At 60.7% G+C, this 57,671-nt stretch carries 46 protein-coding genes, 1 other RNA gene and 2 pseudogenes; 20 read left to right on the top strand and 29 right to left on the bottom strand.

Features of this window, described 5'->3' with window-relative positions; all coding sequences use genetic code 11:
- Positions 1-45: 45 nt before the first annotated feature.
- The 4 genes from guaD to xdhA form a co-directional block, all read right to left on the bottom strand.
- Positions 46-1,350: a guanine deaminase gene (gene guaD / locus FRT59_RS25155; protein ID WP_153872671.1), complete on the bottom strand. Its 1,305-nt coding sequence runs from the start codon at positions 1,348-1,350 to the stop codon at positions 46-48.
- Positions 1,351-1,362: 12 nt separating this feature from the next.
- Positions 1,363-2,202, bottom strand: coding sequence for a xanthine dehydrogenase accessory protein XdhC (xdhC, locus tag FRT59_RS25150; RefSeq protein WP_153872670.1), 840 nt, complete (start codon positions 2,200-2,202; stop codon positions 1,363-1,365).
- A gap of 131 nt (positions 2,203-2,333) precedes the next feature.
- A complete protein-coding gene (gene xdhB / locus FRT59_RS25145; protein ID WP_153872669.1) occupies positions 2,334-4,733 on the bottom strand; it encodes a xanthine dehydrogenase molybdopterin binding subunit in 2,400 nt (799 codons plus the stop codon).
- Positions 4,726-6,174: a xanthine dehydrogenase small subunit gene (xdhA, locus tag FRT59_RS25140; protein WP_198809655.1), complete on the bottom strand. Its 1,449-nt coding sequence runs from the start codon at positions 6,172-6,174 to the stop codon at positions 4,726-4,728. Before xdhA ends, xdhB begins: the two co-directional genes overlap by 8 nt.
- A gap of 280 nt (positions 6,175-6,454) precedes the next feature.
- On the opposite strand from xdhA, the gene FRT59_RS25135 reads away from it, so the two are divergent.
- The 7 genes from FRT59_RS25135 to FRT59_RS25105 all read left to right on the top strand — a co-directional run bounded on the left by FRT59_RS25135 (position 6,455) and on the right by FRT59_RS25105 (position 17,745).
- A complete protein-coding gene (locus tag FRT59_RS25135) occupies positions 6,455-7,114 on the top strand; it encodes a GntR family transcriptional regulator (RefSeq protein ID WP_153872668.1) in 660 nt (219 codons plus the stop codon).
- A 2-nt stretch (positions 7,115-7,116) separates the two neighbouring features.
- Complete coding sequence (gene smc, locus FRT59_RS25130; RefSeq protein WP_198809654.1) at positions 7,117-10,605, top strand: chromosome segregation protein SMC; 3,489 nt, start codon at positions 7,117-7,119, stop codon at positions 10,603-10,605.
- 259 nt (positions 10,606-10,864) lie between these two features.
- Positions 10,865-11,728, top strand: coding sequence for a cell division protein ZipA (gene zipA, locus FRT59_RS25125; RefSeq protein ID WP_034119293.1), 864 nt, complete (start codon positions 10,865-10,867; stop codon positions 11,726-11,728).
- 87 nt (positions 11,729-11,815) lie between these two features.
- On the top strand, positions 11,816-14,182 hold the full coding sequence (gene ligA, locus FRT59_RS25120; protein WP_153872666.1) for an NAD-dependent DNA ligase LigA: 2,367 nt from the start codon (positions 11,816-11,818) through the stop codon (positions 14,180-14,182).
- Positions 14,183-14,258: 76 nt separating this feature from the next.
- The gene (locus FRT59_RS25115) at positions 14,259-15,425 is read left to right on the top strand and encodes a zinc-binding metallopeptidase family protein (protein ID WP_153872665.1); all 1,167 of its coding nucleotides are present in this window, start codon (positions 14,259-14,261) and stop codon (positions 15,423-15,425) included.
- A gap of 99 nt (positions 15,426-15,524) precedes the next feature.
- An RNA gene (gene ffs, locus FRT59_RS25110) (signal recognition particle sRNA small type) lies at positions 15,525-15,621 on the top strand.
- A 159-nt stretch (positions 15,622-15,780) separates the two neighbouring features.
- The gene (locus FRT59_RS25105; RefSeq protein WP_153872664.1) at positions 15,781-17,745 is read left to right on the top strand and encodes an AAA family ATPase; all 1,965 of its coding nucleotides are present in this window, start codon (positions 15,781-15,783) and stop codon (positions 17,743-17,745) included.
- A gap of 19 nt (positions 17,746-17,764) precedes the next feature.
- On the opposite strand, the gene FRT59_RS25100 is transcribed toward FRT59_RS25105, so the two are convergent.
- A complete protein-coding gene (locus FRT59_RS25100) occupies positions 17,765-18,628 on the bottom strand; it encodes a LysR family transcriptional regulator (RefSeq protein WP_153872663.1) in 864 nt (287 codons plus the stop codon).
- Between the two features lie 102 nt (positions 18,629-18,730).
- Here FRT59_RS25100 and FRT59_RS25095 point away from each other — a divergent pair, with 102 nt between their 5' ends.
- The 6 genes from FRT59_RS25095 (at position 18,731) to FRT59_RS25070 (ending at position 25,276) form a co-directional block, all read left to right on the top strand.
- The gene (locus FRT59_RS25095) at positions 18,731-19,672 is read left to right on the top strand and encodes a DMT family transporter (protein WP_153872662.1); all 942 of its coding nucleotides are present in this window, start codon (positions 18,731-18,733) and stop codon (positions 19,670-19,672) included.
- A 77-nt stretch (positions 19,673-19,749) separates the two neighbouring features.
- A complete protein-coding gene (dnaX, locus tag FRT59_RS25090; RefSeq protein WP_153872661.1) occupies positions 19,750-21,819 on the top strand; it encodes a DNA polymerase III subunit gamma/tau in 2,070 nt (689 codons plus the stop codon).
- 43 nt (positions 21,820-21,862) lie between these two features.
- The gene (locus FRT59_RS25085) at positions 21,863-22,201 is read left to right on the top strand and encodes a YbaB/EbfC family nucleoid-associated protein (RefSeq protein ID WP_017527493.1); all 339 of its coding nucleotides are present in this window, start codon (positions 21,863-21,865) and stop codon (positions 22,199-22,201) included.
- Between the two features lie 141 nt (positions 22,202-22,342).
- Positions 22,343-23,377 carry an NADP-dependent oxidoreductase gene (locus tag FRT59_RS25080; RefSeq protein ID WP_034119284.1) on the top strand — a complete coding sequence of 345 codons (1,035 nt, stop codon included), beginning with the start codon at positions 22,343-22,345 and terminating at the stop codon, positions 23,375-23,377.
- A gap of 66 nt (positions 23,378-23,443) precedes the next feature.
- Complete coding sequence (recR, locus tag FRT59_RS25075) at positions 23,444-24,046, top strand: recombination mediator RecR (RefSeq protein WP_034119283.1); 603 nt, start codon at positions 23,444-23,446, stop codon at positions 24,044-24,046.
- 81 nt (positions 24,047-24,127) lie between these two features.
- Positions 24,128-25,276: an acyl-CoA dehydrogenase family protein gene (locus tag FRT59_RS25070; protein WP_153872660.1), complete on the top strand. Its 1,149-nt coding sequence runs from the start codon at positions 24,128-24,130 to the stop codon at positions 25,274-25,276.
- 117 nt (positions 25,277-25,393) lie between these two features.
- Here FRT59_RS25070 and FRT59_RS25065 read toward each other — a convergent pair whose 3' ends face one another.
- Positions 25,394-25,942: an adenine phosphoribosyltransferase gene (locus FRT59_RS25065; RefSeq protein WP_034119280.1), complete on the bottom strand. Its 549-nt coding sequence runs from the start codon at positions 25,940-25,942 to the stop codon at positions 25,394-25,396.
- A gap of 77 nt (positions 25,943-26,019) precedes the next feature.
- Positions 26,020-26,754, bottom strand: a complete 735-nt coding sequence (gene fnr / locus FRT59_RS25060; RefSeq protein WP_034119279.1) for a fumarate/nitrate reduction transcriptional regulator Fnr — start codon at positions 26,752-26,754, stop codon at positions 26,020-26,022.
- Between the two features lie 152 nt (positions 26,755-26,906).
- Between fnr and FRT59_RS25055 the strand changes: the two genes are divergently transcribed.
- Entirely contained in the window at positions 26,907-27,368 is a 462-nt protein-coding gene (locus tag FRT59_RS25055; protein WP_153872659.1) for a hypothetical protein, read from the top strand.
- Positions 27,369-27,373: 5 nt separating this feature from the next.
- On the opposite strand, the gene hemN is transcribed toward FRT59_RS25055, so the two are convergent.
- The 6 genes from hemN to ccoG form a co-directional block, all read right to left on the bottom strand.
- Positions 27,374-28,756, bottom strand: coding sequence for an oxygen-independent coproporphyrinogen III oxidase (gene hemN, locus FRT59_RS25050; protein WP_034119275.1), 1,383 nt, complete (start codon positions 28,754-28,756; stop codon positions 27,374-27,376).
- Positions 28,757-28,859: 103 nt separating this feature from the next.
- The gene (locus FRT59_RS25045; protein WP_153872658.1) at positions 28,860-29,543 is read right to left on the bottom strand and encodes a sulfite exporter TauE/SafE family protein; all 684 of its coding nucleotides are present in this window, start codon (positions 29,541-29,543) and stop codon (positions 28,860-28,862) included.
- Positions 29,536-29,748: a cbb3-type cytochrome oxidase assembly protein CcoS gene (gene ccoS, locus FRT59_RS25040; RefSeq protein WP_034119272.1), complete on the bottom strand. Its 213-nt coding sequence runs from the start codon at positions 29,746-29,748 to the stop codon at positions 29,536-29,538. The genes FRT59_RS25045 and ccoS overlap by 8 nt, the downstream gene beginning before the upstream one ends.
- A 22-nt stretch (positions 29,749-29,770) precedes the next feature.
- Positions 29,771-32,215 carry a heavy metal translocating P-type ATPase gene (locus FRT59_RS25035; RefSeq protein WP_153872657.1) on the bottom strand — a complete coding sequence of 815 codons (2,445 nt, stop codon included), beginning with the start codon at positions 32,213-32,215 and terminating at the stop codon, positions 29,771-29,773.
- Positions 32,216-32,329: 114 nt separating this feature from the next.
- Entirely contained in the window at positions 32,330-32,869 is a 540-nt protein-coding gene (locus FRT59_RS25030) for a FixH family protein (RefSeq protein ID WP_034119270.1), read from the bottom strand.
- Between the two features lie 16 nt (positions 32,870-32,885).
- Positions 32,886-34,301 (bottom strand): cytochrome c oxidase accessory protein CcoG, encoded by a 1,416-nt coding sequence (gene ccoG, locus FRT59_RS25025; protein ID WP_034119269.1) that lies wholly within the window; start codon positions 34,299-34,301, stop codon positions 32,886-32,888.
- Positions 34,302-34,732: 431 nt separating this feature from the next.
- Here ccoG and FRT59_RS25020 point away from each other — a divergent pair, with 431 nt between their 5' ends.
- On the top strand, positions 34,733-35,119 hold the full coding sequence (locus tag FRT59_RS25020) for a hypothetical protein (protein WP_153872656.1): 387 nt from the start codon (positions 34,733-34,735) through the stop codon (positions 35,117-35,119).
- 73 nt (positions 35,120-35,192) lie between these two features.
- On the opposite strand, the gene FRT59_RS25015 is transcribed toward FRT59_RS25020, so the two are convergent.
- The 10 genes from FRT59_RS25015 to ccoN (FRT59_RS24970) form a co-directional block, all read right to left on the bottom strand.
- A complete protein-coding gene (locus tag FRT59_RS25015) occupies positions 35,193-35,603 on the bottom strand; it encodes a type II toxin-antitoxin system VapC family toxin (RefSeq protein ID WP_153872655.1) in 411 nt (136 codons plus the stop codon).
- A complete protein-coding gene (locus FRT59_RS25010; protein ID WP_010208555.1) occupies positions 35,603-35,857 on the bottom strand; it encodes a type II toxin-antitoxin system Phd/YefM family antitoxin in 255 nt (84 codons plus the stop codon). Before FRT59_RS25010 ends, FRT59_RS25015 begins: the two co-directional genes overlap by 1 nt.
- Positions 35,858-36,032: 175 nt before the next feature.
- Positions 36,033-37,010, bottom strand: a complete 978-nt coding sequence (gene ccoP, locus FRT59_RS25005) for a cytochrome-c oxidase, cbb3-type subunit III (RefSeq protein WP_034119264.1) — start codon at positions 37,008-37,010, stop codon at positions 36,033-36,035.
- Positions 37,007-37,192, bottom strand: a complete 186-nt coding sequence (locus FRT59_RS25000) for a CcoQ/FixQ family Cbb3-type cytochrome c oxidase assembly chaperone (protein WP_005790274.1) — start codon at positions 37,190-37,192, stop codon at positions 37,007-37,009. The genes ccoP (FRT59_RS25005) and FRT59_RS25000 overlap by 4 nt, the downstream gene beginning before the upstream one ends.
- 5 nt (positions 37,193-37,197) lie before the next feature.
- Positions 37,198-37,806, bottom strand: a complete 609-nt coding sequence (gene ccoO, locus FRT59_RS24995) for a cytochrome-c oxidase, cbb3-type subunit II (RefSeq protein ID WP_003193167.1) — start codon at positions 37,804-37,806, stop codon at positions 37,198-37,200.
- Positions 37,806-39,248: a cytochrome-c oxidase, cbb3-type subunit I gene (gene ccoN / locus FRT59_RS24990; protein WP_034119262.1), complete on the bottom strand. Its 1,443-nt coding sequence runs from the start codon at positions 39,246-39,248 to the stop codon at positions 37,806-37,808. The genes ccoO (FRT59_RS24995) and ccoN (FRT59_RS24990) overlap by 1 nt, the downstream gene beginning before the upstream one ends.
- A gap of 353 nt (positions 39,249-39,601) precedes the next feature.
- Positions 39,602-40,549, bottom strand: a complete 948-nt coding sequence (ccoP, locus tag FRT59_RS24985; protein ID WP_034119261.1) for a cytochrome-c oxidase, cbb3-type subunit III — start codon at positions 40,547-40,549, stop codon at positions 39,602-39,604.
- Positions 40,546-40,746: a cbb3-type cytochrome oxidase subunit 3 gene (locus FRT59_RS24980; protein ID WP_003193161.1), complete on the bottom strand. Its 201-nt coding sequence runs from the start codon at positions 40,744-40,746 to the stop codon at positions 40,546-40,548. Before FRT59_RS24980 ends, ccoP (FRT59_RS24985) begins: the two co-directional genes overlap by 4 nt.
- A 3-nt stretch (positions 40,747-40,749) precedes the next feature.
- Positions 40,750-41,358, bottom strand: a complete 609-nt coding sequence (ccoO, locus tag FRT59_RS24975) for a cytochrome-c oxidase, cbb3-type subunit II (protein ID WP_003193159.1) — start codon at positions 41,356-41,358, stop codon at positions 40,750-40,752.
- Between the two features lie 10 nt (positions 41,359-41,368).
- The gene (gene ccoN / locus FRT59_RS24970) at positions 41,369-42,793 is read right to left on the bottom strand and encodes a cytochrome-c oxidase, cbb3-type subunit I (RefSeq protein WP_034119260.1); all 1,425 of its coding nucleotides are present in this window, start codon (positions 42,791-42,793) and stop codon (positions 41,369-41,371) included.
- Between the two features lie 79 nt (positions 42,794-42,872).
- Here ccoN (FRT59_RS24970) and FRT59_RS24965 point away from each other — a divergent pair, with 79 nt between their 5' ends.
- Complete coding sequence (locus tag FRT59_RS24965; protein ID WP_034119259.1) at positions 42,873-43,565, top strand: alpha/beta family hydrolase; 693 nt, start codon at positions 42,873-42,875, stop codon at positions 43,563-43,565.
- A gap of 93 nt (positions 43,566-43,658) precedes the next feature.
- On the opposite strand, the gene FRT59_RS24960 is transcribed toward FRT59_RS24965, so the two are convergent.
- Entirely contained in the window at positions 43,659-45,224 is a 1,566-nt protein-coding gene (locus FRT59_RS24960) for a methyl-accepting chemotaxis protein (RefSeq protein ID WP_153872654.1), read from the bottom strand.
- 95 nt (positions 45,225-45,319) lie between these two features.
- Positions 45,320-46,111 carry a CPBP family intramembrane glutamic endopeptidase gene (locus FRT59_RS24955; protein WP_153872653.1) on the bottom strand — a complete coding sequence of 264 codons (792 nt, stop codon included), beginning with the start codon at positions 46,109-46,111 and terminating at the stop codon, positions 45,320-45,322.
- 422 nt (positions 46,112-46,533) lie between these two features.
- Between FRT59_RS24955 and FRT59_RS24950 the strand changes: the two genes are divergently transcribed.
- Positions 46,534-47,394, top strand: a complete 861-nt coding sequence (locus tag FRT59_RS24950) for a DMT family transporter (protein ID WP_153872652.1) — start codon at positions 46,534-46,536, stop codon at positions 47,392-47,394.
- A gap of 33 nt (positions 47,395-47,427) precedes the next feature.
- On the opposite strand, the gene FRT59_RS24945 is transcribed toward FRT59_RS24950, so the two are convergent.
- On the bottom strand, positions 47,428-48,312 hold the full coding sequence (locus tag FRT59_RS24945; protein ID WP_162524858.1) for a DMT family transporter: 885 nt from the start codon (positions 48,310-48,312) through the stop codon (positions 47,428-47,430).
- A 141-nt stretch (positions 48,313-48,453) separates the two neighbouring features.
- Between FRT59_RS24945 and aceK the strand changes: the two genes are divergently transcribed.
- The 3 genes and pseudogenes from aceK to FRT59_RS27325 form a co-directional block, all read left to right on the top strand.
- On the top strand, positions 48,454-50,169 hold the full coding sequence (gene aceK / locus FRT59_RS24940; protein WP_153872651.1) for a bifunctional isocitrate dehydrogenase kinase/phosphatase: 1,716 nt from the start codon (positions 48,454-48,456) through the stop codon (positions 50,167-50,169).
- A gap of 70 nt (positions 50,170-50,239) precedes the next feature.
- Positions 50,240-54,151, top strand: coding sequence for an ATP-dependent RNA helicase HrpA (gene hrpA, locus FRT59_RS24935; RefSeq protein WP_034119253.1), 3,912 nt, complete (start codon positions 50,240-50,242; stop codon positions 54,149-54,151).
- A 97-nt stretch (positions 54,152-54,248) separates the two neighbouring features.
- Positions 54,249-54,437: pseudogene (locus FRT59_RS27325) on the top strand (group II intron reverse transcriptase/maturase); the annotation flags it as partial.
- A gap of 122 nt (positions 54,438-54,559) precedes the next feature.
- On the opposite strand, the gene FRT59_RS24930 reads toward FRT59_RS27325, so the two are convergent.
- From FRT59_RS24930 to FRT59_RS27090, 3 genes and pseudogenes are all read right to left on the bottom strand, one after another.
- Positions 54,560-55,192, bottom strand: coding sequence for a hypothetical protein (locus FRT59_RS24930; protein ID WP_153872650.1), 633 nt, complete (start codon positions 55,190-55,192; stop codon positions 54,560-54,562).
- Positions 55,189-55,323, bottom strand: coding sequence for a hypothetical protein (locus tag FRT59_RS27620; RefSeq protein WP_411829411.1), 135 nt, complete (start codon positions 55,321-55,323; stop codon positions 55,189-55,191). Before FRT59_RS27620 ends, FRT59_RS24930 begins: the two co-directional genes overlap by 4 nt.
- Positions 55,324-55,497: 174 nt before the next feature.
- Positions 55,498-57,671 (bottom strand): annotated as a pseudogene (locus FRT59_RS27090) (RHS repeat-associated core domain-containing protein); the annotation flags it as partial.

Here is a 57,671-nt window from a genome sequence, read left to right as displayed (position 1 = left end):
CGGGAGCAAGCCCCCTCCCACATTTGTTTTGTGTTGTGGCTGGAATCAGCGTTGGTGCACGAGTTGGCCGGCAGCGTAGGTCTGCAACACCGCCCGATCATCCCCCAGCGTCATCAGCACAAACAACGTCTCGGCAATGTTATTGGCCTGCTTCAAGCGATAGCTCAGCAGCGGCGTGGCGTTGTAGTCCAACACCAGGAAGTCCGCATCCGTACCCGGCTGCAAGGTGCCGATCTTGTCTTCCAGACGCAGCGCCCGTGCGCCGCCCAGGGTCGCCAGGTACAGCGACTTGAACGGGCTCAACCGCGCACCTTGCAGTTGCATGACCTTGTAGGCTTCATTGAGTGTTTGCAGCAGCGAAAAGCTGGTGCCGCCGCCCACGTCGGTGCCCAGGCCCACGTTCAGCTTGTGCTTCTCCGCCATCGGCAGGTTGAACAAGCCGCTGCCGAGAAAGAAGTTCGAAGTCGGGCAGAACGCTACCGCAGAGCCGGCCTCTGCCAAGCGTGCACACTCGTCATCGCACAGGTGCACGCCGTGGGCAAACACCGAGCGCTCGCCGAGCAATTTGTAGTGGTCGTATACATCCAGGTAACCATTGCGCTCCGGGAACAGTTCCTTCACCCATTCCACTTCCTGCTTGTTCTCGCTGATGTGGGTCTGCATGTACAGGTCGGGGTATTCGCCCAGCAGTTTCCCGGCCAGCGTCAATTGCTCCGGCGTGCTGGTGGGGGCGAAGCGTGGCGTCACCGCATAATGCAGGCGGCCTTTGCCGTGCCAGCGCTCAATCAGCGTCTTGCTTTCCTGGTAGCCGGATTCGGCGGTGTCGGTCAGATAATCCGGCGCGTTGCGGTCCATCATGACTTTGCCGGCGATCATGCGCAGGTCGAGCTTTTCGGCCGCTTCAAAGAACGAGTTCACCGATTGCGGGTGCACGCTGCCGAACACCAATGCGGTGGTGGTGCCGTTGCGCAGCAGTTCCTTGATGAAGATATCCGCGACTTCCTCGGCGTGGGCCTTGTCGGCGAACTGGCTTTCACACGGGAAGGTGTAGGTGTTGAGCCAGTCCAGCAGTTGCTCGCCATAGGCGCCGACCATACCGGTCTGCGGCAGGTGGATATGGGTGTCGATCAGGCCGGGGGTGATCAGCGCGTCCTGGTAATGGGTGATGTCGATATCGGCGGGCAGGCTCGGTAGCAAGTCGCTGGCGTGACCGAGTGCGCTGATTTGACCGTTATCGATCACCAATAGCCCGTCTTCGAAGTACTCGTAGGACGCTTCGATACCAACGATGGCAGGGTCGTCGATGCTGTGCAGGATGGCGGCACGGTAGGCTTTGCGAGTCAAAGGCATGGTTATCTCAACTTAGATAGCTTGGCTGCGGCGCGAAGCCGGCAGCAGTTTGGCAATGGGTTCGGCGCCGGCAGTGTGCTGGCCGAAATTGGCGTTATAGGTGGCGATGATTTCGCCGGCGATGGAGATGGCGATCTCCATCGGCAACTTGCCCTTGACCTCGGTGAGGCCCATGGGGCAGCGCATGCGTTGCAACTGCGCGGTGTCGAAGCCGCGGTCACGCAGGCGGTGTTCGAACTTCACCCGCTTGGTCTTCGAGCCGATCAAGCCGAAGTAGGCGAAGTCATTACGCTTGAGCAGGGCGGCGGTCAGCTCCAGGTCCAGCGCGTGATTGTGGGTCATGACGATGCAGTAACTGCCCACTGGCAGGTCGGCGATTTCATCGACCGGCTCTTCGCTGACGATTTTACGCACGCCTTGGGGGATATTCTCCGGGAATTCCTGATCGCGCGAATCGATCCAGCGCACCCGACATGGCAGGCTCGCCAGCAACGGCACCAGCGCACGCCCCACGTGGCCGGCGCCAAACACTGCGATCTGCGCCTGCACCTGGCCCATGGGTTCGAACAGCAGCACGGTCACGCCACCGCAGCACTGGCCGAGGCTGGCGCCCAGGCTGAAGCGCTCCAGATGGGTGTTTTGCTGACCACGCACAAGCATGTCGCGGGCGATCTGCATCGCCTTGTATTCCAGGTGCCCGCCACCGATGGTGTCGAAGGTGTGCGCAGCGCTGATCACCATCTTCGAACCGGCATTGCGCGGCGTAGAGCCGAGCTCTTCGATGATGGTCACCAGTACGCAGGGTTCGCCCTGGTTCTGCAGGGTGGCGAGGGTGCTGATCCAGTTGTTCATGTTCACCTCAACATCTCTGTTGTCAGTTCGGCCGTCATCGGGAGCAAGTCGAATCGTCGCACCGCCCCTCCCACATTTGAAATGCATTCCAAGTGTGAGAGGGGGCTTGCCCCCGATGGCAGCGCCTCGGTCTAGAGCGAAGCCATTTCAGTTTCAGCCTCAACAGCCTTAGCCACTTGCAACTGGCGCATCTGCTCACATCCCCACAACACCCGCTCCGGTGTCGCCGGCGCATCAATCTTCGGCTGCTGGCGATAGTCAGCCAAACTCGCCACCGCATCCTTGATCGCACACCAGGAAGCAATCCCCAGCATGAACGGCGGCTCGCCCACCGCCTTGGAATGGAACACCGTGTCTTCCGGGTTCTTGCGGTTTTCCACCAATTTCACCCGCAGGTCCAGCGGCATGTCCGCCACGGCTGGTATCTTGTAGCTGGCCGGGCCGTTAGTCATGAGCTTGCCCTTGTTGTTCCACACCAACTCCTCCATGGTCAGCCAGCCCATGCCCTGGATAAAGCCGCCTTCGACCTGGCCGATGTCGATGGCCGGGTTCAGCGAGGCGCCCACATCGTGGAGGATGTCGGTGCGCAGCATCTTGTATTCGCCGGTCAGGGTGTCGACGATCACTTCGCAACAGGCGGCGCCGAAAGCGAAGTAGTAGAACGGTCGACCACGGGCCTGGCTGCGGTCGTAGAAGATTTTCGGGGTCTTGTAGAAGCCAGTGCTCGACAGTGAGACCTGGGCGAAATACGCCTGCTGGATCAACGCCTCGAAGGTCAGGATCTGCTCGCGTACCCGCACATGCCCGTTGCGAAATTCCACGTCTGCTTCGCTGACGTCGTACTTGCGTGCGGCGAATTCCACCAGGCGCTGCTTGATGGTTTCGGCGGCGTTCTGTGCGGCCTTGCCGTTCAGGTCGGCACCGCTGGAAGCGGCCGTGGGAGAGGTATTGGGCACCTTGTCAGTGTTGGTGGCGGTGATCTGTACCCGGTCGATTTCCACCTGGAACACTTCGGCCACCACTTGCGCGACCTTGGTGTTCAATCCCTGGCCCATCTCGGTGCCGCCGTGGTTCAGGTGGATGCTGCCGTCGGTATAGATATGGATCAGCGCGCCAGCCTGGTTAAGGAAGCTGGCAGTAAAGGAAATACCGAATTTCACCGGCGTCAGCGCCAGGCCCTTTTTCAGGATCGGGCTGTGGGCGTTGTACAAGCGGATCGCTTCGCGGCGCTCAGCGTATTGGCTGCTGGCTTCCAGCTCGGCGGTCATCTCCTCGAGCATGTTGTGCTCGACGGTCTGGTAGTAGTGGGTGACGTTGCGCTCGGTCTTGCCATAGTAGTTGGCCTTGCGCACTGCCAGCGGGTCTTGGCCTAGGTGGCGGGCAATGGCGTCCATCACTTCCTCGATGGCGACCATGCCTTGGGGGCCGCCGAAGCCGCGGTAGGCGGTGTTGGACGCAGTGTTGGTCTTGCAGCGATGGCCGTTGACGGTGGCGTCGCCCAGGTAATACGAGTTGTCGGCGTGGAACATGGCGCGGTCGACAATCGAGTTGGACAGGTCTGGCGAGCAGCCGCAGTTACCCGCCAGCTCCAGGTTGATCCCGTGCAGGCGCCCGCTGTCGTCGAAGCCCACGTCGTATTCGATATAGAAGGGGTGGCGCTTGCCGGTCATCAGCATGTCTTCGACCCGTGGCAGGCGCATCTTGGTCGGCTGGCCGGTCAGGCGCGCCACCACCGCACACAGGCACGCCGGGCTGGCGGCCTGGGTTTCCTTGCCGCCAAAACCACCGCCCATGCGGCGCATGTCGACCACGATCTTGTTCATCGACACGTCGAGTACTTCGGCCACCAGCTTCTGCACTTCGGTAGGGTTTTGCGTGGAGCAGTAGACGATCATGCCGCCGTCTTCGGTGGGCATGACCGAGGAAATCTGGGTTTCCAGGTAGAAGTGTTCCTGGCCGCCGATATGCAGGGTGCCCTGGATTCGGTGCTTGGCGCTCGCCAGTGCAGCGGCAGAATCGCCGCGTTGGTGAGTGTGGCTGTCGAGCACGAAGTGCTTGTTGCGAAAGGCCTCGACCACATCCAGCACCGGCTCGAGGTCTTCATATTCGATTACCGCCGCCATCGCCGCGTTGCGCGCAGTCTCAAGATCGCGGGCCGCCACGGCCAGCACCACCTGGCCGACAAACTGCACGGTGTCGATAGCCAGCAAGGGGTCGCCGGGCATCAACGGGCCGATGTCTTTCAGGCCCGGTACGTCTTCGTGGGTGATGACGATGCGCACGCCGTCGAAGGCATAGCAGGGCGTGGTGTCGATGCTGATGATGCGGGCGTGGGCGCGGTCGGACATGCGCGCATACAGGTGCAACTGGTTGGGGAATTCCAGGCGGTCATCGATGTACTGCGCTTCGCCGCTGACGTGTTTGGCGGCGCTGTCATGCTTGACGCTGCGACCGACGCCGGAGGTGAGGTCCTGGGCAAACAGATCGGCCAGTTCGGCCTGGGTTTTTGCCACGGCGTGATGGTTAGACATAAGCGGTCACCCGAGTCTCGATGTGCGGCGTTTGCAGTTCGATGAAGTATTTGCGCAGCAGGTTTTGTGCGCTGAGCAAACGGTATTCCTTGCTGGCGCGGAAGTCCGACAGCGGGGTGAAATCCTCGGCCAGGGCGGCGCAGGCTTTTTCGACGGTGGCGCTATTCCAGGTCGCACCGACCAACGTGGCTTCGCAGCTTTTTGCGCGTTTTGGCGTGGCGGCCATGCCACCGAACGCAACGCGGGCCTCGCTGATCACACCGTTTTCAATCTTCAGGTTGAAGGCTGCGCATACAGCGGAAATATCATCGTCCAGGCGCTTGGACACCTTGTAGGCACGGAACAGCGTGTGGCCCTTGGGCACAATGATCGTCTCGATGAATTCGCTGTCCTGGCGGGCAGTGACGCGGTAGTCGATGAAGTAGTCTTCCAGCGCCAGGGTGCGGCGGGTGTCGCCTTTGCACAGGACGATCTGCGCACCGAGGGCGATCAGCAGCGGCGGCGAATCACCAATCGGCGAGGCGTTGCCGATATTGCCGCCCAGGGTGCCCTGGTTGCGGATTTGCAGGGAGGCAAAGCGATGCAGCAGTTCGCCGAAGTCCGGGTATTCGTGGTGCAGCGCGGTGTAGCAATCGGAGAGGGCGGTGGCCGCACCGATTTCCAGGCGGTCATCGAAATGCTCGATGCGCTTCATCTCTTCTATGTTGCCGACGTAGATCATCACCGGCAGGGTGCGGTGGAACTGGGTGACTTCCAGTGCCAGGTCGGTCCCACCGGCCAGCAGGCGGGCTTGCGGATAGGCGTCGTAGAGGTCGGCCAGGTCGGCGACGGTCAGTGGCACCAGGCAGCGTTTGTCGCCGCTGTTGAGTTCGCCGGTCTGGGTGGGTGCGATGGCTTTGAGACGGGCGATGGTGTCGGCCTGGCGGCTGTCGAATTGATCCAGGGGCTTGTTGCAGCAGGCTTGTTCGGCGGCGGCGAGGATCGGGCGATAACCGGTGCAGCGGCACAGGTTGCCGGCCAGCGCTTCATGGGCTTTCTGACTGTCGGGGGCGTCGCTGTTCTTTTGCAGGGCAAACAGCGACATCACGAAACCCGGGGTGCAAAAGCCGCACTGCGAACCATAGCACTCGACCATGGCCTGTTGCACGCTGTGCAGTTGGCCTTGATGCTTGAGGTCTTCGACGCTGATCAGTTGTTTGCCGTGCAGCGAGGACACAAAGGTCAGGCAGGAATTGAGGCTGCGATAGCGAATCTGCTCGGCGCCCTGATTATTGGTGTGCAACTCGCCGACCACCACGGTGCACGCACCACAGTCGCCGCTGGCGCAGCCTTCCTTGGTTCCGGGTTTGCCCACATGCTCACGCAGATAGTTGAGCACGGTCAGGTTGGGGTCCAGGGCGTGCTCGCTACGGAGTTCCTGGTTAAGTAAAAACTGGATCACGGAAGGCCTCGCAGACTCATTATTGTTGTTAACCGCTTTGCGCCGAATCTAGTCATGTCTGACTTTTGGGTCAATGGTTTTCTGACCTAAGGGTCAAGAAATTGCGGTCACAACACTTTCAATTATGGTCCAGTCTTCTCGAACCGGCGTTTCTAGCGGCGTGTGGCCTCACTACACTGCTTATTTCATGCCAAATTCGCCGCGGTGGGCGTAGCGCCATCAGCGGGCCAATGCGCTACACTGCCGCGCTTGTACCGATAGAAGATTTTGAAGGGTAAACATGACGTTCAAGGCGCCGGACAGTCTCGCCGAGCAAATTGCTCACCACCTCGCCGAACGTATCATTCGCGGCGATCTCAAGCCTGGAGAACGGATCCAGGAACAGAAGGTCACGTTGGCGCTCAACGTCAGCCGTGGTTCCGTGCGTGAAGCCTTGCTGATCCTCGAGCGCCGCCACCTGATCGCGATCCTGCCGCGCCGTGGTGCCCATGTCACCGAGCTCACTGCTCACAAGGTGCAGAGCCTGTGTACGCTGATGGGCGAGATGTACATTCTGCTGGGCAATGCGGTGGCCGAAGGCTGGCAGACCCACGCCGACATGGCGCCATTCCTGCAGATCCAGCAACGCCTGATGGCCAGTTTCGAGCGCGAGGACGTGCGCGCCTTCGTCGAAGAAAGCTTCAATGTGATGCGTGCCGCGTATCCCTTTGCCAACAACCCGTATTTGCAGGAAACCGTCGAGAACCTGCAACCGGCGATGAACCGTGCCTATTACCTGGCCCTGGACCAGCGCAAGGCGGAAATGGGCGAGTACCTGGCGCTGTTCGAGCAACTGCTCGCGGCGGTGCTTGCCCGTGACCTGCCGCAGATCCGCCAGGTGCTGTCGGCCTACTGCCAGCGCAGCAGCTCGTTGGTCATCGCTGCGTTGGCGGACGCCTAAGCGTGCGGCTCAAGTGCATCAAGTTGGCGGGGTTCAAATCCTTCGTCGACCCGACCACCGTGAACTTCCCCAGCAACATGGCGGCGGTGGTGGGGCCCAATGGCTGCGGCAAGTCGAACATCATCGACGCCGTACGCTGGGTGATGGGCGAGAGCTCGGCGAAAAACCTGCGCGGCGAGTCGATGACCGACGTCATCTTCAACGGCTCCACCAGCCGCAAGCCGGTGAGCCAGGCCAGTATCGAGTTGGTGTTCGACAACTCCGACGGCACCCTGATCGGTGAATACGCGGCGTACGCGGAAATCTCCATTCGCCGCAAAGTCACCCGCGACAGCCAGAACAGCTACTTCCTCAACGGCACCAAGTGCCGCCGTCGCGACATCACCGATATCTTCCTTGGCACAGGCTTAGGCCCGCGCAGTTATTCGATCATCGAACAGGGCATGATCTCCAAGCTGATCGAAGCCAAGCCCGAAGACCTGCGTAACTTTATCGAAGAAGCGGCCGGCATCTCCAAGTACAAGGAGCGCCGTCGCGAGACCGAAAACCGTATCCGCCGCACCCATGAAAACCTCGCCCGCCTGACCGACCTGCGCGAAGAGCTGGAGCGCCAGTTGGAGCGCCTGCACCGCCAGGCCCAGGCCGCCGAGAAGTATCAGGAATACAAGGGCGAAGAGCGCCAGCTCAAGGCGCAACTCTCGGCCCTGCGCTGGCAGGCATTGAATGACCAGGTGGGCCAGCGCGAAGCGATCATTGGCACCCAGGAAATCAGCTTCGAAGCGCTGGTGGCCGAGCAGCGCAACGCCGATGCCAGCATCGAACGCCTACGTGACGGCCACCATGAATTGTCCGAACGCTTCAATCTGGTGCAGGGGCGTTTCTATTCAGTGGGCGGCGATATCGCCCGGGTCGAGCAGAGCATCCAGCACGGCCAACAGCGCTTGCGCCAGTTGCAGGATGACTTGAAAGAAGCCGAGCGCGCGCGCCTGGAAACCGAATCGCACCTGGGCCATGACCGCACCCTGTTGCTGACCCTCGGCGAAGAGCTGGACATGCTCACCCCGGAGCAGGAAATCACCAGCGCCGCCGCCGAAGAAGCCGCCGCGGCCCTGGAAGAATCCGAAACCACCATGCACAGCTGGCAGGAACAGTGGGACGCCTTCAACCTGCAATCCGCCGAGCCGCGCCGCCAGGCCGAGGTGCAGCAGTCACGCATCCAGCAGCTGGAAACCAGCATGGAACGCCTGGCCGAGCGCCAGCGCCGTCTGCAGGAAGAACGCGTATTGCTTGCCGCCGACCCGGAAGACGCGGCGATCCTCGACCTGAGCGAGCAACTGGTCGAAAGCGAAATGACGCTGGAAGAGCTGGAAGCCAGCGAAGAACAACAAGTGGAGCGCCTGGAGCAATTGCGTCAGCAATTGCAACAGGCGACCCAGGCACAGCAAACCGCTCAAGGTGATCTGCAGCGGCTCAACGGCCGGCTGGCTTCCCTGGAAGCCTTGCAGCAAGCGGCGCTCGACCCGGGCACCGGCACGGCGCAATGGCTGCGCGACCAACACCTGGCCGAGCGCCCGAGACTGGCCGAAGGCTTGAAGGTTGAAGCCGGTTGGGAGCTGGCGGTGGAAACCGTGCTCGGCGCCGACCTGCAAGCGGTGTTGGTGGATGATTTTGGCGGCTTTGACCTCGCGGGTTTTACCCAGGGCGACCTGCGTTTGCTCAGCCCTGCGGCAGACGGTACGCGCGTGCCGGGCAGCCTGCTGGACAAGGTTGAGGCGGCGATTGATTTGTCGCCTTGGCTCGGCCAAGTCAAACCCGTGGACAGCCTTGAGCAGGCCCTGGCCCTGCGCGGTCAACTGGCTGCCGGGCAAAGCCTGATCAGTCGCGACGGCTTTTGGGTTGGCCGGCACTTCCTGCGGGTGCGCCGCGCCAGTGAAGCAGAAAGCGGCGTACTTGCTCGTGGCCAGGAAATCGTCAACCTGACCGCCGAGCGTGAAGAGCGCGAAGCCACCCTCGAAAGCCTGGAAACCGAACTGCAAACCCTGCGCGCCACTCAGCGCCAGCAGGAAACCGGCCGCGAACACCTGCGCCGGCTGTTGCAGGACGAAGCGCGCCAGCAGGGCGAATTGAAAGCCCAGCTGTCGGCGAGCAAGGCCAAGGTCGAGCAACTGACCTTGCGCCGCACGCGCCTCGATGAAGAAGTGGCCGAGATGGGCGAACAGCGTGCCCTGGAACACGAAAAAATCGGCGAAGCCCGCCTGCAATTGCAGGAAGCCCTCGACAGCATGGCCCTGGACACCGAGCAGCGCGAGTTGCTGCTGGCCCAGCGCGACAGCCTGCGCGAACGCCTCGACCGCGTGCGCCAGGAAGCCCGCCAACACAAGGACCACGCCCACCAATTGGCGGTGCGCCTCGGCTCGCTGCGCGCCCAGCACGACTCTACGCGCCAGGCCCTTGAGCGCCTGGAGATGCAGTCCGAACGCCTGACCGAAAAGCGTGAGCAACTGAGCCTCAACCTGGAGGAGGGCGAGGCGCCGCTGGAAGAGTTGCGCCTCAAGCTCGAAGAGCTGCTCGATAAGCGCATGACTGTCGACGTAGAACTCAAGACGGCGCAGATCGCCCTGGAAGATGCTGACCGCGAACTGCGCGACGCGGAAAAACGCCGTACCCAGGCCGAGCAGCAATCCCAGTTGATCCGCGGCCAGCTCGAACAACAGCGCATGGAATGGCAAGCCCTCACCGTGCGCCGCAAGACCTTGCAAGACCAATTGCTGGAAGACGGCTATGACCTGCACGGCGTGCTCAACACCCTGACCGCCCAGGCCAACGAGAAGGACGCCGAAGAGGAACTTGAACGGATTGCCGCGCGCATTCAACGCCTCGGCGCGATTAACCTCGCGGCTATTGATGAATACCAGCAGCAGTCCGAACGTAAACGTTATCTGGATGCCCAGAACGCCGATCTGGTCGAAGCCCTGGACACCCTGGAAAACGTGATCCGCAAGATCGACAAGGAAACCCGCAACCGCTTCAAAGATACCTTTGATCAGATTAATAGCGGTTTACAGGCGTTATTCCCAAAAGTTTTCGGTGGTGGCAGCGCTTACTTGGAACTGACGGGCGAAGATCTACTCGATACAGGGGTAACGATCATGGCGCGGCCTCCGGGCAAGAAGAACAGCACCATCCATTTGTTGTCCGGCGGCGAAAAAGCCCTGACTGCATTGGCCCTGGTATTTGCCATCTTCAAGTTGAACCCGGCGCCGTTCTGCATGCTCGACGAAGTTGACGCGCCGCTGGATGACGCTAACGTTGGACGCTACGCTCGGTTGGTTAAAGAGATGTCCCAGACTGTGCAGTTCATCTATATCACCCACAACAAGATCGCCATGGAAATGGCCGATCAATTGATGGGGGTCACGATGCACGAGCCGGGTTGTTCGCGATTGGTAGCGGTGGACGTGGAAGAAGCGATGGCGATGGTCGAATCCTGAGCCACGCCAGCAAAGAGAATTTACGGCACGATGTAGGGTGGTTTACCGGTCTGAAGAAAGTGGCAAATGGACATATTTGTTCAAGGCATTTTGACAGACGGTGTAAAGTTATCTTTGGTCGTGCTAGTTTAATGTCAATTTTTCGTATGCGTGGGCAAAACGTCAGTCAGAACATAGAGTTGGCGCCACGTTTTAAAGCGGTTTGCACGGTGCTAAACCCCTTATTTTTCAGCATTTTTTATTAGAGGCACGGGATTACATGGAAATCGGTCTGCGCGAGTGGCTGATCGTCATCGGCATCATTGTCATTGCCGGTATTCTTTTTGATGGCTGGCGCCGCATGCGCGGTGGCAAGGGCAAGCTCAAATTCCGCTTGGACCGAAACCTGTCCAACCTGCCGGACGACGACGGCAGTGCCGAGCTGCTGGGGCCTCCCCGTGTGCTGGATACCCATAAAGAGCCGCAACTGGACGAGCACGACTTGCCGTCGATGAGTGCGCCGGTGCGTGAAGCCCGCGAGCCGTCGTCCAAACGTGGCAAGCGTGGCAGTGCAGCGGTTGCCGAGCCGCATCAGGGTGACCTGAACCTCGACGTCGACGACGGCCCGAGCTTCAGCAGCCGCGATGACGATTTCCCGGACGAGACGCCGACCAAGAGCGCACCGCGCCAATCGGTGAACGATCAGCCGGCCGCCGAAGAAGTCCTGGTCATCAGCGTGATCTGCCGCGACGCCGCCGGCTTCAAAGGCCCGGCACTGTTGCAGAACATCCTCGAAAGCGGCCTGCGTTTCGGCGAGATGGATATTTTCCACCGTCACGAAAGCATGGCCGGTAACGGCGAAGTGCTGTTCTCCATGGCCAATGCGGTCAAGCCGGGCACCTTCGACCTGGACGATATCGACCTGTTCAGCACCCCGGCGGTCAGTTTCTTCCTCGGCCTGCCAGGCCCGCGCCACCCGAAACAAGCGTTCGACGTGATGGTGGCCGCCGCCCGCAAGCTGTCCCAGGAACTCAACGGCGAGCTCAAGGATGATCAGCGCAGCGTGCTGACCGCCCAGACCATCGAACACTACCGTCAGCGCATCGTCGAGTTCGAGCGTCGCGCCCTGACACAGAAACGCTGAGGTTCGATCTTAAGCGTTGTCTGTAGAATCCATGCACTAACATATTGAGCAGCTTCGGCTGCTCTTTTGCTTTATGAGAGAACACCCATGACCGCCGCCCCTACCCGCATCCTCGAACTGCGCGCTGAACTGGATCAGCACAACTACCGCTACCACGTGCTCGACGAGCCGAGCATTCCGGACGCCGAGTACGACCGCCTGTTCCACGAGCTCAAGGCTCTGGAGGCCGAGTATCCGGAGCTGGTGACGCGCGATTCACCGACGCAGCGGGTTGGCAGTGCGGCGCTGTCGGCATTCACCCAGGTCAAGCACGAGATCCCGATGCTCAGCCTGGGCAACGCCTTTGATGAAACCACCATGCTCGAGTTTGATCGCCGGGTCATCGAGGGCCTCGACCTGCCGGTGGGCGATCTGTTCGGCGCTGGCGCGGCGGTGGAATACAGCTGCGAGCCGAAGCTGGATGGCCTGGCGGTCAGCCTGCTGTACCAGGATGGCGAGCTGGTGCGCGGCGCCACCCGGGGTGACGGCACTACGGGCGAAGACATCAGCGTGAATGTGCGCACCGTACGCAATATCCCCTTGAAGCTGCATGGCACGGGATGGCCGGCGACCCTGGAAGTGCGTGGCGAAGTGTTTATGTCCAAGGCCGGTTTCGAGCGTCTGAACGCCTCGCAACTGGAGGTCGGCGGTAAGACCTTCGCCAACCCGCGCAACGCTGCGGCCGGCAGCCTGCGCCAACTGGATTCGAAGATCACTGCCAGCCGACCGTTGGAATTCTGCTGCTATGGCATCGGCCAAGTGACCGCGGATATCAGCGACACCCATATCGGCAACCTCAAGCAGTTGCAGAAGTGGGGCATGCCGATCAGTCACGAACTGAAGTTGGCCAAGGGTATCCAGGAGTGCCTGGACTACTACCGTGATATCGGCGAGCGGCGTAATGCGCTGGGCTATGAAATCGACGGCGTGGTGTTCAAGGTCAACAGCATCGCCTCCCAACGTGAACTCGGCTTCCGCGCCCGCGAACCGCGCTGGGCTATCGCGCATAAATTCCCGGCGATGGAAGAACTCACCGAGCTGCTCGACGTGGAGTTCCAGGTCGGCCGCACGGGCGCCGTGACGCCGGTGGCGCGCTTGAAGCCGGTCAAGGTGGCTGGCGTGACCGTGTCCAATGCCACGCTGCACAACATGGACGAAGTGGCACGCCTGGGGTTGATGATCGGTGACACCGTGATCATCCGCCGTGCCGGTGATGTGATCCCGCAAGTGGTCTCGGTGGTCACCGAGCGTCGCCCGGAAAACGCCCGTGCGGTGCAGATCCCCGAGAGCTGCCCGGTGTGCGGCTCCCATGTGGAACGCACGCAGTTGGTCAAGCGCAGCAAGGGCAAGGAAACCGTCAGCGAGGGCGCGGTGTACCGTTGTGTCGGGCGCCTGGCCTGTGGTGCGCAGCTCAAGCAGGCGATTATCCATTTTGTCTCGCGCCGTGCCATGGACATCGACGGCCTGGGCGACAAGACCATCGAGCAACTGGTGGATGAAAAACTCATTGGTTCACCGGCGGATCTCTACAAGCTCAAGTACGAACAGATCATCGAGCTGGAAGGCTTTGCCGATATCTCCAGCAAGAAACTGATCAGCGCCATCGAAAGCAGCAAGACGCCGACCCTGGCGCGCTTTATCTATGCCCTAGGTATTCCCGATGTAGGCGAGGAGACCGCCAAGGTGCTGGCGCGCTCCCTGGCGTCCCTTGAGCGTGTGCAGAAGGCTTTGCCGGAGGTGCTGACGTACTTGCCGGATGTCGGGTTGGAAGTGGCGCATGAGATCCATAGCTTCTTTGAAGACGGCCACAATCAGGAAGTGATTGGCGCGCTGTTGTCAGCGGACGAATGCGGCCTGCAATTGCAGGATCAGGGTGACCTGAGTGCCGAATTCGCTGCCAGCACCACTTTGGGCGGCTTGCTCGACAAGCTGCATGTGCCTTCCGTCGGGCCGGGCGCTGCGCAGAAACTTGCGGACAAGTTCGGCTCGTTGGAAGGCGTGATCAACGCCGACTGGCTGGATATGCGCCAAGCCCTGCCGGAAAAGCAGGCCAAGGCTGTGCGGGAATTTTTCGATAATGCAGACAACGCCAGCCACGCCCTGGCCATTGAGCAGCAGCTCAAGGACTTCGGCATGCACTGGCAGAGCGAGAAAAAGGTTGTCGAAGGCTTGCCCGAGGCCGGGCACACCTGGGTGCTCACCGGCTCCCTGGAGCTGATGAGTCGCGATGTCGCCAAGGACAAGCTCGAAAGCCTTGGCGCCAAAGTGGCCGGTTCCGTCTCGGCGAAAACCCATTGCGTGGTGGCCGGGCCGGGTGCTGGATCGAAACTGGCCAAGGCCAGTGAGCTGGGTCTCAAAGTGCTGGACGAAGAGGCTTTCGTGGCCTTCCTGGCCAAGCACAACATCAGCGTCTGACCGGCCTCACAGGAAAGTGGAACGATCTCTCCCCAGGGATGCTCTAGTATTGGCAAGCATCCAGGGAGAGCCCGCCATGTTCCGCTACTTCGAGCAACTCAGTACGCGCATTGCCGCACCGTTCATGGCCCACACCTCGCGCAACGGCAAGGTGTGGCAATGCCGGTGTGGCCAGTCGCTGTTCTTTCGCAACAGCCAATGCCTGGCCTGCCAGGCGGTGCTGGGTTATCAGCCGCAGCAGAGCCGCCTGTCCTCCCTGCAACCCGGACCTGTCGTCGACACCTGGCTGGCGGACGGTAACCTTGATGCTGGAGCCTTCCGTCGCTGCGCCAACCTTGACACCCCGGCCGCGTGCAACTGGCTGATCCCGGCCCACAGCAACGCGTCGCTGTGTGTGGCCTGTAGCCTGAACCGCACCATTCCCGACCTGTCGATCCCGGAAAACCCCGAACGCTGGCGCAAGGTCGAAACCGCCAAGCGCAGGCTGGTGGCGCAATTGATCAGCCTGGGCCTGCAAGTGGTGCCCAAGAGCATCGACGAAAACACTGGCCTGGCTTTCGACTTCATCGGCATCGACCTGGAAGGCAATGCGCCCACCACCGGCCATGCCAACGGCCTGGTCACCCTCGACATCAAGGAGGCCGACGACGCCCACCGCGAAAAAGTCCGCGTACAGATGCGCGAGCCTTACCGCACCTTGCTCGGCCACTTTCGCCATGAGGTCGGCCACTATTATTGGGATCGCCTGATCGCTGACAGCCATTGGCTCGGGCCTTTTCGCACGCTATTCGGCGACGAACGCGCCAGTTACGCCGAAGCCCTCGACCAGCACTACCAGAACGGCCCGCGCCCGGACTGGCAACAAACCTGCGTGAGCGCCTACGCCACCATGCACCCCTGGGAAGACTGGGCCGAAACCTGGGCCCACTACCTGCACATGATGGACGCCGTCGATACCGCCCTGGGCTTTGGCATGAGCGCCCGCGAGATGGACCTGGATTACCAGCCGTTTCCCCTGACGACACTGTACGAACCCGAACACCCTGGCGGCCCGGCGTTCCTCTCTTTCGTCAACGCCTGGATCGAACTGGCCGGCATGCTCAACGAGCTGTCCCGCGCCATGGGCCAGCCGGATTTCTACCCCTTCGTGCTGCCGCCGGCGGTGATTGCCAAGTTGCACTTTATTCACCTGGTCATCCAGGAAGAGGGCGGCAGGGCTGATACGGTTATGGCAAGTACTTGAACCCTCTCATTTTTTAATCCGAAACCAACGGTTGTAACTTCCGATGAGATCGGTACAATGGCGCGGCTTGCCGAGAGGCCAGCGTCGTTATGGTGACCCCATCGGTCCCCCCGCAACGATTACCCGTGAACCTGGTCAGAGCCGGAAGGCAGCAGCCACAGCGGGAACATTGTGTGCCGGGGTGTGGCTGGTGGGGTTGCCTCCATAACGCTCCCTCCTGCAGTCCCTTCTTCAATTTCCAATCCGAATTTATTGCCCTGCCAGTCATCTGTGACGCTATTGCACAGTGCCTGACGGTCATTTCACGACTAGTGGCATACTCTCCAGCGTCTCATTCCCCTGGCTACGAGGCTGTATGCACTCGGAACATTTTGATTTATCCAGCCCTGTGTTCTTGCCGATCACCGATCAAACCTGTGCGGGTTTGTTGGGGACCGACGGTGCAGAGGCGCTCGTAGCCCTGAGTGAGCCGGAGCTGGCGGCGGTGCTGGTGATCCAGAATCTGGCGCAGGTGCCGGAAAGCGACTTGAGCGCCAATGGCGCTGAAAAGGTGTTGGCCAAGCTCATTGACTGGGCGGTAGATGCCAGCCATTCGGCGACCGTGTGCCTGCTGTCGGAAGCACAGCGGCTGTTTGACCAAAGGAAGCTGTACTTCGGCCTCAGCGTGGTCAAAAGCCTGAAGCTGCGTTTTCTGCTGGCGGAGGAAGTACAGGCGCGAGATTACCTGTTGCCCGATGGCAAGTGGGACGTCGAGTATAAAGTCCGTCACCTCAAGGCAAATGACCCGTTCAGCAAGCAGATGGTCACGCCCCGGCACCGCGAGCGCTGGTTGAGCGCCGAGCAAGACAAGCTGGTCAGAACCTTCCGCGCCAACCTGAATGAAGACCTGCATGTCCAAGGTTACGCGGGCATCGGCAAGAGTCACCTGCTGGTGGCCTTGATGGAGCATCTGCGTCCGGAAAAGACCTTGTTGCTGGCGCGTACCCCGGAAAAACTGGAAACCCTGCGTACCCGCATGGTGGGCGTTCGCGAGCGAAAGGCCGGGCATACCTTCCACGCGTTTGCGCATGCCTTGCTGCATGGCCCGCGGCCCAAGCCGCTGAATACGCAGGTGCGAGCGCCGAGCAAGCAGGCACTGGCCCAGGAGCTGAATATCTTTGGCTTCCGGCGCCTGGAAGGGCAGGCGGTGCTGGACGTCTGCCTCAAAGTGCTTGAAGCCTACTGCCGCTCCTGGGAATACAGCCTGTCGGCCAAGCATCTGCCACATTTCAAACAGCCGCTGTCCAGCGTCGATAGTCGGGCGCTGCTCGAATACGCCAGCCGGTTATGGGGCTACCTTGAGGCGAATCCGGCCTGGGGTAGCCACACCGGGTTTGAAGCCTTGTTGATGATCAAGCGCGCCAGCCTTGCGGGCTGCGTGGTGCCCGAGCGCTATACCCACGTGCTCATCGACGAGAGCCAGGACATTCCGGCGCCGCTGCTGCAGATCATCGAGCGCGGCCGCCAGGTGCTGATTACCCTGGGGGATGAGTATCAGCAGGCCAGTGGTGGGGGCGTGGTCAAGCGCGCCCGTGAGGTTCGCCATACGGACGTGTGCTACTCCGTACGCTCGGGCCGCAATGTCGAGCGCCTGGTCAACCCATTGATCAGCCAGCACTCGGATAAAAGCAAAGTGCTCTTCGAGGGCGCGCGGGACGCCGACGTCGGTATTGAGTTTTATCCGCAGGGCTTCGTACCGCCGCAAGGTTGCGTGGTGCTGACGGCGTCCCATTGGGACACCATGAAGTGGGCCATCCAACTGAGCGAAGCCCGGTGTGCATTTGGCCTGGCGAGCAAAGAGGCGCAGCAGTCGCTCAAGTACTTCATGGACACGGTCATCGCGTTGTTCAAGCCAGATTTCTACAGCAATGAGTTCAACGACGTCGGCCCCCATCCATTTTTCATCGATATGCTCGATTGGCAGCAGGTGCGGGATGCCTGCCAGTTCGATGAGGCGTTTCTGTGGGTCGAGGCCGAGCTGGAAAAAGGCTTTAACCTGGCTGATGTCACGCGCTTGAACAGGTTGAGCGGTCATCCGCACGAGCGCTGCCTGTTGATGCTGGCGCAAGACGCGGGTGGCATGGAGTTCGACCGGGTGTTGCTCACCCCCGAGTTATTGACCAATGTGAAGTTCAAGGACGCCTACGCGTTCGATCAGCGACTCTGTGCGGTCTACATCGCTATTTCCCGGGCCAGGATGCAACTGTATCTGCCCTACGATGTAGTCGAGTGGCTTGACTACCACACGTATCAGAAAACCCGGGAATTGCACGGTTACTGATGGATTTAGTCAGGCGCTGTCAGCCAAAGGTCTCGCGCAGTAGCCCGGCAAACGCATCCCGCGCCAGATGTCGCTGGGTGTCCTTGTGCCAGAACAGCAGGTTGTCCACCGCTGCCAGTTCTTCAAACCGATAGGACGCCAACTGATCGGCCTGTTCATAGCGCGCCAGAATGCCCTCAGGCGCCAACGCCACGCCAATCCCGGCGCTGACGCAACCGATGATCGTGCCCCAACTGGCATAGCTGGCAATCGCTGGCTTCACGTCATGGGGCTTGAGCCAGTTTTCCAGCGCGGCACGATAGGGGCAGCCCGGTGGCCACACCAGCAGCGTGCGGCCGGCCAGGTCCTTGGCGCTGTTGATAGGCGCGCTGGACGCACTGGCGATCAGCACCAGGCGTTCGCTGTAGACCACGCTTTGCTCCAGCTTCGTACGTTTGCCACCGGCGGCCACCAGCGCCACATCCAGCCGATGGTGTTGCAGGTCGTCCAGCAGTTGCGCCCAGGCGCCGGTGACAAGTTCCAGGCTGACGTCCGGGTAACGTCGGTGGTATTCAGCCAGCAACGGTGGCAGGCGGCCGCTGGCGCTGGACTCCACCGCGCCAATGCGCAAGGTGCCACGGGGAATGGCGTTGGCATCCACTGCACGTTTGGATTCATCCACCAAGGCCAGGATGCGTTCGCAGTAATCCAGGAAGATCTCACCGGCGGCGCTGATCGCCAGCCCGCGGCCGGCGCGGATGAACAACTGCGTGCCCAACTCGCTTTCCAGCTGCTTGATGCGTGTGGTGATGTTGGACGGCACGCAGTGCAACTGCAGGGCGGCCTGGGCCACGCTGCCGGTTTGCGCCACGGCTCGCACCATTTTCAGTTGGGCCAGTTCCATTGCTCAGTTCCAGTGATTTCAGAAGTCAGAAACGCTTAATTGTCCTGCGCCTGGCGTGGGCCAAGACTGACGGCATGCCTTCTCAATGTGTGGATGCCGTCGATGAATACCCCGTCACCGCTAAAGCTTACGCTAGTCATTGCCGCCGTCATCCTCTGTTGGGCCTATTCACCCATCGGTGTGCACATGGGGCTGCATAGCTACAGTCCGGGTCAATTGGCATTGCTGCGGTTTTTGATCGCGTCGGTATTCATGGCGGGCGTGGCCTGGGTGGTCGGTATTGGGCGGCCGCATGTGCGCGACCTGCCGTGGCTGCTGGTACTGGGTTTTTTCGGGGTGTTCCTGCACCACATCAGTCTCAATCACGGGCAGCAATGGGTGACGGCGGCGGCGTCGAGTGTGTTGGCACAGTCGGCGCCGCTGTTCAGTGTGTTGATCGCGTTTTTCTGCTTGAAGGAGCGGGTCAGCATCTGGCGTTGGGGGTGCGTGCTGTTGGGTTTGGCCGGCGTGCTGGTGGTGATCTGGGGTGACCAGGGCGTGGGCGACATTGATCCACGAGGCTTGCTGATCCTGCTGGCGGCGTGCTCATGGAGTGTGTATTTCGCCATCCAGAGGCACTACGCCCATCGTTACAGCCCGCTGACCATGGCGTGCTACATGGTGTGGTCCGGCACCTTGATGCTCTGCGTGAACCTGCCAGGCCTGCCCGCCGCCATCTTGCAGGCGCCGCTACCGGAGAATTTCGCCGTGCTGGTGCTGGGTATTTTCCCCAGCGCCTTGGCGTATCTGGCCTGGGGCTATGTGTTGAAGCACGTCGAGGTCAGTCGCGCTTCGGTGGCGATGTACCTGATTCCACCGGTGGCCATGGTGATGGCCGCGACGCTGCTCGGAGAGCACGTCGCCCTGCAGGTGATACTGGGCGCGGTGATCGTACTGGCCAGCGTCGCCGCCATCAGCCTGGAGGGCCGTTGGCGTTCAATCGTTCCTGCAGACCGTGCGCAGAAGCCCTCTGTGAGGCGAATCGAGCAAGCTTCGTCAGATTAGACGAGCGTGCCGGATGCAATTTCCCCCTTGCTCCGCTAGCATTACCGGCTTCCGCTTCCCAGTTGCGACGGTTTTCGATGAGTTATCAGGTTCTTGCACGTAAATGGCGCCCGCGCTCGTTCCGCGAAATGGTCGGCCAGACCCATGTGCTCAAGGCTCTGATCAATGCCTTGGACAGCCAACGGCTGCACCACGCCTACCTGTTCACCGGTACTCGCGGGGTGGGCAAGACCACGATTGCGCGCATCATTGCCAAATGCCTGAATTGTGAAACCGGTATCACTTCAACGCCTTGCGGCACCTGTTCGGTATGCCGCGAGATCGACGAAGGGCGCTTTGTCGACCTGATCGAGATCGACGCCGCGAGCCGCACCAAAGTCGAAGATACCCGCGAGCTGCTCGACAACGTGCAGTACGCGCCGAGCCGTGGCCGCTTCAAGGTCTACCTGATCGACGAAGTACACATGCTCTCCAGCCACTCCTTCAACGCACTGTTGAAAACCCTGGAAGAGCCGCCGCCCTACGTTAAGTTCATCCTGGCCACCACCGACCCGCAGAAACTTCCTGCAACGATTTTGTCGCGGTGCCTGCAGTTCTCTCTGAAAAACATGACCCCCGAGCGCGTGGTCGAGCATTTGACCCATGTGCTGGGCGTCGAGAACGTACCGTTCGAAGACGACGCGCTGTGGTTGCTCGGCCGCGCCGCCGACGGTTCGATGCGTGACGCCATGAGCCTCACCGACCAGGCCATCGCGTTTGGTGAAGGCAAGGTCATGGCTGCCGACGTGCGCGCCATGCTCGGCACCCTTGACCACGGCCAGGTGTTCGACGTGCTGCACGCGCTGATCGAAGGTGACGCCAAGGCGTTGCTCGAAGCGGTGCGCCACTTGTCGGAGCAGGGCCCGGATTGGAACGGCGTGCTCTCGGAGATCCTCAATGTGCTGCACCGCGTCGCCATCGCCCAGGCCCTGCCGGAAGGTGTCGACAACGGCCATGGTGACCGCGACCGCGTATTGGCCCTGGCCCAGGCATTGCCGGCCGAGGATGTACAGTTCTACTACCAGATGGGCCTGATCGGTCGTCGGGACCTGCCCTTGGCGCCGGACCCGCGAGGGGGCTTTGAAATGGTGCTGCTGCGCATGCTGGCGTTCCGGCCGGCGGATTCGGCAGACGCGCCGAGACAGCCGCTAAAGCCAGTGGGGATCAGCCAGGCCACAGTTGATTCCGCCAAACCAGTGGCTGGCGCGGCAGTTGTCGCGCCAGTAGTAGTTGCTGCGCCTGCGCCGGTTGTGCCAGCCCCCGAGCCTGAGCCTGAACCGGTTGCAGTAGCGGCTGCGGTTGAACCCGAGCCGGTTATCGAGCCCGAGCCCGAGCCTGTGGTCGACCTGCCCTGGAATGACCCGATCGAAGCTGAGGCCGAGCCCGAGCAGCAACCCGCCGTGGAACCCGTACTGGAAACCACCGGCGAGCAGCCCGAGCTGACACCGATGCCGGCGCCGACCCCGGACAGCGTCGTGCCGGATGCCCCTGAGTGGGCCTCGGCGCCGGTCCCCGAGCCGACGGTCGCCCAGGTTGAGGCTGCAACCCCAGGCATCGATCTGGACGACGAACCGCCGCTGGACGAAGACTATATCGAGCCAGACATGGACTCGGCCTACAGCTACCTGGACGAATTGGCCAGCGAGCATACCGCCGAGCCGGCTCCCGAGCCCGAGGCAGAACCCGCAGCGGCCCCCGCCACCGGCCTGGCCCTGCAATGGCTGGAATTGTTTCCGAAATTGCCGATCTCCGGCATGACCGGCAGTATCGCTGCCAACTGCACCCTGATTTCCATCGAGGGCGACCACTGGCTGCTGCACCTGGACCCGGCCCACAGCGCCTTGTTCAATGCCACCCAGCAGCGCCGGCTCAACGACGCACTCAACCAGTTCCATGGGCGCACGCTGACCATCGCCATCGAGCTGATCAAGCCCGAGCAGGAAACCCCGGCCCAGGCTGCGACCCGTAGGCGCCTTAACCGCCAGCGCGAGGCCGAGGATTCGATTCACGCTGATCCGCTTATCCAACAAATGATGCAACAGTTCGGTGCGGTCGTCCGTCACGATACTATTGAACCTGTCGAAGCTCCGGTGCCTCAGGCGTCATGACACCGGGCTACTAACTTGATCCACGTAATTTGAGGTGATTCCCATGATGAAAGGTGGCATGGCCGGCCTGATGAAGCAGGCGCAGCAGATGCAGGAAAAGATGGCCAAGATGCAGGAAGAACTGGCCAACGCCGAAGTCACCGGTAAAGCCGGTGGCGATATGGTCAGCGTGGTGATGACTGGTCGTCACGACATCAAGCGCGTCAGCATTGATCCGAGCCTGCTCGAGGGCGTCAGCGATGACGACCGTGAAGTGCTGGAAGATTTGTTCGCCGCAGCCGTCAACGACGCGGTGCGCAAGATCGAAGCCAACAGCCAGGACAAAATGTCCGGCGTGACCGCTGGCATGCAACTGCCACCGGGCATGAAACTTCCGTTCTGATACACACTTTGGCTAGACTCAAATGCCAGGCATCGCGCCTGGCATTTTTTTTGGACGGTCGAAACATCGAACCCCAACCCTTCACCCATGGTCTGCACCCTATACCGTTGAATTCACTCACCGATAAAAGGAGCCCCGCTGATGCCTCAAGAATTGACGCTCAACCAACGCATCGTTCTGGTCTCACGCCCTCAAGGCGCACCCACGCCGGAAAATTTTCGACTGGAGCGTGTGAGCTTGCCGGACCTGGCGGACGGCCAGGTGTTGTTGAAGACGCTGTACCTGTCCCTGGACCCGTACATGCGTGGGCGCATGAGCGACGCGCCTTCCTACGCCGCGCCTGTGGAAATTGACGAGGTGATGACCGGTGGCGCTGTCAGCCGTATCGAGCAATCACGCAACCCTAAATTCGAAGTGGGCGACCTGGTGGTCGGTGCCACCGGTTGGCAAAGCCACAGCATTACTGATGGCCATAACCTGATGCCGGTGCCCAAGGGGCTGGCGAGCCCATCAATGGCATTGGGCGTGCTGGGTATGCCGGGCATGACCGCCTACATGGGCCTGATGGACATCGGCCAGCCCAAGGCCGGGGAAACCCTGGTGGTGGCGGCGGCGTCCGGCGCGGTGGGTTCGGTGGTAGGCCAGGTGGCCAAGCTCAAGGGCTTGCGTGTGGTGGGAGTTGCCGGCGGTGCGGACAAGTGCCGCTATGTGGTGGAAGAGTTGGGCTTTGACGCCTGCATCGACCACAAGAGCGCAGACTTTGCCCATGAGTTGGCGCTGGCCTGTTTCAAAGGCGTGGACATCTACTTTGAAAACGTCGGCGGTAAGGTCTTCGATGCGGTGCTGCCTTTGCTCAACCCCAAGGCGCGCGTGCCGCTGTGCGGGTTGATCGCCGGTTATAACGCCCATGAAGCGCCCAGCGGTCCTGATCGCCTGCCGGGGCTGCAGCGCACCTTGCTGACCAAGCGGGTGCGGATGCAGGGCTTTATCGTGTTCGACGACTATGGTGACCGCCAGCCGGAATTTCTCAGCGCCATGGCGCCTTGGGTGCGCGACGGCAAGATCAAGTTCCGCGAGGACGTGGTCGATGGCCTGGAGCAGGCGCCCGAAGCCTTTATCGGCCTGCTTGAGGGGCGCAACTTTGGCAAGCTGGTGGTACGCGTCGCGCAGGATTGAGTATTTGACGCTAATCCGGGGCGCGGGTATAAACCGCGTCTCGTTGTTTTGTCGGACCCGTCGCCCATGAGCTTCAGCCCCCTGATTCGCCAACTGATCGATGCCTTGCGCACTTTGCCCGGCGTCGGCCAGAAAACTGCCCAGCGCATGGCCCTGCAACTGCTGGAGCGTGATCGCAGCGGCGGCACACGCCTGGCCCAGGCCCTGAGCCAGGCCATGGAAGGCGTTGGCCACTGCCGCCAGTGTCGCACCCTTACCGAAGAAGAACTCTGCCCGCAGTGCGCCGACCCACGTCGCGACGACACGTTGCTGTGCGTGGTGGAGGGGCCGATGGATGTGTACGCGGTGGAGCAGACCGGCTACCGCGGGCGTTACTTTGTGCTCAAGGGCCACCTGTCGCCCCTGGACGGCCTGGGGCCGGAAGCCATCGGCATTCCGCAACTGGTCGCGCGGATTGAAGCGCAGGGCACCTTTACTGAAGTGATCCTGGCGACCAACCCGACGGTGGAAGGTGAAGCCACGGCGCATTACATCGCCCAACTGCTCAACAACAAAGGTTTGATTGCCTCGCGTATTGCCCATGGCGTGCCGCTGGGCGGCGAGCTGGAGTTGGTCGATGGTGGGACTCTGGCGCACTCTTTCGCCGGTCGTAAACCCATCGCACTCTGAAAATCACCACCGAACAGTGTTTGCCTTGATAACCAAGCAAGCGCTTGGTAAGTTCACTCCATCTCGCCATGGAGCTTGCCGATGTCTGCCTATCAGGAATACTTCGATCCCAGCCACCAATTGGTCCGCGACAGCGTGCGCCGTTTCGTCGAGCGCGAAATGTTGCCCGGCATCGAGCAGTGGGAGGAGGCTGAGAGCTTTCCCCGCGAGCTCTACCTCAAGGCCGGCGCGGCGGGCATCCTGGGGATTGGCTATCCCGAAGCGCTGGGTGGCAGCCACGAAGGTGACCTGTTCGCCAAGGTTGCCGCCAGCGAAGAACTGATGCGCTGTGGTTCCGGTGGCGTGGTGGCGGGGCTTGGCTCCCTGGATATCGGCCTGCCGCCCATCGTCAAATGGGCCTGGCCCGAGGTGCGCGATCGTATAGCGCCGCGGGTGCTGAGCGGCGAGAAAATCATCGCCCTGGCGGTCACCGAGCCGAGTGGCGGCTCGGATGTGGCCAGCCTGCAAACCCGCGCCATACGTGACGGCGAGCATTACCGCGTGAGCGGCGCCAAGACCTTTATCACCAGTGGCATTCGTGCCGATTTCTATACCGTGGCGGTGCGCACTGGCGGCCCGGGCTTCGGCGGCATCAGCCTGTTGCTGATTGAAAAAGACACGCCCGGTTTCACGGTCGGCCAGCCGCTGAAGAAGATGGGCTGGTGGGCGTCGGACACCGCTGAGTTATTCTTCGACGACTGCCGCGTGCCCGTCAGCCACCTCATCGGCGCCGAAAACATGGGGTTTGCCTGCATCATGGGCAATTTCCAGAGCGAGCGCCTGGCCCTGGCCTTGATGGCCAACATGACCGCGCAATTGGCCCTGGAGGAAAGCCTGAAGTGGGCCGCCCAGCGCGAAGCATTCGGCAAGCCCATTGGCAAGTTCCAGGTGCTCAAGCATCGCCTGGCGGAAATGGCCACCGCCGTGGAAGTCTCCCGCGAGTTCACTTATCGCCAGGCTGCGAAGATGGCTGCTGGCAAGAGCGTGATCAAGGAGATTTCCATGGCCAAGAACCTGGCTACCGATACGGCTGATCGGGTGACCTATGACGCGGTGCAGATACTCGGTGGGCAGGGGTATATGCGGGGCAACCTGGTGGAGAGGCTGTACCGGGATAACCGCATCCTGTCGATTGGTGGCGGGACGCGCGAAGTGATGAACGAAATCATCAGCAAGCAGATGGGGTTGTGAGCTGTGGTGTGCTTTCGGTCCTCATCGGGGGCAAGCCCCCTCCCACATTTTGATTTGTCAATACAGTCAAAACTGTGGGAGGGGGCTTGCTCCCGATGAGGCCGGTTCTGACAAGGACTACCTTTCGGTCAACCCAAACTGCGTCAGGCAAAACGTGGGAATCCCCATATCTTCCAAGCGCTGCGACCCACCCAACTCCGGCAAATCAATAATCGCCGCGGCTTCAAAGATCTTCGCACCCATGCGCCGCACCAGGTTCGCCGCCGCGATCAGGGTGCCGCCAGTGGCGATCAGGTCATCGAACATCAGCACCGAATCCCCTTCGCACAGGCTGTCGGCGTGCACTTCCAGGAGGGCCTCGCCGTATTCGGTCTGGTAACCCTCTGCCAGGACGTCCGCCGGTAGCTTGCCTTGCTTGCGAAACAGGATCAGCGGCTTGTTGAGCTGGTAGGCGATGATCGAACCGATCAGGAAACCACGCGCATCCATCGCGCCGATATGGCTGAAGTCGGCTTCGACATAACGGTGGGCAAAGCTGTCGGCGACCAGGCGCAGGGCACGGGGCGATTGGAACAGAGGGGTGATGTCACGAAAGATAACCCCCGGCTTGGGGAAGTCGATGACGGGGCGAATCAGGGATTTGATGTCGAACGAATCGAAGGTCATCGTCGCAGAGTCCTGGGCGGAAAACGGACTCGAAGTATACCTGCGGCCTCGCCGATTGGCGCGACCGCAGTACGGGATCAGACCTCCAGGGAACCACCGGCCAGTGCGCACAGCTGGATGGGGTCGAGGATATGCACTTCCTTGCCCTCGGCGGCAATCAACTGGTTCTGCTGGAAGCGGGTAAACACGCGGGACACGGTCTCCACTGCCAGGCCCAGGTAATTGCCGATTTCGTTGCGCGACATGCTCAAGCGGAACTGGTTGGCCGAAAATCCACGGGCACGGAAGCGCGCCGACAGGTTGACCAGAAACGTAGCGATGCGCTCGTCGGCGGTTTTCTTCGACAGCAGCAGCATCATTTGTTGGTCGTCACGAATCTCGCGGCTCATCACGCGCATCAGCTGGCGACGCAACTGCGGCAGTTGCAGGGCCAATTCATCCAGGCGCTCGAAAGGAATCTCGCACACCGAAGTGGTCTCAAGGGCCTGGGCCGACACCGGATGAATCTCAGTGTCCATCCCCGACAGCCCGACCAACTCGCTGGGCAGGTGGAAACCGGTGATTTGTTCTTCGCCGCCGTCGCTGAGGCTGAACGTCTTCAACGCTCCCGAGCGTACTGCATAGACGGAATCAAACTTGTCGCCCTGGCGAAACAGAAACTCGCCTTTTTTCAGCGGGCGGCCGCGTTTGACAATGTCGTCCAGCGCATCCATGTCTTCCAGATTCAATGAAAGTGGCAGGCAGAGTGGGGCCAGGCTGCAATCCTTGCAATGAGCCTGGCCGTGAGCGCGCAGTTTAACTGGCTCGGACATTTCTTAAATCCTTGTGGGAAAACACACATAAGACGTAAGGGTAACGTACTGGGGGGTATGGAGGCCAGCGTGTACAAAAAACCGACAGGGGTATAAAGATTTGGCAAAAGCCGCCGATGCACCATTATCGAACACAAACTCGGTAGCTAAAAATGATCTCTCTCACGACTCAACTCGCCGCTCGTACTCAAGTCCAGGCACTGCCCGAAACCAAAAAGGCTGCCGAGTCCGGTGCTGCTGAGGTTCCGACGGCTGATGAAGTCAAGCCTGCAGCTTCAGTGACCATTTCCGGTGCCGCAATGAAAGCTGCGGCAAATGAGAAGACCTCAAACAGTGACATCGACGACAGTGGCCTGTCGGACAACATCAAGAATTTGCTGAAGATGATTCGTCAGATCAAGAAGCAGATTGCCGAGAAGCAGGCTGAGATGGCGGCAGTAATGGCCGACAAGACCCTCAGCCCAGAACAGGCTCGCGCCCGACTTTCTGGTCTGCAATCGGCTCTGAGTGCGCTGCAAGCCAGCTTGACCGGCGCTCAGGCGTCCCTCAGCAAGGCGATGAAAGACATGAGTGCCGGTGATGCAGCCAAGGCCGCTAGTCTGGCAATGAAGTAACTGCCTTAGATTACTCGCGAAAATCGCTGCCTGTTCTGATGCTCCAGATAGGCGTCGAACACCATGCACACCGAGCGCACCAGCAAGCGCCCAGCCGGCAGTACACGAATGCCCTGGGCGTCCAGCTCGATCAAGCCATCGGCGGCCATCGTCTCCAACTGCGGCCATAGTTCGGCGAAGTAGCCGCGAAAATCGATGTTATAAACCTGTTCGATCTCCTCGAATTCCAGGCTGAAATTGCAGATCAACTGCTGGATCACTTCCCGTCGCAAACGGTCGTCCGTGGTGCAGACCAAACCGCGGCTGGTCGCCAACTGTGCGCCCGCCAAGGCGTTCTGATACTGGTTGAGGTCGCTGTTGTTCTGGCAATACAGGTCGCCGATCTGGCTGATCGCCGACACCCCCAGCCCAATCAAGTCGCAGTGCCCGTGGGTGGTATAGCCCTGGAAGTTGCGTTGCAGCTTGCCTTCTTCCTGGGCGACGGCCAGTTCGTCGTCCGGCAGGGCAAAGTGGTCCATGCCGATATAGCGGTAGCCGGCCTGGGTCAGTTGTTCGATGGTGGTTTGCAGCATCAGCAGTTTTTCTGCTGGCGAGGGCAGGTCGTCGGTGTTGATTCGTCGCTGGGGCATGAAGCGTTCAGGCAAGTGTGCGTAGTTGAATACGGACAGGCGGTCCGGCTGCAAGCGGATGACTTCTTCCACGGTGCGCGCAAAGGCCAGCGGTGACTGTTTGGGCAAGCCGTAGATCAGGTCGATATTGATCGAACGAAATTGCAGGGTGCGCGCCGCATCGATCACGGCGCGGGTTTCTTCCAGGCTTTGCAGGCGATTGACCGCTCGTTGCACCTCGGGGTCGAGGTCTTGCAGGCCGATGCTCACGCGGTTGAAGCCCAATTCGCGCAGCAGGCCCATGGTGGCCCAGTCGGCTTCGCGCGGGTCGATTTCGATGCCGTAGTCGCCCGAGTCGTCATCCAGCAAATTGAAATGTTGGCGCAGGCGTGTCATCACCTGGCGCAGTTCATCGTGGCTGAGAAAGGTGGGCGTGCCGCCACCGAAATGCAGCTGTTCTACGGGCTGTTTGGGGTCGAGATGGCAAGCCACCAGCTGGATTTCCTGCTCCAGGCGTTGCAGGTAAGCCTGGGCGCGACCGCGGTCCTTGGTGATGACCTTGTTGCAGGCGCAGTAGTAGCAAATGTTGGCGCAGAACGGCACATGCACATACAGCGACAATGGCCGTACGGCCTTGCGGCTGTCACGCAGGGCGTGGAACAGGTCGAAGGTGCCGACCTGGCTGTCGAATTGCACGGCAGTGGGGTAGGACGTGTAGCGCGGCCCCGCCAAGTCGTAGCGGTGAATCAGATCTGTGTCCCAACGAATGGCGTCGAGCATGCGGGCGGTCCCCCGGATTGGCTAGTGGGCCGAGTCTAGGGGCAGGGCAGGGCAGGCATCTTGATTTGCATCAACGGGGAGCGGCGCTATGCCACATGGCCTTTTAATGGCCCATTAGCCAGTGCTGATGCGGGCCTGGCAAGGTCCAGATGCCGAAGATAATCACCAGCACGCCACCGGCCATGCGCACGCTGCGCTTGCGCAAGAGCGTAGTCACGCGTTCGGCCGCCAGCCCGGTCGCCAGCAAAACCGGCCAGGTGCCCAGGCCGAACACCAGCATCAGCAGTGCGCTATCCAGCGCGTTGCCCTGGCTTGCCGCCCACAAAAGGGTGCTGTAGACCAACCCACAGGGCAACCAGCCCCACAGCGCGCCCAGCAGCAAGGCGCGGGGCAGGCTGGACACCGGCAGCAAGCGGTTGGCCACCGGCTGGATAAGCCGCCACAGGCCGCGCCCGAGGCTTTCGATACGGGTGAGGCCGCTCCACCAGCCGGCCAGGTACAAGCCCATGCAGATCAGCAGCAGGCCGGCGAGCACGCGCATGAACATCGCCGCGGGGCTATTGGCTACCGCCCAGCCGGCCAGGCCAATCAGCAACCCGGCCGTGGCATAACTGAGGATGCGCCCCAGGTTGTACGCCAGCAACAGCCGAAAGCGCCGGCTGCGTTGTTCCTTGGGGATCGCCAGGGTCAGCGCACCCATCAGCCCGCCACACATGCCCAGGCAATGGCCGCCGCCGAGCAGGCCGAGGATCAGCGCCGATACCAGCAGTGGCGCCAACTCAAGCATGGGGTGGGGCTTTGGGTGGTTGCTCGGGGCCATTGGCTTCGTCGATGGCGGCCAGGTGATTCGGGTCCTGGTCGTCAAACAACACGCTGTGGGCCGGGCCATCGAGATCCTCGTACTGGCCGCTGTCCACTGCCCAGAAGAAGATGTAGATGGCGACACCCACTAACAGCAGTGCCGCCGGAATCATTACGTATAGAGCTGGCATCTGCACTCCATGCCCGCGCGGCTCAAGCCGGCAGCGGGCGAGTTACTAAGGGGGCGCCTGTGGCTTGCGCGCTCGGCAGGCGAGTCAGGCGCAACGCGTTGAGCACCACGGTCAATGAGCTGAGGGACATGCCGATCGCCGCCCAGATTGGAGTGATCCAACCCAGGGCGGCAAAGGGCAGCATAAGGCCATTGTACAGCCCGGCCCACAGCAGGTTTTCAATGATCACCCGACGGGTGCGTCGCGCCAGGCTGAAGGCTTGCACCAGCGCGTCGAGGCGATTGGACAACAGCACCGCATCGGCGCTGGTTTTTGCCAGGTCGGTGGCCGAGCCCATCGCCACACTGATATCGGCTGCGGCGAGCACGGGCACATCGTTGACGCCATCGCCGAGCATCAGCACCTTGCGTCCTTGCTTGCGCAACTGTTGCAGCACTTGCAGCTTGTCGTCAGGGCGCAGGCCACCGTGGGCTTCGTCGATACCCAGTTCAAAGGCGACACTGGCGACCATCGGCGAACTGTCACCCGACAGCAGCAACGTGCGCCAGCCACGCGCCTTGCATGCGGCCAGCAGGGCCGGCGCGTCGCTGCGCAGGCGGTCGTCCAGCACGAACCAGGCGAGGGCGCCGCCAGGGTCGCCCAGCAGCAGCCATTGCCCCGGCTCATCCGGCGATTCGGGGATCGGGCAACCGCTCAGCTCGCAGACAAACCCGGGCTGGCCAATGCGCAATTGCCGCTCACCTACGCGGCCTTCCAGGCCCAGGCCGGGGAAGCTGAGAACTTCCTCGGCCGCCAGTGGCGCACGGCCGAAGGCGCGGGCAATCGGATGTTCGGAGCGGTTTTCCAGGGCGGCGGCGAGGCCCAGGCATTCGTCGCGGTTCAGCGTGCTCAAGGGGCGGATCGCACGTAACGCCAGGCGGCCTTCCGTCAGCGTGCCGGTCTTGTCGAAAATCACCGTATCAATCTGGTTCAGGCCCTCGAGCACATGGCCGCGGGTCAGCAGCAACCCGAGGGTGTGCAAGGTGCCGGTGGCGGCGGTGAGGGCGGTCGGCGTGGCCAGTGACAGCGCGCACGGGCAGGTCGCCACCAGCATCGCCAACACAATCCAGAACGCCCGAGACGGGTCCAGCTCCCACCACAGCAGGCCGATCAGCGCGGCGGCGATCAGCGAGCACAGCAAGAACCACTGCGCAGCGCGGTCGGCGATTTGCGCCAGGCGCGGCTTCTCGGCCTGGGCGCGCTCCAGCAGGCGCACGATGGCGGACAGGCGCGTGTCATGGCCCAGGGCACGCACCTCGACGCTCAGCGCGCCTTCGACATTCAGCGTGCCGGCCGTGACACTGTCGCCGATCTGCCGGGGTTGCGGCAGGTACTCGCCAGTCAGCAGGGATTCATCGATGCTGGATTGACCGTCGAGAATCACCCCATCCGCTGGCAGCACGGCGCCGGGGTGTACCAGCACGCGATCACCCAGCGCCAATTCACTGAGCAGGATGCGTTCGCTCTGGCCATCGCCTTTCAGGCGCAGGCACGAGGCGGGCAACAGGTTGACCAGTTGGGCGGTGGCCGCTGCGGTGCGTTCCCGGGCGCGGCGCTCAAGGTAACGCCCGGCCAGCAGGAACAGTGCAAACATGCCCACCGCATCGAAATACAATTCGCCCACACCGGTGATCGCGGTCCAGATGCCCGCCAGGTAGGCCCCGCCAATTGCCAGGGACACCGATACGTCCATAGTCAGGTGGCGCGTGCGCAAGTCACGCAGGGCCCCTTTGAAGAACGGTGCGCAGCTGTAGAACACGATGGGCGTGGTGAGAAACATCGCGACCCAACGCAGGATCACATGCAACTCCGGGCTCAGGTCGATATTGAATTCCGGCCAGGTGGCCATGGTTGCCATCATCGCCTGGAACCACAACAACCCGGCAACCCCCAATTGACGCAGGGCCAGGCGGTTCTCGCTGGCCAATTGCTCGGCGGCGCGGTCGGCCTGGTAAGGGTGGGCGGCGTAGCCGATATGGCGCAGCTCGCTGAGCAGTTGGCTCAGCGGCAGTTGCCCATCGGCCCAGCGCACGTGCAGGCGATGATTGGACAGATTCAGCCGCGCCTCGGCTACGGCGGGCAAGCTGCGCAGGTGTTTCTCGATAAGCCAGCCGCAGGCAGCGCAGCTGATGCCTTCCATCAACAGGGTGGTTTCGGCAAGGTCGCCTTGATGGCGCACAAAGGGTTTTTGCACATCGGCGCGGTCGTACAGCGCCAGCTCGTCCACCAGTTGCACCGGCAACGCCTCGGGGTTGGCTGAGGCTTCGCTGCGGTGCTGGTAATAGCTTTCCAGCCCGCCAGCCACGATGGCCTCGGCCACCGCCTGGCAGCCCGGGCAGCACAGTTCGCGGCGTTCGCCGAGGATCTGGGCGGTAAACCGGCTGCCGGAAGGGACGGGCAGGGCGCAGTGGTAGCAGGGGGTGGTCATGGTTCGGGGTCTTTGGTGGCTGGGAGGGCCTCATCGCGGGCAAGCCCGACTTTCACAGGGATCGCGGTGTCCATGTGGGAGAGGGCTTGCCCGCGATGCGCGAAGCGTAATCTTTTACTTCTTCAGGTCTTCAGCACCCTGCAATGGTTCGTCACCCAACAGCAAGTCTTTGGCGTGGCTGACCTCTTCCTCCTCGAACATTCTCCAGGTCTGGTCGCCTTCTACGCCGAGCAATTCCACGAAACGCCGGCCTTCAACCTTGTCGGTGACCTGGCCGATATAACGGCCGGGCTCACTGTCACTGCGGGCCAGGACGATCTTGCGATCCTTCTCCGGCTGGGTCGGAGAAATCAGGTTCAGTTCCAGGGTCCCCGGGCCGCTGTTGCCGGTCAGGAGCAGCTCGACTTCGCCGGTCAGTTCATCCAGGTGCAACTTGGCGCGCAATTGCAGAGTCTGGGCCAGGCGTTCGCGGTCCAGGGAGCGGTTGATGCCTTTGCCGGCCTCGTAGTAGTTGTCGTTGACCAGGTTGTCCGGGTTGTTCACCGCGATGGTCACCATGGACAAGGTCAGTGTCACCGAACAAGCCAGGATAGCGATGATGATCCAGGGCCAGAGGTGCTTGTACCAAGGGCTTGCGGCAGTGGCTGAGGACATTTGTTCTATTCCCTGATTAACGGACTTGTGGGCCGATGAATCGGCTCTTGGCTTCAATATGAACGCTGGTGTCATCGGCATCCTTGAGGATGAACGTCACCTCATTGGTGCTCGACGGCAACTGTTCCGGCGCACTCGACAACTCCACAGGCATGCTGACAATGTCGCCAGCGGCTACCTTGATCTCGCGCCGGCCTTGCAGCTTGAGGTCCGGTAGCCCAGCGGCGTCGAGCACGTAGGTGTGGTCACGCTGGTCTTTGTTCATGATCTTCAGGCTGTAGACGTTCTCGATGCGCCCTTCAGCGTTTTCGCGGTAGAGCACGCGGTCCTTGCTGACATCGAAACCTACCAGCGAGCGCATGAAAAACGCCCCGACCAGCAGGCTGATCATCGCCAGCAGCACCAGCGCATAGCCGATCAGCCGTGGGCGCAACTTGTGAGTCTTCTGCCCGGACAGGTTGTGCTCGGTGGTGTAGCTGATCAGGCCGCGTGGGTACTCCATCTTGTCCATGATGGTGTCGCAGGCATCAATACAGGCGGCGCAGCCGATGCACTCGATTTGCAGGCCGTCGCGGATATCGATACCGGTAGGGCATACCTGCACGCACATCGTGCAGTCGATGCAGTCGCCCAGGCCCTGGGCCTTGTAGTCGATGCCCTTTTTACGCGGGCCACGCACTTCGCCGCGGCGCGGGTCATAGGAAACGATCAGGGTGTCCTTATCGAACATCACACTCTGGAAGCGCGCATACGGGCACATGTAGATGCACACCTGTTCGCGCAGCCAGCCAGCGTTACCGTAGGTGGCGAGGGTGAAGAAGCCGACCCAGAAATACGACCAGCCATCGGCCTGGCCGGTGAAGAAATCGAACACCAGTTCGCGGATCGGCGAGAAGTAGCCGACGAAGGTCATGCCGGTGGCGAAGCCGATCAGCAACCACAGGGTGTGCTTGCTGAATTTGCGCAGGAACTTGTTGGCACCCATGGGCGCCTTGTCCAGCTTGATGCGCTGGTTACGGTCGCCTTCGGTAACCTTTTCGCACCACATGAAGATCCATGTCCACACGCTTTGCGGGCAGGTATAGCCGCACCACACACGCCCGGCATACACGGTGATAAAGAACAGGCCAAACGCCGCAACGATAAGAATGCCCGAGAGCAGAATGAAGTCCTGAGGCCAGAAGGTCGCGCCAAAAATGAAGAACTTGCGTTCCGGCAGGTTCCACCACACCGCCTGGTGACCGCCCCAATTCAGCCACACAGTGCCGAAGTAGAGCAGGAACAACCCGGCACCACCGAGCATGCGCAGGTTGCGGAACAGGCCGGTGAAGGCGCGAGTGTAGATTTTCTCTCGCGACGCGTAGAGGTCCACGCTGTTATTCGGGTTTTTGGCAGGCGGGGTAACGTCATGTACCGGTATCTGGTTGCTCATCATTGCATCCCACGGCGGTGGAGATTTGCCTCGGCCAGTACGTGCCAACCGGGGTCAAATTAAGGGTGTTGCAGTGGCCTAATGATACGCCCCCGTGGGCATTCAAAGGGTGCGACCTTTGGTCGCGTTGGGGGAAATCAATTGATGGTGTACGTGACCTGGATCAATTGACTTGTCGAGTATGGACGATTTTTGCGAAAACTGAGGTCATTCGTTTGCTTCAAAGGGTGGGCGCGGCGTGAAGTAATCAAGGTGTGACGGTTTTTTACAGCACTACATGATTGTTTAGTCAGTTATTAATATTCGCATATCTGTGTAAATAAACATGTGTATGACGCTGTATGTATTTCGGGAACGGCTGTTTGTTAATCGGTACTCAAGGGGACACCGCTCAAACTTGACCGGTGAAACTACGAGAGGAGTACATAGATATGGAAGTTGGAACGTTTTCTCCCCAGCAGCCCGCTGCTGGGCTGTACGAGCAAAAGCCGACAGGAGCGTTAATGCCGAGGCTCGACCCTGCCAAAGTTGCGCAGATGGCCGTGCACTACTTTCCCAGGTTGGAAGACGCTGACAAAAAAGGGTATATCACCCAGGACTCGCTCAAGATGGCCGCTGAAGGCCCTGACGAAATGATCGGGCGTGTGGCATATGCGTTGCTGGACAGTAAAGACTTGCTGCAATTTGCCGGTAGCGGTACGGATAACTATTCATTTGATCGGTTCCTAGAGGTGGTAATCAACTCTCGGCCGCTCGAGCTTTATAAACGCGAACAGAACCGGCCTAGGCCGCCCGTGTACGGTCAACCACGTCTCTAACTCGCTGACCGTACTCATAAAACGCTCCACCGATGTTAATCGGTGGGGCTTTCTGGCGTGCGATGCGCAAGCGTCATTCTCCCCAGGGGTTTATCAGTGGGACACCGCTCGATTGAAAGTCGCTGATGTTGCGAGTAACCACGGTAAGTCCGTGAACCAGAGCGGTCGCGGCAATCAGGGCATCACTTTCATTGGTTCGATCCGGAACATGCAAATGCGCACAACGCAGTGCCACCGCAGCGTCAACCGGCAGGATCCGGGCATCGAAAGCCGGCATCACATGGCGTTTTAACCAGGTCCGCAAAACCTTCCCTTGCGCCGGGTCTCGCCGCTCTATGCGCAAGACTCCGGTTTCCAACTCTTTCAACGTAATGGCCGAGATAAACATGCGCGGGGCAATAACGCTTTTTGCCCAGGCCACCACGTTTGCGTCAGCCTGAGGTTTACGAAGTTCGGAAATAACGTTGGTGTCGAGTAGATACATCAAGAAAGGTCCACGGGTCGATGAGTGATCACGGCACGTTCGGTTTCGAAGTCGATATCGGCCGCCTCCGGCATCACCAACAGGTCAACGATGTCGGCATTGAGGCCTGTCAGTTTTTGGTAGTCCTCAATGCTTAGCAGTACATGGGCAGGCTTGCCGCGGTCAGTGATAAAAACCGGGCCTTGGCGCGCGGCTTTTTTGGCACCGCTTGTGTCTTGGTTGAATTCGCGGCTGGAAATGGTCGTGATGGTCATGGGGCGGCCCCCTTTGGTGGATAGGATGTAGTTACGTTACTACTCTGCGGTGTGGCCCTGCAAGCCTGGGTCTACAAGCGGTAGTGCGTTGCTGCCTGGAAAGACTCCCGGAGCCAGAAACAACAAAGCCCCGCCAGCTTTCGCTGCGCGGGGCTTTGTTGTTTTTCAGGCCTTCTTACTGTTCCTCGGCCTTCTTATCCCCATGGGACAAGCTGTACACATACGCCGCCAGCAAATGCACCTTGTCATTACCCTGCAACAGTTCCTGCGCAGGCATCTGGCCCTGGCGACCATAGCGAATGGTCTGCTGCAGTTGCGCAAAGCTCGAACCGTAGATGAACGCGCCTGGGTGGGTCAGATCCGGCGCGCCCATGGCTGGCGTGCCCTTACCGGCCGGGCCGTGGCAGGCTACGCAGTTGGCGGCGAAGAGTTTCTCACCGTTGGCTACGTCGGCCTTGGCGCCTTCCGGAAGCTTGCGGCCGTCGAGGTTGGTCACCACAAAGCCCGCAACATCGGCCACACCTTGCTCGCCGATGACTTCGGCCCAGCCTGGCATCACCGCGTGGCGGCCTTGCATGATGGTTTGCTTGATGGTTTCCGGTTCGCCGCCCCAGCGCCAGTCGGCGTCGGTCAGGTTGGGGAAGCCGTAGGCGCCCTTGGCGTCGGAGCCGTGGCACACCGAGCAGTTGGAGGCAAACAGGCGGCCGCCCATTTTCAAGGCTTGTGGGTCCTTGGCGACTTCTTCAATCGGCATGGAGGCGAACTTGGCGAAGATCGGCCCGAACTTGGCCTCCGACCTGGCCATTTCCTTTTCCCACTCGTGCACACCCGTCCAGCCGGTCTGGCCGTTGGCGAAAGAAGTTTGCTTGTCGTTGTCGAGGTAGTTGTAACCCGGCAGCAAGCCCTTCCAGTTGCCCAGGCCGGGGTACAGCACCAGGTAGCCAAGAGCAAAGACGATGGTGCCGACAAACAGCATGAACCACCATTTGGGCAGTGGGTTGTCGTACTCCTCGATGCCATCGAACGAGTGGCCGACGGTCTCGTCCGTCTGTTCGGTGCGCTGGCCCTTGCGGGTCGACAGCAGCAGCCAGGTCAGGGCGAAGATGGTACCCAGACTGAGGACTGTGACGTACAGACTCCAGAACGTAGTCATTCTTTGTTACTCCTAGAAGCTTGCTCGACGTGCTTGATGGCTTCGGGGTCATCCGCAAAGGGCAGCATGGTCGCGTCGTCAAACTCCGACTTGCGCCGCGGGCTGAACACCCACAACGCCAGGCCGACAAAGGCCACCATCACCACAACGGTGCCCAGGCCACGAATCATCCCGATATCCATGTAGGTCACCGTTTGCTTTTGATGATGGTGCCAAGGCCTTGCAGGTAGGCCACCAATGCGTCCATTTCGGTCTTGCCTTTCACGGCGGCGGCCGCACCGGCGATGTCTTCGTCGGTGTAGGGCACGCCCAGGGTGCGCAAGACTTCCATCTTCTTCGCGGTGTCCTTGCCGTCGAGCTTGTTTTCCACGAGGAACGGGTACGCCGGCATTTTCGACTCAGGCACCACGTTGCGCGGGTTGTACAAGTGCGCACGCTGCCAGTCATCGGAGTAACGCCCGCCAACACGGGCCAGGTCCGGGCCGGTGCGCTTGGAGCCCCACAGGAACGGGTGGTCCCACACGCTTTCACCGGCGACCGAATAGTGGCCGTAGCGTTCGGTTTCGGCGCGGAATGGGCGGATCATCTGCGAATGGCAGCCCACGCAACCGTTGGCGATATAGACGTCGCGGCCTTCCAGTTCAAGGGCGGTGCGTGGCTTCATGCCTTCGACCGGCTTGTTGGTCACGTCCTGGAAAAACAACGGAACGATCTGGGTCAGGCCGCCGATACTCACGGCGATGACCATGAAGAAGGCCAGCAGGCCGATATTCTTCTCGACTACTTCATGCTTCATCAGTGAGCTCCCACAACGGCGATCTTGGCGGCGGCTTCGGCTTCTACAGGGTCGGAGGCACGCACGGTGCGCCAGACGTTGTAGGCCATCAACAGCATGCCGCTGGCAAAGAACGCACCGCCCAGGGCGCGGACGATAAAGCCCGGGTGGCTGGCTTGCAGCGCTTCGACGAAGGAGTAGGTGAGGGTGCCGTCATCGTTGATCGCACGCCACATCAGGCCCTGGGTTATGCCGTTGACCCACATGGAGGCGATGTAGAGCACGGTGCCGATGGTGGCCAGCCAGAAGTGCGCGTTGATCAGCCCGACGCTGTGCATCTGCACGCGGCCGAACAGTTTGGGGATCATGTGGTACAGCGCGCCGATGGAGATCATTGCCACCCAGCCCAGAGCGCCGGCGTGTACGTGGCCGATGGTCCAGTCGGTGTAGTGGGACAGCGAGTTGACGGTCTTGATCGCCATCATCGGCCCTTCGAAGGTCGACATGCCGTAGAAGGCCAGGGAGACAACCAGAAAGCGCAGGATCGGGTCGGTGCGCAGTTTATGCCAGGCGCCCGAGAGGGTCATCATGCCGTTGATCATGCCACCCCAACTGGGCGCCAGCAGGATGATCGACATTGCCATGCCCAGGGACTGGGCCCAGTCCGGCAGGGCGGTGTAGTGCAGGTGGTGCGGGCCGGCCCAGATATACAGGGTGATCAGCGCCCAAAAGTGCACGATGGACAGGCGATAGGAGTAGATCGGGCGCTCGGCCTGTTTCGGCACGAAGTAGTACATCATCCCCAGGAAGCCGGTGGTGAGGAAGAAGCCTACGGCGTTGTGGCCGTACCACCACTGGATCATCGCATCCGTCGCACCGGAATAGGCCGAGTAGGACTTGAACAGGCTGACCGGCAGCGAGGCGTGGTTGACGATGTGCAGCATCGCCGTCACCAGGATGAACGCGCCGTAGAACCAGTTGCCCACATAAATGTGCTTGGTCTTGCGCTTGACGATGGTGCCAAAGAACACCACCGCGTAGGTCACCCAGACGATGGCGAGCAAAATGGCGATCGGCCATTCCAGCTCGGCATATTCCTTGGTGGTGGTGTAGCCCAGGGGCAGGCTGATGATGGCGCCGACGATGACCGCCTGCCAGCCCCAGAAGGTAAAGGCTGCAAGGCCGTCGGAGATCAATCGCGTCTGGCAGGTGCGTTGCACGACATAGTAGGAGGTGGCAAACAGCGCACATCCGCCGAAGGCAAAGATCACCAGGTTGGTATGCAGCGGGCGCAGACGACCGAAGGTCGTCCATGGCAGGTCGAAATTCAATTGCGGCCAGACCAGTTGCGAGGCGATGAACACCCCGAGCCCCATGCCAAGGATCCCCCAGACCACCGTCATGATGGCGAACTGGCGGACTACCTTATAGTTATAAGCAGTCGGACTGATTGCTGTGCTCATTCTAAGGTTCCACGGTTTAGGTTTTTTTATAGGTAAAATCGGTCGCAAGTATGTAGAAACCGAGGGGCCATTGCAACGCAATGACTGACCTGTATCAATGCGTTCCACGCCAGATTCTGCGCCCTTTCCATGTTTGGCGTAAGGATTAAATCCGAAATAGAAAGCTGATCAAGTGGACAGGAATTTTGGAGGGCGCAACGGATCCCGCCGCCTACGCCAGAATTGCTCCACTGTGGGAACAAGCGTAGACCCGAATATGAGGAGGGGAAAGTTGGGTGTCGCAAGGGTGCGACACTTGGTCGCGACTTGTGCCTGTGGCGAGGGAGCTTGCTCCCGCGCCACAGGTAGAGCGCTTACTGAGGTTGGCTTTCTGGCATTGCACCATCAGCGTTATGGGAGAGGCTGTACACGTACGCCGCCAGCAGGTGCACCTTGTCGTTGCCTTGCAACATCTCCTGGGCCGGCATCTGGCCCTGGCGACCATGGCGAATGGTCTGTTGCAACTGCGCCAGGCTGGTGCCGTAGATAAAGCCGGCGGGCTCGGTCAGGTTCGGCGCACCCATGGCTTCCACGCCGTGGCCTTGCGGGCCGTGGCAGGCTACGCAAGTGGTGCTGAATGCAGCTTGGCCGGCGGCCAGGTCGGCGGTGTTGTCCGCCGGCAAGGGCAGCTTGGCCAGGTCGTGGCGAACATAGGCGGCAACGTTCTTCACCCCGTCCTCGCCCAGCACTTCACCCCAGGCTGGCATTGCCGCGTGGCGACCGCTCATGATGGTGGCCTTGATTGCCTCGGCCGAACCGCCCCAGCGCCAGTTGCTGTCCGCCAGGTTCGGGAAGCCATAGGCGCCCTTGGCATCCGAGCCGTGGCACACCGCGCAGTTGGAGGCGAACAGGCGACCACCCATCTTCAACGCTTGTGGGTCCTTGGCGACTTCTTCTACCGGCATCGCCGCGAACTTGGCGTAGATCGGCCCGAACTTGGCGTCGGCCCTGGCCATTTCCTTGTCCCATTCCTTGGTCTGGGTCCAGCCGTCTTCATAGCCCGGCAACACGCCTTTCCAGTTGCCCAGGCCCGGGTAGAGGATCAGGTAGCCGACGGCAAACACCAGGGTGCCGGCGAACAACATGAACCACCACTGGGGCAGTGGGTTGTCGTATTCCTCGATACCGTCGAAGGCGTGGCCCATGGTCTGGTCGACGCTGCCCTTGGTTTCGCCCTTGCGGGTGCCGACCAAAAGCCAGGTCAGGCCGATCAGGCTGCCGAGGGTCAATACGCAGATCCATGTACTCCAGAAGGTAGTCATGGCCGAGTGCTCCTTGTTGCTGGCTCTGCTTGAGCGTCGGGTGGGGAAGGTTCATCGGCAAACGGCAGCAGGCGGGCCTGCTCGAATTCCGCATTGCGGCGGTTGTTGAAGACCCACAGCGACAGGCCGATAAAGGCGATGGCGACCACCAGCGTGCCGAGGCCGCGGATGGTGCCCGCATCGAATTCAAATCCCATGGCTCACCTCTTGCTCTTGATGGCAGTGCCGAGCACTTGCAGGTAGGAAACCAGCGCGTCCATCTCGGTCTTGCCCTTGAGGCTGGCGACGGCGCCATTGATGTCGTCGTCGGTGTAGGGCACGCCGAGGGTGCGCATCACTTTCAACTTGGTCTCGGTGTGGCTGCTGTCCACGGCGGCGGTAACCAGCCACGGATACGCCGGCATTTTCGACTCCGGTACCACGTTGCGCGGGTTGTACAAGTGCGCGCGGTGCCAGTCGTCCGAGTAGCGCGCGCCGACGCGGGCCAGGTCCGGCCCGGTGCGCTTGGAGCCCCACAGGAACGGGTGGTCCCACACGCTTTCGCCTGCCACCGAGTAGTGGCCGTAGCGTTCGGTCTCGGCGCGGAAAGGGCGGATCATCTGCGAGTGGCACTGTACGCAGCCCTCGCGGATGTAGATGTCGCGGCCTTCCAGTTGCAGCGCGGTGTAGGGCTTCATGCCTTCCACCGGCTTGTTGGTCACGTCCTGGAAGAACAGCGGGACGATCTGGGTCAAGCCGCCGATGCTCACGGCGAGCACCATCAGCAGCATCAACAGGCCGACGTTCTTTTCAATCGTTTCGTGTTTCATCATCGACTCCTCAGGCCATCTGCGCTGCAGCGGTGACTTCGGCAGGTTGCGCCGAACGCACGGTGCGCCAAGTGTTGTAAGCCATCAGGAACATGCCGCTGAGGAAGATGGCACCGCCTACCAACCGCACAATGAAGCCTGGGTGGCTGGCCACCAGGGTTTCGACGAACGAGTAGGTCAAGGTGCCGTCTTCGTTGACCGCACGCCACATCAGGCCCTGGGCGATGCCGTTGACCCACATCGAGGCGATGTAGAGCACGGTGCCGATGGTGGCCAGCCAGAAGTGCGCGTTGATCAGGCCGAGGCTGTACATCTGCTCGCGACCGAAGACTTTCGGGATCATGTGGTACAGCGCGCCGATGGAAATCATCGCCACCCAACCCAGCGCCCCGGCGTGTACGTGGCCGATGGTCCAATCGGTGTAGTGGGAGAGGGCGTTGACGGTCTTGATCGCCATCATCGGGCCTTCGAAGGTCGACATACCGTAGAACGCCAGGGACACCACCAGGAAGCGCAGGATCGGGTCGCTGCGCAACTTATGCCAGGCACCCGATAGAGTCATCATGCCGTTGATCATGCCGCCCCAGCTCGGGGCCAGCAGCACCAGCGACATCACCATGCCCAGGGACTGCGCCCAGTCTGGCAGGGCGGTGTAGTGCAAGTGGTGCGGGCCGGCCCAGATATACAGGGTGATCAGTGCCCAGAAGTGCACGATGGACAAGCGATAGGAATACACCGGACGCTCGGCCTGCTTGGGCACGAAGTAGTACATCATCCCGAGAAAGCCCGCAGTGAGGAAAAAGCCCACAGCGTTATGCCCATACCACCACTGCACCATGGCATCCGTCGCACCACCGTACAGCGAGTAGGACTTGGTCAGGCTGACCGGGATTTCCAGGTTATTGACGATATGCAGGATCGCCACGGTGATGATGAACGCACCGAAGAACCAGTTACCAACGTAGATGTGCTTGGTGTTGCGCTTCATGATCGTGCCGAAGAACACGATGGCATAGGCGACCCAGACGATGGTGATCAGGATGTCGATCGGCCATTCCAGCTCGGCGTATTCCTTGGAGCTGGTGTAGCCCAGCGGCAAGCTGATGGCAGCCAGCAGGATAACAAGCTGCCAGCCCCAGAAGCAGAACGCGGCGACTTTCGGCGCGAACAGTTGCGTCTGGCAGGTACGCTGCACCGAGTAGAACGAGCTGGCAAACAGTGCGCAGCCACCAAAGGCGAAGATCACCGCGTTGGTGTGCAACGGGCGCAGGCGGCCGAAGCTGGTCCAGGGCAAATCAAAGTTGAGCGCAGGCCATACCAATTGGGCAGCGAGAAAAACCCCGAGCCCCATGCCGACGATGCCCCACACCACCGTCATAATGGCGAATTGGCGGACCACCTTGTAGTTATAGGCGGTACTTAAAGTAGTGTTCATGGTTCCCCATCCACGGTTCAACCCAAGCAAATGCGGCACTTGGGCTGGAGTTATAGGCAGACTAAAAAGCGAGGCAAGCATGGGCAAAGAGCACAAGGCCAGTATTGACGGGGATCAATGGGCGCAGTGTGTGCGCGAACGCGGCTGGCTGTGGAATGTCGCCACGGGCAAGACGTCGGGCGAGCCGGTCACGTTGATCCTGGCCCACGGCGCCGGCGCACCGATGGACTCGGCGTTCATGAGCGACATGGCTGAACGCCTTGCCGGGCATGGCGTGAACGTGCTGCGCTTCGAGTTCCCGTACATGGCCCAGCGCCGGGTGGACGGCGGCAAACGCCCGCCGAATCCGGCGCCCAAACTGCTGGAATGCTGGCGCGAGGTGTATGCCCAGGTGCGACGTCATGTCGCTGGGACACTGGCGATTGGCGGCAAGTCCATGGGCGGGCGGATGGCGAGTTTAGTAGCCGACGAGTTGGGTGCCGATGGCTTGGTGTGCCTGGGCTATCCGTTCTATGCAGTGGGCAAGCCGGAAAAACCACGGGTGGAGCATCTGGCCGGGTTGAAGACGCCGACCTTGATTGTGCAGGGCGAGCGTGATGCGCTGGGTAATCGGCAGGCAGTGCAAGGCTATGAGTTGTCGCCGAACATCGAGGTGATGTGGCGGGTGGCGGGGGATCATGATTTGAAGCCGCTAAAGGCTTCGGGGTTCAGCCATGAGCAGCATCTGGAGGCTGCGGCAGTGCAAGTGGCTGAGTTTCTCGGCGCCTGTTAGGGCCTATCGGGGGCAAGCCCCTCCCACATTCGACCGAGTTCCAACTTTGGAATAGGGTCAAAATGTGGGAGGGGGCTTGCCCCCGATTGCGGTCTACCGGTTAAAGCGCTCTACCAGCGAGTACTGGGTATTCGCGGTATGAGTCAGTTCCTCACTCAACTGCGCCGAGTTCATCGCCTGCTCTGACGTCTCATCCGCCAACAGCGCAATGGTGCTGATATTACGGCTGATCTCTTCAGCAACAGCGCTTTGCTCCTCGGTGGCAGCGGCGATCTGGGTAGTCATATCGGTGATATTCGCCACCGCCTCACTGATACCCACCAAGGCCTGGTCCGCTTCCATTACCCGCGCTACACCCTCTTCAGCCTGGCGATGCCCGGCGTCCATGGTTTGCACGGCCGCAGCCGCCGTGTGTTGCAGCTTGGCGATCAAGGCATGGATCTGCCCGGTGGACTCAGCGGTACGCTGCGCCAGTTGGCGCACTTCGTCAGCCACCACCGCAAAACCACGGCCCATCTCCCCGGCACGCGCCGCTTCGATGGCCGCGTTGAGGGCCAACAGGTTGGTCTGGTCGGCGATGCCTTTGATCACATCGACCACGCCGCCGATTTCATCGCTGTCCTTGGCCAATTGGGTGACGGTCACGCCCGTCTCGCCCACGGCCACCGACAGCCGTTGAATCGCCTCGCGGGTTTCCCCGGCGATATCGCGGCCGCGGCCGGTCAGGCGGTTGGCTTCCTGGGTGGCGTCGGCGGTGCGCTGTACATGGCTGGCCACTTCCTGAGTGGTCGCCGCCATCTGGTTGACCGCTGTGGCCACCTGTTCGGTTTCCACGCGCTGGCGTTCCAGGCCGCTGGAGCTGTTGTGCGCCAGGGTGTTGGACTGCGCCGCCTGGGCGTTGAGGTGCTCGGCAGTGTCCTGCAACCGAGTCAGGCAGGTCTTAAGACGTGCTTCCTGGCTGAGGATCGACATTTCCAGTCGCGCTTGGGCGCCACGGCTGTCGGTGTACATCTGCGCGATCAACGGGTCGGAGGTGGTCTGCTCGGCCAGGCGCAGCAAACGCTTGAGGCCGCGTTGTTGCCAGCTCAGGCCCAGCAGGCCCAACGGCACCGACAGACCCGCCGCCAAGGCAAAGCCCCAGTGGGAGTTGAGCGACGCGCCGATCATGAAGCTCAACTGGCTGACCAGGATAAACGGCAGCCAGTCCTGCAGCACCGGCAGCCATTTGTCCCGCTGAGGAACGGCCGACTTGCCCTGGTTGATGCGTTGATAGAGCGCTTCGGCCCGGCGGATCTGCTCGGCGGTGGGCTTGATGCGCACCGATTCGTAGCCGATCACCTGGTTGCCGTCGAAGACCGGTGTTACGTAGGCGTTCACCCAGTAGTGGTCACCGGTCTTGCAGCGATTCTTGACAATGCCCATCCATGGCAAGCCTTGTTTGAGCGTTGACCACATATGCGCGAATACCGCTGCCGGAACGTCCGGGTGACGTACCAGATTGTGCGGGGCACGGATCAGTTCGTCGTGGGTGAACCCACTGATTTCGACAAACGCGTCGTTGCAGTAGGTAATGACACCCTTGGCATCTGTGGTGGAGATCAACCGTTGCTGAGCGGGGAAGGTACGTTCGCGCTGGGTAACGGGTTGGTTATTACGCATGATTGTTCAATCCACAAGGCTTTCAGGGGTTATCGGCAATGGCGAGCATTTATTTAACTTGTTTTTTGCAACAATCCAGTGGGCCGAGGTAAGCGTCAGCTGGCCAGCATCGGATAGGTGAACAGTCCGAAGTGAAGCAGGTTCAAGCCAAAGTGCGTGGCAATCGCCGCGCCCAGCCCGCCAAAGCGATACGCCAGGCCGTAAGCGACGCCGGCAATACTCGCCAGCAGCACCCACTGCCAACCCGCGCCCAGGTGCACCAGGCCGAATAACAGCGAGGCCAGCAGCAGCGCGAGGTTCTCGCCGTAGGGCAGGTTTTTGAAGCGCTGGCTCAGGCCGCCCTGGATATAGCCACGGAACAGCGCTTCCTCGACCAGCGTCACCAGCAGCAGGTTATTCAATACCCAGAGCCACGCCTGGTCCGGCCACTTCGGTGCCCAGCTGATCATGCCCATCAGGGCTGCGCCACCCAAGGCGGCGATGGCGGTCAAGACCAGGGCCACGGCAGTGACGCAGATCGACAGGCGCAATGACCGCCGCGCCACAATCCACGGGCAGGCCAGCAGCAGCCAGAAGCCGATCAGCGGTTTGTCCTGGTTCAGGTACATCGAAAAGGGCACGGCGTCAGGGGTAAGGCGCTGGGGCGCGATGCCGCGGCCATTGTGGAAACCCGGCAACCAGTGCATCGCCAGGCCCAGGGCAAGGACGATAAACAACCCGTGGCCCAGGTAGCGTGCCCAAGGGTTACGCTGCTGGCGTACGGCGTATCCGGCCACCAGCAACAGCGCCACGGAGACCGCCGCCAGTATGCCCAGTTGGCCGTAGATCAAGGCCATGACATAGCCGATGGAAAGCAGCGTGAGGTACAGCCAGGGCAGAGCAATCATGTGAAATCCTTAGAAAAAACTGGGCGGCATTATAGCGAGTGGTCTGGTTCGACGGCATGAAAAGTCCTCCACGCACAGGGCGGCGGGGGAAAGGATTGCAAAATGTGTTTGCGGCTGGTTATAGTCGACGCGTCCTTATCCCTTCAAAAAGATCAGCACATGCCAGCTTCCCAGCGCATAGCGGTAGTCGATTCAGCGGTCAACGCTGTGGTCGTGCCGTGCGGCGGCAAGCAGCCTGCGCAGATCAGTCACTACCCCCCACCTGTCAGTAGCACGCCGGTGTACGCAGTCGTATCACCGCCGGGTGTTGGCATTTCGGGCTGATCAGCGATTCGCTGTTGCCCTGTGCCTGCCTGAAAAAAACCTACCGAATTTCAGCCTTGGCTGAATTGGCTTTTTTGCCTGATTACAGGTGGTAACTCATGTCTGTTCTTTCGAAACGATCCGTGGCCGCGGCGGCCTCGACGAGCCTGTTTGTCTTGCTGTGGAGCAGCGGGGCGATCTTTTCCAAGTTGGGCCTGGCTCACGCTTCACCCTTTGCCTTTCTACTAATCCGTTTTGCCATCGCCCTGCTGGGGTTGGTGCTGCTGGTGCCTATCCTCACGTTGAAGATGCCACGTCCCGGCAGGCCGATGTTGTATGCAGCGGCGACGGGCCTGGTGCTGTTGGGGGCCTACCAGATTTTCTATCTGCTGGCCCTGGACCTCAAAGTCACGCCCGGCGTGATGGCGACCATCATGGGCGTACAGCCGATCCTCACTGTGGTGCTGATGGAGCGCCAGCGCTCCTGGCGCCGGCTGTTCGGCCTGGGGTTGGGCTTGGCCGGGTTGATCATGGTGGTGTACCAGGGCATCGGGCTGGCGGGCATGTCCCTGGCCGGGATGCTGTTCGGGCTGCTGGCGCTGGCGAGCATGACGTTGGGCTCGATCATGCAAAAACGCATCACCGACAACCCCTTGGGCACGTTGCCGCTGCAATATCTGGCCGGGCTGTTGTTGTGCGCCGTGTTCGTGCCCTTCCAGCCGTTCCACTTTGAACACAGCGCGGGCTTTTACCTGCCGGTGCTGTGGATGGGGCTGGTGGTGTCAGTGCTGGCGACGTTGTTGCTGTATCGCCTGATTGCCCGCGGCAACCTGGTGAATGTCACCAGCCTGTTCTACCTGGTGCCGGCGGTGACGGCGGTGATGGACTACCTGATCTTCGGCAATCGGCTGGCCGTGTTGAGCCTGTTGGGGATGGTGTTGATCATTGTCGGTCTGGTCTTTGTATTCCGTAAAAACTGAAACCTACCCCTGTAGGAGCGAGCACGCTCGCTCCTACAGTTTTTGCGGGCGCAGCACCAACCACAACGCCCCGGCGATCAACACCCCGCCATACAGATGGGCCATGGACAACGGCTCATCCAGCAGCAATGCCCCCCACAGCACGCCGAACGGCGGGATCATGAAGGTCACGGTCATCGACTTGACCGGGCCAATCGATGACAGCAAGCGGAAGTACAGGATGTACGCAAATGCTGTACACACCAATCCCAGCCCCAGCAGCGACGCCCACACCTGCCAGCCGCCCCAACTCGCCGGTGGCTGGCTGATGGCGCTGTAGGCAAACAACGGCAGCAAGAACAATGTAGCGCCAAGCATGCTGCCCAAGGCCGACAGGCGGCTGTCCAACCCGCCGCGCTGATCCAGCCAACGCCGCGCCAGGAAACCGGCAAAGCCGTAGCAGGTGGTCGCCAACAGACAGGCCAGCGCGCCCATCAATAACTCCAGATCAAATGCCACCGGCCCTGCGCGCGTGAGCACGGCGACGCCAAACAGCCCCAAGGCTACCCCTGAGATTTTCGACGGTGTCAGGCGTTCACTGAAGAACAACCCGCCAATCAGCACGCCCATCAACGGTGTGGTGGCGTTGAAGATCGCCGAGTAACCCGCCGGCAATACCTGGGCCGCCACCGAGTACATGGTTGCCGGGATTCCGGAGTTGATCACGCCCAGCAGCAGAACGATCTTGAACTTGCCCTGGAAATCCCAGCTCACGCGCATCATCGCCAGGATTACCAGCAAGCCGGCGGCGGCAATCGACACGCGGAAAAACGCAGTCGGCACCGTGCCGATTTCGGGCGCGATGATGCGCATAAACAGAAAACTCGCGCCCCAGATGGCAGCCAGTCCCAGCAGATACAGGGTGTCGACAGGTCTCACGGAAAACTCCTACGCCAATCAGGCGGGGGAGTGTTGCCCAGCGTCCGGGCCGACACAATGTCTAAGTACAAATCATCCTTCTCCTGCCTCGGTTCACTGGCTAAGCTCTGGGCTTCCAGTTACCCGCTCGAGGTTTCCCGCATGTCGCAGCCCGCCCTCGCTATCGCCCGAATGATCCTCGACGGGTTCGACGATTACCGTGAGCACTTCCGCCAAATCACCGATGGCGCCCGCGAACGTTTCGAGAAGGCCCAGTGGCAGCAGGGGCAGGCCGCTTCCGCGGCGCGCATCAACTTGTATGAGGACAAGGTCAGCGAAGTCACCACCCGCCTGCGGGCAAGTTTCGAAGGGGCCGCGTTGCAGGACATCGACCTGTGGCCCCTGGTGAAAAGTGCCTATATCGGCCTGATCGACCTGCGCTTTGACGATGAACTGTCCGAGACCTGGTACAACTCGATTTTCTGCGGCCTGTTCAGTCATGACCTGATCAGCGACGGCTGCATGTTCATCCACACCACCCGGCCGAGCCTGCGCCGGGCGCGGGCGGCGCAAACCCGGATCTACCCACCGGCCGGTAACATCGCAGGCATGTTGGCGCAGGTTTTCTCGGACTACAGCTTCAGCGAGCCCTACGCCGACCTGCCGGCAGACCTGCAACGCCTCGAAGCCCAACTGCGGGAAAACCTGCCGGATTGGGTGTGCAAGGACCCGGACCTCAAGGTCGAGCTGTTTTCCTCAGTGCTCTACCGCAATAAAGGCGCCTACCTCGTAGGGCGCATCTACACCCGTGACGAACAATGGCCGCTTGTCATCCCCTTGCTGCACCGCGAGGGGCGTGGCATCCAGATCGATGCGTTGATCACCGACGAAGCCGACGTGTCGATCATCTTCTCGTTCACCCGTTCCTATTTCATGGTCGACGTGCCAGTGCCGGCCGAATTCATCGGCTTCCTCAAGCGCATCCTGCCGGGCAAGCACATTGCCGAGCTGTACACCTCCATTGGCTTTTACAAGCACGGCAAATCCGAGTTCTACCGTGCGTTGATCAATCACCTGGCGACCACCGATGACCAGTTCATCATGGCCCCTGGTGTGCGCGGCATGGTCATGAGCGTGTTCACGCTGCCGGGCTTCAACACCGTGTTCAAGATCATCAAGGACCGCTTTTCGCCGTCGAAAAACGTCAACCGGGCCACGGTGATCGAAAAGTATCGCTTGGTGAAAAGCGTCGACCGGGTAGGGCGCATGGCCGACACCCAGGAGTTCGCCGACTTCCGCTTCCCCTTGAGCAAGTTCGAGCCCGAGTGCCTGGCCGAGTTGCTGGAGGTCGCCGCCGGTACGGTCCAGGTAGAAGGCGACACGGTGCTCATTCGCCACTGCTGGACGGAACGGCGCATGACCCCGCTCAACCTCTACCTCGACAACGCCAACCCCGCCCAGGTGCGCGAAGCCCTGGAAGACTACGGCCTGGCGATCAAGCAACTGGCGGCGGCGAATATCTTCCCCGGCGACATGCTGCTGAAAAACTTCGGCGTCACCCGTCACGGCCGCGTGGTGTTCTACGATTACGACGAAATCTGCTTTCTCACTGAAGCCAACTTCCGCCATATCCCCGCGCCGCGTACCCCAGAGGATGAAATGGCCTCGGAGCCGTGGTACTCCATCGGCCCGCTGGACGTATTCCCCGAAGAATTCCCGCCGTTCCTGTTTGCCGACGCCGGCCAGCGCAAGTTGTTCGACGAGCTGCATGGCGAGCTGTACAACGCCGATTACTGGAAGGGCCTGCAGGACGCGATTCGCGCCGGCAAGGTCATTGATGTGTTCCCGTACCGGCGCAAGGACCGCGATAGCGAATGAGGGGCGCGCACATCCAGGGTTTTCTGCGACAATCCGCCCCCTGCATAAATAGACGACCCAAACGCACCTGATGACTGACCAAGCACCCACCATCGACCAACTGCTGAAAACCCTCGATCACGCCATGCTCGCCGACCGCCACCGCTTGCGCCGGCAGTTGCTCGAGCTGCGCAAGAAGCCCGATGAGGAGAAGCTGGCGCAGTGGGTGGCGCGCATGCAGGCATCCTGTGCCCAGGTCACGGCGCGGCGCGCCAGCCTGCCGCTGATTCGCTACGACGACAGCCTGCCGATTGCCGCCAAGCGCGATGAAATCAAGGACGCGCTGCTCAAGCATCAGGTGCTGATCATTGCTGGCGAGACCGGCTCGGGCAAGACCACCCAGTTGCCGAAAATCTGCCTGGAAATCGGCCGCGGCCAGTACGGCCTGATCGGCCACACCCAGCCACGGCGGATTGCAGCGCGCAGTGTCGCCAGCCGTGTCGCAGAAGAGTTGGCCACACCATTGGGCGCTTTGGTCGGCTATCAAGTGCGCTTCGAAGACCAGAGCGATTCCAACACCCTGATCAAGCTGATGACCGACGGCATCCTCCTGGCTGAAACCCAGAACGATCGCTACCTGGAACGCTACGACACGATCATCGTCGACGAAGCCCACGAACGCAGCCTGAACATCGACTTCCTGCTCGGCTACCTCAAGACCCTGCTGCCGCGTCGCCCCGACCTGAAAGTCATCATCACCTCGGCGACCATCGACCTGGAGCGTTTTTCCAAGCACTTCGACGATGCGCCGATTGTCGAGGTCTCTGGCCGTACCTTCCCGGTGGATACCTGGTATCGCCCGCTGACCCTGGAACAGGACGAAGAGGGCAACCGCGTCGAGGACGACTTGACCGTCGATCAGGCAATCCTCGCCACCCTCGATGAAATCGCCGCTTATGAGCGCAGCGAACGCCGCAGCCCCGGCGACGTGCTGGTGTTTTTGCCGGGCGAGCGTGAGATCCGCGACGCCGCCGACATGCTGCGCAAGGCCCAGCTCAAGCACACCGAGATCCTGCCGCTGTATGCACGCCTTTCACCGGCCGAGCAGCAGCGTATTTTCCAATCCCACCCGGGCCGGCGCGTGGTGCTGGCGACCAACGTCGCGGAAACCTCGCTGACCGTGCCGGGCATTCGTTATGTGATCGACAGCGGCACCGCGCGCATCAGCCGCTACAGCTACCGCGCCAAGGTGCAGCGCCTGCCGATCGAGGCGATTTCCCAGGCCAGCGCCAATCAGCGGAAAGGCCGCTGTGGCCGGGTTGAGCCGGGCATCTGCATTCGCTTGTACAGCGAAGAGGACTTTATCGGCCGCCCGGAATTCACCGACCCGGAAATCCTGCGCACCAACCTTGCCGCCGTGATCCTGCAGATGCTGCACCTGCGCCTGGGTGAAATCACCGATTTCCCGTTTATCGAACCGCCCGATGGCAAGGCGATCAGCGACGGTTTCAACCTGCTGCAAGAACTCTCGGCGGTGGACCGCAACAGCCAGCTCACGCCATTGGGCCGCCAGCTCGCACGCCTGCCGGTGGACCCGCGCATGGGCCGCATGTTGCTGGAAGCGGCCAAGCTCGGCAGCCTGCAGGAAGTGCTGATCGTCGCCAGCGCCATGTCGATCCAGGACCCGCGCGAGCGCCCGCCGGAGCGCCAACAAGCCGCCGACCAGGCCCACGCTCAGTGGAAAGACCCGGATTCGGACTTCGCCGGGCTGGTCAATTTGTGGCGCGGGTTTGAAGAGCAGCGCCAGGAGCTGACCGCCAGCCCTTTGCGTAACTGGTGTCGCAAGAACTTCCTCAACTATTTGCGCCTGCGCGAGTGGCGCGATTCCCATCGTCAGTTGAGCCTGATTTGCCGCGACATGCAGCTGAGCATCAATAAAGAACCGGCGGACTTCCCGAAACTGCACAAGGCGGTGCTGTCCGGCCTGCTCAGCCAGATCGGCCAGAAAACCGAAGACGGCGATTACCTCGGGGCGCGGCAGCGGCGCTTCTGGATTCACCCCTCGTCCGGCATCGGCAAGAAGCGCCCGCAATGGCTGATGACCGCCGAACTGGTGGAAACCACCAAGCTTTATGCGCGCATGGTGGCGAAGATCGACGCCGACTGGATCGAGCCGCTGGCCGGGCACCTGATCAAGAAAAACCACTTCGAACCCCATTGGGAGAAGAAGCGCGGCCAAGTGGTGGCGTTTGAGCAGATCACCCTGTTCGGGCTGATCATAGTCGGGCGTCGGCCGGTGCATTACGGGCCGATTGACCCCGTGGTGTCCCGCGAGCTGTTTATCCGTGAGGGCCTGGTACGCGGCGAAATTCAGTCCCGGGCCAAGTGCCTGACGGCCAACCAGCAACTGCTGGAGCAACTCGACGAACTGGAAGCCAAGGCCCGCCGCCGCGACATCCTGGCCGATGAAGAAACCCTGTACGCCTTCTACGATGCGCGCCTGCCGGCGGAGATCCACCAGACGGCGACCTTCGACAGCTGGTACAAGGTCCACAGCCAGAAAGACCCACAACTGCTGATCATGCGCGAAGAAGACGTGCTGGCCCGCGAGGCGAGTGAAGTCACCGCCGCGCATTATCCGGACACCTTGCACCTGGGCGACCTGGCGCTGGCCTTGAGTTACCACTTCGAACCCAATCACCCCCGCGACGGCGTCACCCTGCGTGTGCCGGCGCCGTTGCTGCCGGCGTTGCCGGCCGAACGCCTGGAGTGGCTGGTACCGGGGGTGATCGAAGCCAAGTGCATCGCCCTGGTGCGTAACTTGCCCAAGGCGTTGCGCAAAAACTTCGTGCCGGTGCCGGACTTCGTCAAGGCGGCGCTGCAACGCATCGAATTCGGCCAGGGCTCGCTGCCCCAGGCGCTGGGGCGCGAGTTGCTGCGCATGACCGGTGCGCGGGTCAGCGATGAGGCTTGGGCCGAAGCGGCACAACAGGTGGAAAGCCACCTGAAGATGAATCTGGAAGTGGTCGACGGCCAGGGCAAGTTCCTTGGCGAAGGTCGCGACCTGGCCGAACTGACCGCACGTTTTGCAGAGGCCAGCCAGGCCGCGTTGGCCGTACCGCAAACCGCGAAAAGCCAACAGCCTGTAGAAGCCAAGGTGTTCGCGGCGGTGGCTGAAAAGACCCAGCAAAACATCGCCGGCCTGTCGATGACGGTGTACCCGGCGCTGGTGGAAGAGAACGGCACGGTCAAGGAAGGGCGTTTCTCCACCGCCGCCGAAGCCGAGTTCCAGCATCGCCGCGCGTTGCAGCGCCTGCTGATGCAACAACTGGCGGAACCGGCGAAATTCCTGCGCGGCAAATTGCCGGGCCTGACCGAGCTGGGCTTGATGTACCGCGAACTGGGGCGTATCGACGCGCTGGTGGAAGACATTCTGCTGGCCAGCCTCGATACCTGCGTGCTCGAAGGCGAGGCCAGCCTGCCCCGCGACGGCGCGGGCCTGGCGGCTTTGGCTGAGCGCAAGCGCGGCGGTTGGACCGAACACGCCGAGCGCCTGGCGCGCCTGACCCTGGAAGTGCTGAAACTGTGGCACGGCCTGCAAAAGCGCTTCAAAGGCAAGATCGACCTGGCCCAGGCCGTGGCCTTGAACGACATCAAGCAGCAACTGAGCAACCTGGTGTACCCGGGTTTTGTGCGGGAAACCCCGGCGCAATGGTTCAAGGAACTGCCGCGTTTCCTTAAGGCCATCGAGCTGCGCCTGGAAAAACTGCCGAGCCAGGTACAGAAGGACCGGGTGTGGAGTACCGAGTTGAGCGGCCTGTGGGCGCAGTACCAGAACCGCCTGAACAAACACACCCAGGAAGGTAAGCGCGACCCGCAGTTGGAGCTATACCGCTGGTGGCTGGAGGAATATCGGGTGTCATTGTTTGCCCAGCAGTTGGGTACCAAGGTGCCAATTTCCGATAAGCGCTTGAGCAAGCAATGGAGCCTGGTGGAAGCTTGATAAGGACCACATCTGTCCAGGTGGGAGCTGGCTTGCCTGCGATGCAGACGCCTCGGTGTATCAGTGATACCCAGTCGCTGCCATCGCAGCATAGGGTATTCATTGCCATAGCGAAAAGCAGGCATGCGAGGTCATGGCGGCAATCAAGCAACGCTTGGAAAAGTGTCTGCTGATCATGCACCCGGACAAGTCGAAGATCGTCTACTGCAAGGGCAGTAACCGAAAAGCAATTTACCTAACGACGCAATTTACCTTTCTTGGTTTCACCTTTCGGCCCAGCGAGGCATAGGGCAAAAGAGTGCGTCTGTTTACCAGCTTTCTGCCCGGTGCTAAGTAGTCCAATATTCAGCTCTTCTGAGAGGACATGCACGTAAAGTAAGCAAGGTGAATGTCGCGTTCCTAAATCCATTACCTGTGGATATATGCGTAAACACCTTCCTGCTGAATTTCTTCCAGGTTCATTTTCTGAAGGATTTTGTTTAAAAAAGGCAAGTGTTCTGAGTGGCAAATGAGCTGGGCAACACCATGTGTTTCTGCATCATAGAACCGGAAGGAAATAGATCTCTCGTCAGAAAGAATTAGTTTGAAGTCGTCAGTTTTTGAAATGTCTGTGAGTTTGCTTAGATTGCGCCATAGATGTTCAAGGCTGTCGTTAGTATTCAGCATGAGTGTTACAGATGTTCGATAGCAAGCCATACGGTTAGGGTCTATCCGAAACGGATCGCAATCTAAATTTATTACTTGGGAGTAAATGTTGGTTGAATCGTTTTTTCTTAAAATATCTCCTGGTTTTGAGTTTTTGTAGAAGTTCTTTTGTGAAAGATATTCTTGGGTCTTATTGTAATAAGGTAATAGCTTTGTGTTCCATTGTACGATGCTTGGCCATTTTGATTTAAGTAGCGAGCTGAACTCACACCAAGTATTCCAAGCCCCAGAATAATCTTGGTTAAGTAGTGTGATCGTTATATAGTTTTCATCGTGGGTGGGATGTAGCTGATCCCAAGGATGAATACCTATTTCTCTGATGAATACTGATTTCATTTTTGTCTCTTGAAGTATGAGTGGTTGTCTGTGTGGTTTTTTAATGGTGCTGACTCTCCATCGATACTGGCCTCTGTATTGAAGTGTGGACCAAGGTTCCCTTTTTTATGGCCGAGCGAGTGCTCCCGGATTTCTATTTGGCGTTCCAGTAGTTAAAAAATATACACTCTACCCTCCGTATATTGTTCTTGATCTGTGATCTTGACTCTGCGTATTCGCGTTGGGTGTTGGGTTTGTGGGACTCCGCCTATTGCTTTTGCTCTTTTAAATGCACCATTTCTAGATAGTTTGCTATCGGTTCCTTTGGGGAGTTCCGCATCTCCTTCGTGGACCTTGGCATGTTTTCCGGGGGCATCAGCGCCGTGTGTCGGCTTACATCCATTTTCACCAGGGCACGAACTTAGGCCTAGTGGATCCACCCACCCGGTAGGGTTGGGCACGTACTGATAGGCATTGATCCCTCCCGCCAATTTCACCGGGTCCGGTGTCAGATAACGGCCAATATCTGGATTGTAGTAGCGATGGCGGTTGTAGTGCAGCCCGCTTTCCTGATCGAAGTATTGACCTTGGAAGCGCAGCGGATTGTCGATTTTGCCTACGTCGAGACGGGCGATCTGGCCGTAGGCGCGGTAGTGGGCGGACCAGACGATTTCGCCTTCGGGAGTGGTGAGTTCCTGCGGTGTGCCGAGGTGGTCGAGTTGGTAGTGGTAGGGCTTTGTTTCTTTTGGACCAAACCCTTCCAGCAGCGCCAATGGGCGGAAGCTGTCCGGTTCGTAGAGGTAGCTGCGATGACAGTCCGCATGGTGTTCGGCAATCAGCTTGTCGCCTTGCCAGAAAAACTCTGTGGTTTTGTTATCCACGGTTTTGCTGATGCGCCGCCCAAACGGGTCGTAGCGGTAACTGGCGGTTTCGCCGTTCGGCTTTGTGATGCCGATCAGCCGATGCTGGCAGTCGTAGCGGTATTCGGTGACGAGTTGCTGGCCCTTCCCGCGCCGTTCGCGGATAAGGTTGCCGAAGGCGTCGTAGTCGTAATGGCGGTTGCCTTGGATCACCAGGCGGTTGGCCGCGACGATGTCCGGGCCCGGCCGATCTTGCATCAGCAGGTTGCCCGCCGGGTTGTGGCCGAAGCGTTCCTGTACGTCTTGCGAATGATCGGCGCGGGTCAGGCGGGCGAGGGGGTCGTAGTGGTAAAGGTGTTGGCCTTTGCGGGTGTCGTGCAGGCGGGTGAGGTTGCCGCTTTTGTCGTAGTCGTATTGGCGTTGATAGAGGTGGTTTTGCTGTTGGGTAACCGAGTGGGCGTGCAGGCGGTTTTGTTCGTCGTAGTGGTAGTGGCTGAGGAGCTGACCTTGCTGGCGTTGGTGTTCGCGACCGCTCTTGAATAGATGCGAGGTGAGCTCTTCACCGTTGAGTTCGACAGTGGCGAGGTGGCCGCCTTTGTCGTGGTTGAAGGTGAGGCGGTTGTTATCCGGCAGGCGCAGGTTTTTCAGTTGGCCGCAGGCGTCGTAGCCGTAGCGCAGGGTGCCCCAGCCTTGGTGTTCGGCGATGAGGCGGTTTTGGCGGTCGTACTCGTAGGCCAAAGCCCAGTGACCGTCCTCGACGCTGAGGAGGTTGCCTTGGCGGTCGTAGGCATAATCGACCACGCTGCTACCGGGCAGGATTTTTCGTACAAGACGCCCGGCGTGGTCTCGCTCGTAGCGGGTGATTAGCTGGCTGCCGTCGTCGCCGTATTCGGTCTTTTACTGCAGGTTGCCGTTGAGGTCGTAAACGTAGGCGGTGCGTTGGCCGTCAAAGCCGTTTTCCTGTTGGATCAGGCCGTTGGGGTGGTAGTCGAGTTGGTAGGTTTCGCCGACTTCGTTTTCGATTTCGGTGAGCAGCAGCCGTACGTTGTCGTAGCGGTACTTGACCTGGGTGCCGTCGGCGTTGATGCGGCGGCTGATCAGGTGCAGACCATCGGCGTATTCGTAGCGGGTGACGTGGCCGAGTTCGTCGCGTTCGGCGATGATTTTTCCGTAGGGGTTGCAGCTGAATTCCCGGAAAACACCGCCTGGCAAGACGAGACGAATCAATCGACCGACGCTGTCCCATTGATACTGAGTCAGCGCGCCATGTTCATCCTCACGACCAATCTGCCGTCCAAGGTCGTCATAGCGATAGTGCTTAACCCCGCCATTGGGCAGTTGTTCTTCGACAAGCTGCCCACGCTCATATTTCCAGACCGCCTCACCGCGTCTGACAACCCGTACGAAGCCGTTGTCATGCTCGTAGGAGGTCGGCTCATCATCCCCCGGAAACAACGCCACCAAGCGCCCAGCTTCGTCGTACTGATACGCCGTAACCGCGCCCATCGGGTCCTGCTCGACGGTCAGCCGGCCTTTGTCATCGTAGGATTTGAAATGCTGGGCGCCGGCGGGATCGATGCGCTGCACCAATCGCGCCCGGTCGTCATGGACATACACTTCCTGGCTACCATCGGCGTTAT

Source organism: Pseudomonas haemolytica (assembly GCF_009659625.1).
GTDB lineage: Bacteria > Pseudomonadota > Gammaproteobacteria > Pseudomonadales > Pseudomonadaceae > Aquipseudomonas > Aquipseudomonas haemolytica.
Note: the sequence above shows the minus strand (reverse complement) of the source record. Positions and strands in the feature narration are given on the sequence as shown.

Coding starts and splice junctions, on each gene's coding strand:
- ccoP (WP_034119261.1), bottom strand. CDS start 40,549: ATGACTACCTTCTGGAGTACATGGATCTGCGTATTGACCCTCGGCAGC.
- ligA (WP_153872666.1), top strand. CDS start 11,816: ATGACCGCCGCCCCTACCCGCATCCTCGAACTGCGCGCTGAACTGGAT.
- FRT59_RS25105 (WP_153872664.1), top strand. CDS start 15,781: ATGCACTCGGAACATTTTGATTTATCCAGCCCTGTGTTCTTGCCGATC.
- ccoO (WP_003193159.1), bottom strand. CDS start 41,358: ATGAAACACGAAACGATTGAAAAGAACGTCGGCCTGTTGATGCTGCTG.
- FRT59_RS25115 (WP_153872665.1), top strand. CDS start 14,259: ATGTTCCGCTACTTCGAGCAACTCAGTACGCGCATTGCCGCACCGTTC.
- FRT59_RS25055 (WP_153872659.1), top strand. CDS start 26,907: ATGATCTCTCTCACGACTCAACTCGCCGCTCGTACTCAAGTCCAGGCA.
- FRT59_RS24930 (WP_153872650.1), bottom strand. CDS start 55,192: ATGAAATCAGTATTCATCAGAGAAATAGGTATTCATCCTTGGGATCAG.
- FRT59_RS25100 (WP_153872663.1), bottom strand. CDS start 18,628: ATGGAACTGGCCCAACTGAAAATGGTGCGAGCCGTGGCGCAAACCGGC.
- FRT59_RS24955 (WP_153872653.1), bottom strand. CDS start 46,111: ATGATTGCTCTGCCCTGGCTGTACCTCACGCTGCTTTCCATCGGCTAT.
- FRT59_RS25045 (WP_153872658.1), bottom strand. CDS start 29,543: ATGCTTGAGTTGGCGCCACTGCTGGTATCGGCGCTGATCCTCGGCCTG.
- ccoP (WP_034119264.1), bottom strand. CDS start 37,010: ATGACTACGTTCTGGAGTCTGTACGTCACAGTCCTCAGTCTGGGTACC.
- ccoN (WP_034119260.1), bottom strand. CDS start 42,793: ATGAACACTACTTTAAGTACCGCCTATAACTACAAGGTGGTCCGCCAA.
- hrpA (WP_034119253.1), top strand. CDS start 50,240: ATGACTGACCAAGCACCCACCATCGACCAACTGCTGAAAACCCTCGAT.
- fnr (WP_034119279.1), bottom strand. CDS start 26,754: ATGTCCGAGCCAGTTAAACTGCGCGCTCACGGCCAGGCTCATTGCAAG.
- FRT59_RS25065 (WP_034119280.1), bottom strand. CDS start 25,942: ATGACCTTCGATTCGTTCGACATCAAATCCCTGATTCGCCCCGTCATC.
- ccoS (WP_034119272.1), bottom strand. CDS start 29,748: ATGCCAGCTCTATACGTAATGATTCCGGCGGCACTGCTGTTAGTGGGT.
- FRT59_RS25010 (WP_010208555.1), bottom strand. CDS start 35,857: ATGACCATCACGACCATTTCCAGCCGCGAATTCAACCAAGACACAAGC.
- FRT59_RS25035 (WP_153872657.1), bottom strand. CDS start 32,215: ATGACCACCCCCTGCTACCACTGCGCCCTGCCCGTCCCTTCCGGCAGC.
- xdhC (WP_153872670.1), bottom strand. CDS start 2,202: ATGAACAACTGGATCAGCACCCTCGCCACCCTGCAGAACCAGGGCGAA.
- FRT59_RS24965 (WP_034119259.1), top strand. CDS start 42,873: ATGGGCAAAGAGCACAAGGCCAGTATTGACGGGGATCAATGGGCGCAG.
- FRT59_RS24960 (WP_153872654.1), bottom strand. CDS start 45,224: ATGCGTAATAACCAACCCGTTACCCAGCGCGAACGTACCTTCCCCGCT.
- FRT59_RS25080 (WP_034119284.1), top strand. CDS start 22,343: ATGCCTCAAGAATTGACGCTCAACCAACGCATCGTTCTGGTCTCACGC.
- hemN (WP_034119275.1), bottom strand. CDS start 28,756: ATGCTCGACGCCATTCGTTGGGACACAGATCTGATTCACCGCTACGAC.
- ccoO (WP_003193167.1), bottom strand. CDS start 37,806: ATGAAGCATGAAGTAGTCGAGAAGAATATCGGCCTGCTGGCCTTCTTC.
- FRT59_RS24980 (WP_003193161.1), bottom strand. CDS start 40,746: ATGGGATTTGAATTCGATGCGGGCACCATCCGCGGCCTCGGCACGCTG.
- FRT59_RS25030 (WP_034119270.1), bottom strand. CDS start 32,869: ATGTCCTCAGCCACTGCCGCAAGCCCTTGGTACAAGCACCTCTGGCCC.
- FRT59_RS25135 (WP_153872668.1), top strand. CDS start 6,455: ATGACGTTCAAGGCGCCGGACAGTCTCGCCGAGCAAATTGCTCACCAC.
- ccoN (WP_034119262.1), bottom strand. CDS start 39,248: ATGAGCACAGCAATCAGTCCGACTGCTTATAACTATAAGGTAGTCCGC.
- FRT59_RS25070 (WP_153872660.1), top strand. CDS start 24,128: ATGTCTGCCTATCAGGAATACTTCGATCCCAGCCACCAATTGGTCCGC.
- zipA (WP_034119293.1), top strand. CDS start 10,865: ATGGAAATCGGTCTGCGCGAGTGGCTGATCGTCATCGGCATCATTGTC.
- dnaX (WP_153872661.1), top strand. CDS start 19,750: ATGAGTTATCAGGTTCTTGCACGTAAATGGCGCCCGCGCTCGTTCCGC.
- guaD (WP_153872671.1), bottom strand. CDS start 1,350: ATGCCTTTGACTCGCAAAGCCTACCGTGCCGCCATCCTGCACAGCATC.
- ccoG (WP_034119269.1), bottom strand. CDS start 34,301: ATGAGCAACCAGATACCGGTACATGACGTTACCCCGCCTGCCAAAAAC.
- FRT59_RS25095 (WP_153872662.1), top strand. CDS start 18,731: ATGAATACCCCGTCACCGCTAAAGCTTACGCTAGTCATTGCCGCCGTC.
- aceK (WP_153872651.1), top strand. CDS start 48,454: ATGTCGCAGCCCGCCCTCGCTATCGCCCGAATGATCCTCGACGGGTTC.
- FRT59_RS25020 (WP_153872656.1), top strand. CDS start 34,733: ATGGAAGTTGGAACGTTTTCTCCCCAGCAGCCCGCTGCTGGGCTGTAC.
- recR (WP_034119283.1), top strand. CDS start 23,444: ATGAGCTTCAGCCCCCTGATTCGCCAACTGATCGATGCCTTGCGCACT.
- FRT59_RS25000 (WP_005790274.1), bottom strand. CDS start 37,192: ATGGATATCGGGATGATTCGTGGCCTGGGCACCGTTGTGGTGATGGTG.
- FRT59_RS24950 (WP_153872652.1), top strand. CDS start 46,534: ATGTCTGTTCTTTCGAAACGATCCGTGGCCGCGGCGGCCTCGACGAGC.
- FRT59_RS25015 (WP_153872655.1), bottom strand. CDS start 35,603: ATGTATCTACTCGACACCAACGTTATTTCCGAACTTCGTAAACCTCAG.
- FRT59_RS25085 (WP_017527493.1), top strand. CDS start 21,863: ATGATGAAAGGTGGCATGGCCGGCCTGATGAAGCAGGCGCAGCAGATG.
- xdhB (WP_153872669.1), bottom strand. CDS start 4,733: ATGTCTAACCATCACGCCGTGGCAAAAACCCAGGCCGAACTGGCCGAT.